This is a genomic window from Streptomyces caniscabiei (assembly GCF_014930365.1).
Taxonomy (GTDB): Bacteria; Actinomycetota; Actinomycetes; order Streptomycetales; family Streptomycetaceae; genus Streptomyces; species Streptomyces caniscabiei.
The window spans coordinates 110,392-162,030 of the sequence record NZ_JABXWI010000001.1 but is presented as its reverse complement, the minus strand read 5'-3'; the positions used below and the strand labels follow the sequence as shown (position 1 = coordinate 162,030).

Annotated in this window: 77 protein-coding genes (2 of these 77 cut by a window edge); 3 read left to right on the top strand and 74 right to left on the bottom strand. The window is 71.4% G+C overall.

What is annotated here, in order from left to right; all coding sequences use genetic code 11:
* Both HW837_RS00980 and HW837_RS00975 read right to left on the bottom strand, forming a co-directional pair.
* Positions 1-621: the 5' portion of a helix-turn-helix domain-containing protein gene (locus HW837_RS00980; RefSeq protein ID WP_193383426.1), read on the bottom strand. Its footprint begins 561 nt before the window's first position; only the first 621 of its 1,182 coding nucleotides appear in the window; the start codon lies at positions 619-621; its stop codon lies off the left edge, out of view.
* A gap of 96 nt (positions 622-717) precedes the next feature.
* Positions 718-1,359, bottom strand: coding sequence for an HAD family hydrolase (locus HW837_RS00975; protein ID WP_193383425.1), 642 nt, complete (start codon positions 1,357-1,359; stop codon positions 718-720).
* 71 nt (positions 1,360-1,430) lie between these two features.
* Here HW837_RS00975 and HW837_RS00970 point away from each other — a divergent pair, with 71 nt between their 5' ends.
* Positions 1,431-1,628, top strand: a complete 198-nt coding sequence (locus tag HW837_RS00970; RefSeq protein WP_193383424.1) for a hypothetical protein — start codon at positions 1,431-1,433, stop codon at positions 1,626-1,628.
* Between the two features lie 63 nt (positions 1,629-1,691).
* On the top strand, positions 1,692-1,895 hold the full coding sequence (locus tag HW837_RS00965; RefSeq protein ID WP_193383454.1) for a hypothetical protein: 204 nt from the start codon (positions 1,692-1,694) through the stop codon (positions 1,893-1,895).
* A gap of 1,599 nt (positions 1,896-3,494) precedes the next feature.
* Here HW837_RS00965 and HW837_RS00960 read toward each other — a convergent pair.
* The 43 genes from HW837_RS00960 to HW837_RS00750 all read right to left on the bottom strand — a co-directional run bounded on the left by HW837_RS00960 (position 3,495) and on the right by HW837_RS00750 (position 36,015).
* Positions 3,495-4,181, bottom strand: a complete 687-nt coding sequence (locus tag HW837_RS00960; protein ID WP_193383423.1) for a collagen-like protein — start codon at positions 4,179-4,181, stop codon at positions 3,495-3,497.
* Positions 4,178-4,468 carry a hypothetical protein gene (locus HW837_RS00955; RefSeq protein ID WP_193383422.1) on the bottom strand — a complete coding sequence of 97 codons (291 nt, stop codon included), beginning with the start codon at positions 4,466-4,468 and terminating at the stop codon, positions 4,178-4,180. Before HW837_RS00955 ends, HW837_RS00960 begins: the two co-directional genes overlap by 4 nt.
* Before the next feature lie 51 nt (positions 4,469-4,519).
* On the bottom strand, positions 4,520-4,828 hold the full coding sequence (locus tag HW837_RS00950; protein WP_193383421.1) for a hypothetical protein: 309 nt from the start codon (positions 4,826-4,828) through the stop codon (positions 4,520-4,522).
* 198 nt (positions 4,829-5,026) lie between these two features.
* Positions 5,027-5,800, bottom strand: a complete 774-nt coding sequence (locus HW837_RS00945) for a LysM peptidoglycan-binding domain-containing protein (RefSeq protein ID WP_193383420.1) — start codon at positions 5,798-5,800, stop codon at positions 5,027-5,029.
* Positions 5,800-6,237 (bottom strand): hypothetical protein, encoded by a 438-nt coding sequence (locus HW837_RS00940; protein ID WP_193383419.1) that lies wholly within the window; start codon positions 6,235-6,237, stop codon positions 5,800-5,802. The genes HW837_RS00945 and HW837_RS00940 overlap by 1 nt, the downstream gene beginning before the upstream one ends.
* 65 nt (positions 6,238-6,302) lie before the next feature.
* Positions 6,303-8,870 (bottom strand): right-handed parallel beta-helix repeat-containing protein, encoded by a 2,568-nt coding sequence (locus HW837_RS00935; RefSeq protein ID WP_193383418.1) that lies wholly within the window; start codon positions 8,868-8,870, stop codon positions 6,303-6,305.
* Positions 8,871-8,879: 9 nt separating this feature from the next.
* Positions 8,880-9,506: a hypothetical protein gene (locus tag HW837_RS00930; protein WP_193383417.1), complete on the bottom strand. Its 627-nt coding sequence runs from the start codon at positions 9,504-9,506 to the stop codon at positions 8,880-8,882.
* A gap of 12 nt (positions 9,507-9,518) precedes the next feature.
* The gene (locus HW837_RS00925) at positions 9,519-10,457 is read right to left on the bottom strand and encodes a hypothetical protein (protein WP_196791476.1); all 939 of its coding nucleotides are present in this window, start codon (positions 10,455-10,457) and stop codon (positions 9,519-9,521) included.
* Positions 10,454-11,617 carry a phage tail protein gene (locus tag HW837_RS00920; protein ID WP_193383416.1) on the bottom strand — a complete coding sequence of 388 codons (1,164 nt, stop codon included), beginning with the start codon at positions 11,615-11,617 and terminating at the stop codon, positions 10,454-10,456. Before HW837_RS00920 ends, HW837_RS00925 begins: the two co-directional genes overlap by 4 nt.
* On the bottom strand, positions 11,618-12,490 hold the full coding sequence (locus HW837_RS00915) for a hypothetical protein (protein WP_196791488.1): 873 nt from the start codon (positions 12,488-12,490) through the stop codon (positions 11,618-11,620).
* A gap of 13 nt (positions 12,491-12,503) precedes the next feature.
* On the bottom strand, positions 12,504-16,328 hold the full coding sequence (locus HW837_RS00910) for a phage tail protein (RefSeq protein ID WP_193383414.1): 3,825 nt from the start codon (positions 16,326-16,328) through the stop codon (positions 12,504-12,506).
* Between the two features lie 5 nt (positions 16,329-16,333).
* On the bottom strand, positions 16,334-16,798 hold the full coding sequence (locus HW837_RS00905) for a hypothetical protein (RefSeq protein ID WP_193383413.1): 465 nt from the start codon (positions 16,796-16,798) through the stop codon (positions 16,334-16,336).
* Positions 16,750-17,115: a phage tail assembly protein gene (locus HW837_RS00900; RefSeq protein WP_193383412.1), complete on the bottom strand. Its 366-nt coding sequence runs from the start codon at positions 17,113-17,115 to the stop codon at positions 16,750-16,752. Before HW837_RS00900 ends, HW837_RS00905 begins: the two co-directional genes overlap by 49 nt.
* A gap of 95 nt (positions 17,116-17,210) precedes the next feature.
* Complete coding sequence (locus HW837_RS00895; RefSeq protein ID WP_193383411.1) at positions 17,211-17,777, bottom strand: phage tail tube protein; 567 nt, start codon at positions 17,775-17,777, stop codon at positions 17,211-17,213.
* A gap of 66 nt (positions 17,778-17,843) precedes the next feature.
* Positions 17,844-18,266 carry a hypothetical protein gene (locus HW837_RS00890; RefSeq protein WP_193383410.1) on the bottom strand — a complete coding sequence of 141 codons (423 nt, stop codon included), beginning with the start codon at positions 18,264-18,266 and terminating at the stop codon, positions 17,844-17,846.
* Positions 18,263-18,547, bottom strand: a complete 285-nt coding sequence (locus HW837_RS00885) for a DUF5403 family protein (RefSeq protein WP_193383409.1) — start codon at positions 18,545-18,547, stop codon at positions 18,263-18,265. Before HW837_RS00885 ends, HW837_RS00890 begins: the two co-directional genes overlap by 4 nt.
* A gap of 4 nt (positions 18,548-18,551) precedes the next feature.
* Positions 18,552-18,866 (bottom strand): hypothetical protein, encoded by a 315-nt coding sequence (locus HW837_RS00880; RefSeq protein WP_193383408.1) that lies wholly within the window; start codon positions 18,864-18,866, stop codon positions 18,552-18,554.
* The gene (locus HW837_RS00875) at positions 18,863-19,855 is read right to left on the bottom strand and encodes a glycosyltransferase family 4 protein (RefSeq protein WP_319703403.1); all 993 of its coding nucleotides are present in this window, start codon (positions 19,853-19,855) and stop codon (positions 18,863-18,865) included. Before HW837_RS00875 ends, HW837_RS00880 begins: the two co-directional genes overlap by 4 nt.
* Positions 19,852-20,307: a hypothetical protein gene (locus HW837_RS00870; protein WP_193383407.1), complete on the bottom strand. Its 456-nt coding sequence runs from the start codon at positions 20,305-20,307 to the stop codon at positions 19,852-19,854. Before HW837_RS00870 ends, HW837_RS00875 begins: the two co-directional genes overlap by 4 nt.
* Before the next feature lie 19 nt (positions 20,308-20,326).
* Positions 20,327-21,256: a phage major capsid protein gene (locus HW837_RS00865; protein ID WP_193383406.1), complete on the bottom strand. Its 930-nt coding sequence runs from the start codon at positions 21,254-21,256 to the stop codon at positions 20,327-20,329.
* Positions 21,257-21,303: 47 nt separating this feature from the next.
* A complete protein-coding gene (locus HW837_RS00860) occupies positions 21,304-21,930 on the bottom strand; it encodes a hypothetical protein (protein ID WP_193383405.1) in 627 nt (208 codons plus the stop codon).
* A gap of 76 nt (positions 21,931-22,006) precedes the next feature.
* Entirely contained in the window at positions 22,007-23,074 is a 1,068-nt protein-coding gene (locus HW837_RS00855; protein WP_193383404.1) for a VG15 protein, read from the bottom strand.
* The gene (locus HW837_RS00850; protein WP_193383403.1) at positions 23,067-24,455 is read right to left on the bottom strand and encodes a phage portal protein; all 1,389 of its coding nucleotides are present in this window, start codon (positions 24,453-24,455) and stop codon (positions 23,067-23,069) included. The genes HW837_RS00855 and HW837_RS00850 overlap by 8 nt, the downstream gene beginning before the upstream one ends.
* Positions 24,456-24,466: 11 nt before the next feature.
* Positions 24,467-26,086: a terminase gene (locus tag HW837_RS00845; RefSeq protein WP_193383402.1), complete on the bottom strand. Its 1,620-nt coding sequence runs from the start codon at positions 26,084-26,086 to the stop codon at positions 24,467-24,469.
* 3 nt (positions 26,087-26,089) lie between these two features.
* Complete coding sequence (locus HW837_RS00840) at positions 26,090-26,572, bottom strand: phage terminase small subunit (RefSeq protein WP_193383401.1); 483 nt, start codon at positions 26,570-26,572, stop codon at positions 26,090-26,092.
* Between the two features lie 18 nt (positions 26,573-26,590).
* Complete coding sequence (locus tag HW837_RS00835; protein WP_193383400.1) at positions 26,591-27,214, bottom strand: bifunctional DNA primase/polymerase; 624 nt, start codon at positions 27,212-27,214, stop codon at positions 26,591-26,593.
* Positions 27,215-27,468: 254 nt separating this feature from the next.
* On the bottom strand, positions 27,469-27,780 hold the full coding sequence (locus tag HW837_RS00830; protein ID WP_193383399.1) for an HNH endonuclease: 312 nt from the start codon (positions 27,778-27,780) through the stop codon (positions 27,469-27,471).
* Positions 27,780-28,010, bottom strand: a complete 231-nt coding sequence (locus tag HW837_RS00825) for a hypothetical protein (protein WP_193383398.1) — start codon at positions 28,008-28,010, stop codon at positions 27,780-27,782. The genes HW837_RS00830 and HW837_RS00825 overlap by 1 nt, the downstream gene beginning before the upstream one ends.
* Positions 28,011-28,034: 24 nt before the next feature.
* Entirely contained in the window at positions 28,035-28,448 is a 414-nt protein-coding gene (locus HW837_RS00820) for a DUF3307 domain-containing protein (RefSeq protein ID WP_196791475.1), read from the bottom strand.
* Positions 28,430-28,969, bottom strand: coding sequence for a class I SAM-dependent methyltransferase (locus HW837_RS00815; protein ID WP_193383397.1), 540 nt, complete (start codon positions 28,967-28,969; stop codon positions 28,430-28,432). The genes HW837_RS00820 and HW837_RS00815 overlap by 19 nt, the downstream gene beginning before the upstream one ends.
* 241 nt (positions 28,970-29,210) lie before the next feature.
* Positions 29,211-29,498, bottom strand: coding sequence for a hypothetical protein (locus HW837_RS00810; protein WP_237269796.1), 288 nt, complete (start codon positions 29,496-29,498; stop codon positions 29,211-29,213).
* Positions 29,499-29,566: 68 nt separating this feature from the next.
* A complete protein-coding gene (locus HW837_RS00805; protein ID WP_193383396.1) occupies positions 29,567-30,232 on the bottom strand; it encodes a DUF4352 domain-containing protein in 666 nt (221 codons plus the stop codon).
* Between the two features lie 156 nt (positions 30,233-30,388).
* Positions 30,389-30,649: a hypothetical protein gene (locus HW837_RS00800; RefSeq protein WP_193383395.1), complete on the bottom strand. Its 261-nt coding sequence runs from the start codon at positions 30,647-30,649 to the stop codon at positions 30,389-30,391.
* A gap of 38 nt (positions 30,650-30,687) precedes the next feature.
* Positions 30,688-31,251 (bottom strand): GIY-YIG nuclease family protein, encoded by a 564-nt coding sequence (locus HW837_RS00795; protein ID WP_193383394.1) that lies wholly within the window; start codon positions 31,249-31,251, stop codon positions 30,688-30,690.
* A 44-nt stretch (positions 31,252-31,295) separates the two neighbouring features.
* Positions 31,296-31,535, bottom strand: coding sequence for a hypothetical protein (locus HW837_RS00790; protein ID WP_193383393.1), 240 nt, complete (start codon positions 31,533-31,535; stop codon positions 31,296-31,298).
* A gap of 100 nt (positions 31,536-31,635) precedes the next feature.
* The gene (locus HW837_RS00785; RefSeq protein ID WP_193383392.1) at positions 31,636-31,815 is read right to left on the bottom strand and encodes a hypothetical protein; all 180 of its coding nucleotides are present in this window, start codon (positions 31,813-31,815) and stop codon (positions 31,636-31,638) included.
* A 66-nt stretch (positions 31,816-31,881) separates the two neighbouring features.
* Positions 31,882-32,046 (bottom strand): hypothetical protein, encoded by a 165-nt coding sequence (locus HW837_RS00780; RefSeq protein ID WP_193383391.1) that lies wholly within the window; start codon positions 32,044-32,046, stop codon positions 31,882-31,884.
* A gap of 90 nt (positions 32,047-32,136) precedes the next feature.
* The gene (locus HW837_RS00775; RefSeq protein WP_193383390.1) at positions 32,137-32,778 is read right to left on the bottom strand and encodes a hypothetical protein; all 642 of its coding nucleotides are present in this window, start codon (positions 32,776-32,778) and stop codon (positions 32,137-32,139) included.
* Positions 32,778-33,284: a hypothetical protein gene (locus HW837_RS00770; RefSeq protein WP_193383389.1), complete on the bottom strand. Its 507-nt coding sequence runs from the start codon at positions 33,282-33,284 to the stop codon at positions 32,778-32,780. The genes HW837_RS00775 and HW837_RS00770 overlap by 1 nt, the downstream gene beginning before the upstream one ends.
* 80 nt (positions 33,285-33,364) lie before the next feature.
* Entirely contained in the window at positions 33,365-33,562 is a 198-nt protein-coding gene (locus HW837_RS00765; protein WP_193383388.1) for a hypothetical protein, read from the bottom strand.
* Positions 33,559-35,157 carry a hypothetical protein gene (locus HW837_RS00760; RefSeq protein ID WP_193383387.1) on the bottom strand — a complete coding sequence of 533 codons (1,599 nt, stop codon included), beginning with the start codon at positions 35,155-35,157 and terminating at the stop codon, positions 33,559-33,561. The genes HW837_RS00765 and HW837_RS00760 overlap by 4 nt, the downstream gene beginning before the upstream one ends.
* Positions 35,158-35,227: 70 nt before the next feature.
* Positions 35,228-35,707, bottom strand: coding sequence for a hypothetical protein (locus tag HW837_RS00755; protein WP_193383386.1), 480 nt, complete (start codon positions 35,705-35,707; stop codon positions 35,228-35,230).
* Positions 35,704-36,015: a hypothetical protein gene (locus tag HW837_RS00750; protein WP_193383385.1), complete on the bottom strand. Its 312-nt coding sequence runs from the start codon at positions 36,013-36,015 to the stop codon at positions 35,704-35,706. Before HW837_RS00750 ends, HW837_RS00755 begins: the two co-directional genes overlap by 4 nt.
* Before the next feature lie 148 nt (positions 36,016-36,163).
* Between HW837_RS00750 and HW837_RS00745 the strand changes: the two genes are divergently transcribed.
* The gene (locus HW837_RS00745; protein WP_237269794.1) at positions 36,164-36,424 is read left to right on the top strand and encodes a hypothetical protein; all 261 of its coding nucleotides are present in this window, start codon (positions 36,164-36,166) and stop codon (positions 36,422-36,424) included.
* 90 nt (positions 36,425-36,514) lie between these two features.
* Here HW837_RS00745 and HW837_RS00740 read toward each other — a convergent pair whose 3' ends face one another.
* The 29 genes from HW837_RS00740 to HW837_RS00605 all read right to left on the bottom strand — a co-directional run.
* Positions 36,515-37,180 (bottom strand): hypothetical protein, encoded by a 666-nt coding sequence (locus HW837_RS00740; RefSeq protein WP_193383384.1) that lies wholly within the window; start codon positions 37,178-37,180, stop codon positions 36,515-36,517.
* 92 nt (positions 37,181-37,272) lie between these two features.
* Positions 37,273-37,428 carry a hypothetical protein gene (locus HW837_RS00735; RefSeq protein WP_193383383.1) on the bottom strand — a complete coding sequence of 52 codons (156 nt, stop codon included), beginning with the start codon at positions 37,426-37,428 and terminating at the stop codon, positions 37,273-37,275.
* A 2-nt stretch (positions 37,429-37,430) separates the two neighbouring features.
* Complete coding sequence (locus tag HW837_RS00730; protein WP_193383382.1) at positions 37,431-37,841, bottom strand: hypothetical protein; 411 nt, start codon at positions 37,839-37,841, stop codon at positions 37,431-37,433.
* A 3-nt stretch (positions 37,842-37,844) separates the two neighbouring features.
* Positions 37,845-38,543, bottom strand: a complete 699-nt coding sequence (locus tag HW837_RS48285; protein WP_237269792.1) for a hypothetical protein — start codon at positions 38,541-38,543, stop codon at positions 37,845-37,847.
* Positions 38,544-38,546: 3 nt separating this feature from the next.
* The gene (locus tag HW837_RS00720; protein WP_193383381.1) at positions 38,547-39,941 is read right to left on the bottom strand and encodes a hypothetical protein; all 1,395 of its coding nucleotides are present in this window, start codon (positions 39,939-39,941) and stop codon (positions 38,547-38,549) included.
* A gap of 2 nt (positions 39,942-39,943) precedes the next feature.
* Positions 39,944-40,453, bottom strand: a complete 510-nt coding sequence (locus tag HW837_RS00715; protein ID WP_193383380.1) for a hypothetical protein — start codon at positions 40,451-40,453, stop codon at positions 39,944-39,946.
* Positions 40,450-41,037, bottom strand: coding sequence for a hypothetical protein (locus tag HW837_RS00710; protein ID WP_193383379.1), 588 nt, complete (start codon positions 41,035-41,037; stop codon positions 40,450-40,452). Before HW837_RS00710 ends, HW837_RS00715 begins: the two co-directional genes overlap by 4 nt.
* Before the next feature lie 31 nt (positions 41,038-41,068).
* Positions 41,069-41,461, bottom strand: coding sequence for a hypothetical protein (locus tag HW837_RS00705; protein WP_193383378.1), 393 nt, complete (start codon positions 41,459-41,461; stop codon positions 41,069-41,071).
* Entirely contained in the window at positions 41,458-41,661 is a 204-nt protein-coding gene (locus HW837_RS00700; protein ID WP_193383377.1) for a hypothetical protein, read from the bottom strand. The genes HW837_RS00705 and HW837_RS00700 overlap by 4 nt, the downstream gene beginning before the upstream one ends.
* Complete coding sequence (locus HW837_RS49515) at positions 41,658-41,780, bottom strand: hypothetical protein (protein WP_272875578.1); 123 nt, start codon at positions 41,778-41,780, stop codon at positions 41,658-41,660. Before HW837_RS49515 ends, HW837_RS00700 begins: the two co-directional genes overlap by 4 nt.
* Positions 41,777-42,007 carry a hypothetical protein gene (locus tag HW837_RS00695; RefSeq protein WP_193383376.1) on the bottom strand — a complete coding sequence of 77 codons (231 nt, stop codon included), beginning with the start codon at positions 42,005-42,007 and terminating at the stop codon, positions 41,777-41,779. The genes HW837_RS49515 and HW837_RS00695 overlap by 4 nt, the downstream gene beginning before the upstream one ends.
* Positions 42,004-42,240 carry a hypothetical protein gene (locus HW837_RS00690; protein ID WP_193383375.1) on the bottom strand — a complete coding sequence of 79 codons (237 nt, stop codon included), beginning with the start codon at positions 42,238-42,240 and terminating at the stop codon, positions 42,004-42,006. The genes HW837_RS00695 and HW837_RS00690 overlap by 4 nt, the downstream gene beginning before the upstream one ends.
* Positions 42,237-42,863 (bottom strand): hypothetical protein, encoded by a 627-nt coding sequence (locus tag HW837_RS00685; RefSeq protein WP_193383374.1) that lies wholly within the window; start codon positions 42,861-42,863, stop codon positions 42,237-42,239. Before HW837_RS00685 ends, HW837_RS00690 begins: the two co-directional genes overlap by 4 nt.
* Positions 42,860-43,084: a hypothetical protein gene (locus HW837_RS00680; protein WP_193383373.1), complete on the bottom strand. Its 225-nt coding sequence runs from the start codon at positions 43,082-43,084 to the stop codon at positions 42,860-42,862. The genes HW837_RS00685 and HW837_RS00680 overlap by 4 nt, the downstream gene beginning before the upstream one ends.
* On the bottom strand, positions 43,081-43,302 hold the full coding sequence (locus HW837_RS00675; protein ID WP_193383372.1) for a hypothetical protein: 222 nt from the start codon (positions 43,300-43,302) through the stop codon (positions 43,081-43,083). Before HW837_RS00675 ends, HW837_RS00680 begins: the two co-directional genes overlap by 4 nt.
* Entirely contained in the window at positions 43,299-43,679 is a 381-nt protein-coding gene (locus HW837_RS00670) for a hypothetical protein (protein ID WP_193383371.1), read from the bottom strand. Before HW837_RS00670 ends, HW837_RS00675 begins: the two co-directional genes overlap by 4 nt.
* Positions 43,679-45,553 (bottom strand): zinc finger domain-containing protein, encoded by a 1,875-nt coding sequence (locus HW837_RS00665; RefSeq protein WP_193383370.1) that lies wholly within the window; start codon positions 45,551-45,553, stop codon positions 43,679-43,681. Before HW837_RS00665 ends, HW837_RS00670 begins: the two co-directional genes overlap by 1 nt.
* A 3-nt stretch (positions 45,554-45,556) precedes the next feature.
* On the bottom strand, positions 45,557-45,850 hold the full coding sequence (locus HW837_RS00660) for a hypothetical protein (RefSeq protein WP_193383369.1): 294 nt from the start codon (positions 45,848-45,850) through the stop codon (positions 45,557-45,559).
* Positions 45,851-45,970: 120 nt separating this feature from the next.
* On the bottom strand, positions 45,971-46,513 hold the full coding sequence (locus tag HW837_RS00655; RefSeq protein WP_193383368.1) for a helix-turn-helix domain-containing protein: 543 nt from the start codon (positions 46,511-46,513) through the stop codon (positions 45,971-45,973).
* Complete coding sequence (locus tag HW837_RS00650; protein WP_193383367.1) at positions 46,510-46,824, bottom strand: hypothetical protein; 315 nt, start codon at positions 46,822-46,824, stop codon at positions 46,510-46,512. Before HW837_RS00650 ends, HW837_RS00655 begins: the two co-directional genes overlap by 4 nt.
* On the bottom strand, positions 46,821-47,657 hold the full coding sequence (locus tag HW837_RS00645) for a hypothetical protein (protein WP_193383366.1): 837 nt from the start codon (positions 47,655-47,657) through the stop codon (positions 46,821-46,823). Before HW837_RS00645 ends, HW837_RS00650 begins: the two co-directional genes overlap by 4 nt.
* Complete coding sequence (locus HW837_RS00640; RefSeq protein WP_193383365.1) at positions 47,654-48,277, bottom strand: hypothetical protein; 624 nt, start codon at positions 48,275-48,277, stop codon at positions 47,654-47,656. The genes HW837_RS00645 and HW837_RS00640 overlap by 4 nt, the downstream gene beginning before the upstream one ends.
* Positions 48,277-48,795 (bottom strand): hypothetical protein, encoded by a 519-nt coding sequence (locus HW837_RS00635; RefSeq protein ID WP_193383364.1) that lies wholly within the window; start codon positions 48,793-48,795, stop codon positions 48,277-48,279. Before HW837_RS00635 ends, HW837_RS00640 begins: the two co-directional genes overlap by 1 nt.
* Complete coding sequence (locus HW837_RS00630) at positions 48,792-49,016, bottom strand: hypothetical protein (RefSeq protein WP_193383363.1); 225 nt, start codon at positions 49,014-49,016, stop codon at positions 48,792-48,794. Before HW837_RS00630 ends, HW837_RS00635 begins: the two co-directional genes overlap by 4 nt.
* The gene (locus HW837_RS00625) at positions 49,016-49,927 is read right to left on the bottom strand and encodes a hypothetical protein (RefSeq protein WP_193383362.1); all 912 of its coding nucleotides are present in this window, start codon (positions 49,925-49,927) and stop codon (positions 49,016-49,018) included. Before HW837_RS00625 ends, HW837_RS00630 begins: the two co-directional genes overlap by 1 nt.
* A gap of 31 nt (positions 49,928-49,958) precedes the next feature.
* Positions 49,959-50,606, bottom strand: a complete 648-nt coding sequence (locus HW837_RS00620; RefSeq protein ID WP_193383361.1) for a hypothetical protein — start codon at positions 50,604-50,606, stop codon at positions 49,959-49,961.
* Positions 50,603-50,878, bottom strand: a complete 276-nt coding sequence (locus HW837_RS00615) for a hypothetical protein (protein ID WP_206705209.1) — start codon at positions 50,876-50,878, stop codon at positions 50,603-50,605. The genes HW837_RS00620 and HW837_RS00615 overlap by 4 nt, the downstream gene beginning before the upstream one ends.
* On the bottom strand, positions 50,875-51,459 hold the full coding sequence (locus tag HW837_RS00610; protein ID WP_193383359.1) for a hypothetical protein: 585 nt from the start codon (positions 51,457-51,459) through the stop codon (positions 50,875-50,877). Before HW837_RS00610 ends, HW837_RS00615 begins: the two co-directional genes overlap by 4 nt.
* A protein-coding gene (locus tag HW837_RS00605) for a hypothetical protein (RefSeq protein WP_193383358.1) crosses the window boundary here: on the bottom strand, positions 51,456-51,639 show its end. The gene runs 431 nt beyond the window's last position; only the last 184 of its 615 coding nucleotides appear in the window; its start codon lies off the right edge, out of view — the gene reads right to left on this strand; its stop codon occupies positions 51,456-51,458. Before HW837_RS00605 ends, HW837_RS00610 begins: the two co-directional genes overlap by 4 nt.

Genomic DNA, 51,639 nt, shown 5'->3' with positions numbered 1-51,639 from the left:
GAAGAACACCTCCGTGCGGACGTAGGCGACGGACGCCTCGAGGAACGGGTCCTGGGCCTCGGCCACGGTCGACCGCATGGCGTCGATGAGGCGGGCGGAGAGGTCACGGGCGCCGAACTTGTAGGCCACAGCGTCGGCGCACCGGTAGGCGTTCACGAGCAGCGAAGCCGTCTGGGCGCGTTGGTCTGGCGGTGCGATGTGGAGAGCGCGGGCCAGTTCGGCGAGGAGGTCGGGGATGTGCCGGCTGATCTGGACGTACTGCGCAGCGAGCCGCCAGTCGACGGCGTCCGCGACAGACTGCTGCAGCTCGTGCAACGGGCGGACCGGGCCATCGTCGGGATCATCGTGAGAAGCGAGGGCGGCCGAGATGGCGGGCAGCGCCTCGTGCACCCGGCTGTCGGTGCGCTGTTGCCCGGAAAGGAGGCGGCTCGGGTCGACGTTTAGTGCCGCAGCGAGAGCGTCCAGGGTGTCGTCACCCGGGAATCTGACCCCCCGCTCGATCTTTCGGAGCATGGACAGGGAGACGAACGAGACTTCCGACAGCTGCTGTTGAGTCATTCTGTGAGCGCGACGGGTGGCGGCAACGCGTTGACCCACCTCGCGCATGGTGTTGGCGGGCATACTGGCTCCAGTTCGGGGCGTCCACTCCGAACCGTACCCGCGCGGTGACCCGCCGGATACGCGAACGGCCCCGACAGCCCGGCTGTCGGGGCCGTCTCACTTCCCGGCAAGCGCGATCAGATCGGTGAGCGACTCGATCCGCCAGTCCGCGGCTGCGGCCACCTCCGGGTCGTCCGCCCACAGATGGCCCCACGGCCCGCGCCGGATATGCGCGGCGAGCAGGCCGGCCTGCTTAGCCGGGAAGATGTCGTTGGCGGGGTGGTCACCGACGTACAGGGTCTCGCTGGGAGCGGAGTGCGCCACCTCGAGGACCCGCGTGAAGAACTGTGGGTCCGGCTTGGCCACGCCCCACTCAGCCGAGGTGGCGATCAGGTCGGCGGGGAGGCCGAGTCCGCGCAGCAGCTGGCCGATGCGGGCGGTCTGGTTCCCGGCGATGATGACGCGGACGCCGAGCTGACGCAGCGCGGTAAGGGCGGGGCGGACATCGTCGTACAGATCCGTCTCGTCGAGGGCCTCGCCACGGCCTGCGGCCTCGCGGGCACGGTATTCGGCCTGAATGTCGACACCAGGGCGCACACGGCGTACGGCCTCGGCGTTGTCGAGCCCTTGGGCGACGACCGCACCCACCAGCGCGGACAGAGTGTGACGGGGCACGCCGAGCCAGTCGGCCCACGAGTTCCAGTAGCGGTCATCGCGGGTCATGGTCTCGCCGATATCGAAGGCCACCGTGCGGATCATGCGGGCAGAGTACCCGCGCTCCTCTGCCCGATTCCCGAGGCTCTGTCACCCCTTCGCCGTACTCTGTATGGATGCCCACCGACCTCCCCTACCGTGGTTCCGTGCGGTCCGCGGCCGACATCAACACCCGGATCCGAGCCCTCTTCCACAACTCCGGCGGCTACCTCCGCCCCCACGAACGCGCCGAGTACGAGCAACTCGTCACCGCCTGGGCCCACGCCGACGCAGCCGAACGACGCCTCCACCCCACCTACGCCGAAGCCGCCTGACCACCAGCCGGACGGCGCGCCACCCGGCGGGGCATCTGACACCGCCACTTACAATTCCGTCACGTGAGCAACATCGAATACCCGAACGACCTGATCGAACTGGAGACCGCCGCCTGGCAAGAGATCCAGGCCGGGCAACTCACCATCGCCACCGCCGGCGCCGTCCAAGCCGCCATCTCCGAGTTCGCCACCGCCGCCGGACTCGACCGGCACACGGTCGAGATGGGGCTGAAGAAGACCGTGCGACACACGGCGCAGACCTCCTGACGTGTGACAGGGGATGGCTCCTCAGACAGCACACTGAATCCGTGTCATCGTCGCGACATGGACGACGTGCAGCGGATCTACTGCCGCCCCGAGGAGCGGCTCACCCCTCGACGGCTCTGCGCTGACTGCGGCATTCCGATCGGTGGTCACTGGAGATGCCGGCCAGCTCTGCCCCGCCTACACCGAGGCCGCCTGATCTACCTCCCCCTCAGCTGCCAAGTCGACGGGTCGACATCACGCGGTGCCCGACCGGGAACGACTCCACTACCTCGGTACGAGAAACCCTCCGGGCGAACGGTACTACCGCCAGCGCGGCCGCCTGACTCGAGGACGCCCGGCCCCGACGAACCCGTCGCAGCGCCCGCTCGACGTTCGGGTACGGGCGGTACGACATCGTCATCTCCTCTGCTCACCCACGCGATCACACGGAACAACGCGCGGCCCGGACATGACGAAACGGCCCTCGCCCTCCCGGTAGGGAGAACGAGGGCCATCGGCGGACAACAACGACTCCCGGAAGGCCGCCCGTTACGCGGCCTATGCCCCGGACTCTCCTGTATCGGTTGCGAGTTGCGACTTCACCCGCAAACCGAACGTGTGCGCTAGCCTTGATCACGCCGCGTGACGCGGCCCACAAACAGCAACGCCCCGGCTGGCGGGCCAACGCCAAGTCCGGGGCCGCACGAGGAGTAGGAGTCCCCGTGGCTGCTGACAGCCAGTCTACTGCCCTGGCCTGCACGGCCGGAAGCCGGGTATCACCGCCCGGAGTTACCGCTCCACACGGTGCCGCACGCCACGCAATGCGGCGTTCCGCCGTACCCGCTCACGGTCCCGTCCGCACGCAGAGTGAGGGCCCCGTTCTCCGGCATCTTCGGATGGTTCCCCTTCAACTCGAACCACTGGCCTCCGCAATTCCCGCAGAACGCCGGTTCCCGGCCCGCCCCTTCGGGCGTGGTCCCCCGGCTGGCCAGATCGATCACGTTCGACACAGCGTCCTCCCGACAGTCGGCTGAGGCGTGAACAAGAAAGGATCAAGATGCGAAAGAAGCATCGGCCCCTGGGGCCGAACGGAACGTGGAAGACAGGGCAGCGATGCCCGCAGACCGGTCACTGGGCCGATCAGGACGGCCTGATCAACCACTTCGAGGTGGGCGACACGTTCCCACCGACGTGCACTGGGTTCGACCACAAGAGTAAGTGCGCTTACCGCACCCTCGTCATGGACATCGCCCAGGCGTCCTGACCGTCGGCCTTGGTGGGGGCAACCACCTGGGCCGACATTCTCCACCCGGGGGTGGATGGCCATCGGCTGTCCACCCCCGTCCCTATGTGCACGTCTTGTCAGCATCTGCACGCCGATGGGAAGCGTGTCGCCACAATACGACGTGATCAGGCGCCGTTGTCCAGCCGTGTCCAACCCTCGGCTGATAACGATTCCCCGAAACACAACAGCACACTTCTCTACACATAGACACGCACCAACACGAACCCTCGTTCACCCAGCACCCGGCAAAGTGGCCTCCATCACGACTGGCCCTGTACCCCCGGAACGACGAAACAGCCCTGCCCTCCCGCTGAGGAGGACAGGGCTGCCGCACGTCACGCGTTCCGTCGTCGGGGCTCGAGGGCCACCGCGAGCGGCGAATCCGGCTGAGGATCGTTTCCGCCGTCCGGAGCGTCAGTCCGTCGGCACACCAGAGCGTCCGGGTCCCAGGCCGGCGCCTGCAGCTCGTACCCGTCTGGGCAGTCAGGACCCGCCGGACCACGCTCGCCCGGCTCCCCCCGCTGACCATCCTCGCCCTGGGCACCCGGGGGCCCGGGCTCGCCCTGTGGGCCAGGCGGACCAGCAGGGCCGGCAGGGCCGTCGGCCCCGGACTCACCCGGCGCGCCGGCCTCACCATCCGTACCGTCTCGGCCGTCCTGCCCCGGCGTACCCGGGTCGCCCGACGCTCCCGGCACACCGGGCTCGCCCTGGTCCCCCTGCTCGCCCTCGGGGCCGCGCGGGCCGGGGATGGGGACGGGCACGCGGGTCCGGTCGTCGAGGTCCTCGACGGCCTGGCTGGGATCCGGTGCCTTCGGCGTCCCGCCTGCCGCCTCGACCTGCGCCCGGAGCACCCGTACATCCGACGCCAGCGTGGACACGGCCTCACCGCGCTTGTCCGCCTCGACGGCCAGATCGCTGTACCAGGACCAGCCGATCACGGCCGCACCCGAGAGGGCGATCAGCCAGCAGAAGACGGCGATCCACCGCCACCGTCCCGCGAGAGCCCGTTCGGTACGGGTCACGACGGATCGCCCCCCAACTCCATGATCTTGATGCGGAGGCGAGTGATCGTCTCCCGGTCCGCGAGCCGCTGCTCCAGCAGCTCCTCGATCCGGCGATCCTTCTCACCGACCTTGGTCTGCAGGCCGTCCACCTGAGACAGGTACTTGTTGCGCTCCTCCTGGATCTGATCCATCTCGGAGTTGATGCGCGTGGTGGCGTTCTCGGCTCGCTTCCCCAAGTACGCCACGATCGATCCGGACAGCACGCCGACGAGCACGAGCACGGGGCCGACGATGGCAGCGTCCACGCGCTCCTCCAGGTGATCAGTGGTGCACCAGCCGCATGGCGGCCAGCGGTACTACTCGCCGTACGGCCCGCCGCGATAGCGGGCGACCGGCGGCAGCGCCGACTCGGCCGGATACGCCGGCGGCCGCGCCCATCCGAGGAGGAACCCGGCGAGCTTCTGCAGGACGGTGCCGCGGGCCTTCGTGCCTAGGAGCTCCAGGAGCCGGAAGAGGGCGTAGTAGGCGAGGGCGAGCGCGAGGGTGACCGCGCCGGTGACGGCCTGGGAGTCGACCTCGACACCGGCCCACACGGCCAGGCTGATGAGCCAGCCGGCGACGAGCGGCACGGCCGTTCTCATGAGCGATATGAACAGAGAGGGCATGACGTACTTCCCTTCACGGGGCAGGCCACAGGAACCCTGTGACCTGGTGGTTTGGAGAGGGCGCGAAGAATTCGCGCCGGAAGTTAAGGGCGTGGTGGCCCTACGGTCGGCAGATGCTGGCCATCACGCGGAGCAGGTGTCCGGGCCCCACCCGCAGGCAGCAACAGCCCGGACACACCATCCGCTCGAGCAGCTGCTTCACTTCGCTGGCAGCTTCAGCTTCTGCCCGGGCTGCAGCTCGTCCGGGTCGACGTCCGGGTTCAGCTCGGCGATCTCCTGCCACCGACCGCCCCGGCCCAGCTCGTGCGCCGCGATCCCCCACAGCGTGTCCCCAGCCACGACCGTGTACGTACGCGTCGCGCCCGGCGACCAGCCCGCCTTGTGCTTCAGGCGCTCGCTGATCCGCTCCTCGACGTCCGCCCAGTCCAGACCACGCGGGTCGACCTTCCCGACCTGCCACGCGAGGTGCCGGATCACGCTGCGCACGGTCCAGCCGTGTGCCCGGCAGAGCGCTGCCCCGACCCGGACGATCGCCTCGACCTGCTCGTCCGGCCAGGGGTCCTTGCCGTCGCCGAGGTTCTCGCACTCGAAGCCGTAGAAGTGCCGGTTGCCGTCGGTGTTGTTCTCGTTCGCCGCCGGCGCCGCCTTCTCCGCGATGACCGCGCGCAGCACGTCGTCGTCGCCGAGGCCGGCGTGGTTGGCGCGGCCGTAGCCGACGAGGTGGACCCGGCCGTCCTTGGTGATGACGCCGTGGCACAGCGGCCCGGGCAGCCCCTCGTAGCCGTCGCGGCAGATCCGCACGGTCTTGGCGCTGCCGGAGGTCACGGTGTGGTGGATCAGCACGCCGTGCACGGGCCCCCACGGGCCGATGCGGTTGCGGTTGTGGTCGCGCCAGTCACCGACCTCGACGACGTGGAGACCTTCGTTCTTCAGCGAGGCCAGGAACGTGCCTGCTCCCAGGGGCGGCGCCATCAGTCGTCACCTCCCGGCCAGGTCCACACGGCAGCCGAGCTGTCGACGTGGTCGAGGGTCTCCACGAAGGTCACCGACGTGCGCCAGCTGGGGGCGGCGTCGCTGTCGGCCAGGACGCGGACGTTGACCGTGGTCGGCGACCACGCGCGGGTGACGACCGCAGGGGCGGCGGTGGCGCCGTTGTTGATGCTGCGGTCCATCGGGACCAGGACGATGTCGCCGACGCTGGGGTCGGTCGACGGCGTCGTGATGCCGGACAGCTCGGCGATGTTGGTGAGGGCGACGGCTCCGGCCGCTTCGACCCAGGCGAGCCGGATCGCAGGGGTCAGCTCGTCCCAGTCGGGCATCGGGTGGCCCATGAAGTTGCGGTGCCCGGTGGAGTTGCCGTACGCCGCGTACGCGGTCTTCGCCAGCTCGGTGGTGGACGGAGGGGACATGCGGTTCTCCAGACATGACGAACGCCCCGGCCGAAGGCGCGGGGCGTGGGGAGTTGGGGGGTGGGTCAGGTGGTGTAGCCGTGCAGCAGGATCCCGCTGCCGGCGCCGAAGGCTCCGGCGGTGAACGCCCCGGCGGTGACGGTGGGCGGGGTGGTCTGGCCGGTGTCGGTGCCGCCGAATCCCGGCGACACGGACGCGAGGACGTCCGCGACGGAGCCCTCCGAGACCAGGTTCGGCACCGTGGTCGCCTTGATCATGACGCCGAGGTAGTGCAGGCCGCCGTACGTGGTGGTGTACGAGCTAGCGGCCCCGGCCGTGGCCTGCGCGATCGCCAAGGTCTTGGCCGTGTTCGCCGCCCAGGCGGCGGTGAGCTGGTCGGCCGTGCGGGCGAGCGCGACGCGGGAGCGATCGTGGAGGGTGAACCACCAGTTCGTCGGGGCCGAGGCGGCGGTGCCGCCCGACACGAACGAGATGTTCGAGATGACGGCGCCCTTGGGCAGCCAGATCGGCACCAGGTACAACGTCCCGGACGTCGGAGTCGACGTGGTCCCGCACCGCAGGCGGCTCGTCGTCTCGTACCGGCCCGAGGGCCGCATCATCACCTCGATCGCACCGGCCGCGTCGAACGGCGACGGCTCGGCTCCAGTGGACTGGTCGTCGACGCCAGTGTCGCCAGGGTCGTTGCCGTACCGCTTGACGTTGGTGCACGTCGACGTGATCCCGATCCCGGCCGCTACCTCGTTGCCCGACCCGTACTTTCGGATCTTGTTGCCGGTGATCAGCAGGCCGTCGGCGGACGTCGAGCAGCGAATGCCCCACGACCCGGCCGCCGCCCGCGAGGCGCCCTTGACGTAGTTGTTCTGCACCTGGATGTCGGAGCCGCCGATGACATGGACCCCGTTCACCCCGGCGTCGCGGATCTGGTTCACGGCGATGTTGATGCCCGTGCCGGTGTCGCACGAGATGCCTGACCCGGACGGCGCGTAGACCCGGTTCGGGCCGACCACGCCACCGATGACCTGCTCCTGGCTGATACCGGTCCCGCCGGTGCTGCGGACCGTGTTGCCGGACACGGTGTAGTCGGACACGTAGTACAGGCGGATGCCGTTCTCGCCGTCGTCCGCGCCCTCGATCGTGTTGCCAGTGATCGTGACCCCGGTGATCCGCCCGGTGCTCTCGCCGAACAGCAGGATCGGATCGTCGAAGCCGGTGCAGTCCACGATGTCGTTGTCGGCGATCGTCAGGTTCTCCATCACCTGCGAGGCGTTGGTGACCACACCGCTCGTGTTGGTGGAGTCCGCGGCGTCCGCGCTGATGATGCTGCGGCAGCGGATGCCCGACCCGCAGCCCTTCATCGTGTTGTCCGAGATCGCGGAGTCGTTGTACGCGTACGCCACCACGCCGTACTGCAGGCAGCCCTCGAAGGAGTTCTCCAGGATCTTGATGCGGCGGTGCGCGACGTCCACGGTCGCCGAGTGCGAGCCGACACCGCGCGGCCAGGCGGTCGTGCCGGCGGTCCCGGACGCTCCGAAGTAGCAGTCCCGGACGGTGACGTCCTCGCAGACCGTGTTGTCGTACGGCCCGAACCCCCCGAAGACGCCCGAGGATTTCGCCAGGTCGACCTGAACAGCCTCGGAGAAATCTCGGCCTCCGGGATCGACGTAGCCGAGGAAGCGGCAGCGCTCGATGGTCGCGTTCTTCGTGGAGTTCAGCTCGATCGCGTGGTAGCCGCTGACGTCCTGGACCACGACGTCGCTGATGGTCACCCCGCGGGCGTGCCCGATGGAGATGCACATCGCCGAGCCGGTCAGACCGGACGTCGTACCCCTCATGTTCCACAGGCCGCCCTCGATGAGGATGTTCCCGTGACCGGTGTACCCGCCGAGTTCCTGGTCCGCGTCCCCGTTGAGGATCATCGTCCCGGCGTAGTTCCGGCGGAACTCGGTGCCGGGCAAGAGGGTGAGGCGGGTGTTGCGGTAGATCCGGAGGATCTCGCCGATCATGTAGGTGCCGGAGGGCACGATGACCCAGCCGCCGCCAGCCGCCGAGGCCGCGGCGAGCGCCTCGTTGATGGCGGGGGCGTCATTGCCGGTGCCGTTGCCGAGCGCCCCGTACACGCGCGGGTTGTAGATGCGCATGCCGGACAGCTGCAGGCTCTGCGGGGTGAAGACGCCGCTGACGTTGAGGTCGCCCTCGACATCCATGCCGTCCACGGTCGCCCCGCCGGTGACGTTCAGGCCGCCCTCGACGTCGGCCCCGCCCGCGAAGGTCGTGTGCCCGAGGACCTCGCCGCCGTCGGTCTTGGACAGCGCGTCGGCGGCCGCGCTCGCCGCCTCCTGCGCGAGTTCGCGCGCGGCCTGGTACCAGCGGACGGGGCCGCTGGGCCCGTTGTAGGCGTACTCGATCGCCGTGACGTCGTCGGCCCTGAAGGCGCGGATGGCGCCCGGGGTGTCGGACCCTGAACCGTTGGAGCGGAGCTCGGCGATCGGGGTGGTGCCGTCGATCTCGTAGAGGGCGGACACGAGTTCGTTGGTGCCCGCGCGGTAGACGAGGACCTGGAAGTTGGTGACCACGTTGCCGGAAGCGTCGGTGAGGACATCGGACGGTGTCCCGCCGAAGGTGTACTGCGTCATGCCGTCCTCTCAGTCGGTCCAGTAGTCGCCGTTGATGGCGATCCACGGCGTGCCGGCGGCGGTCGGTCCGTCCTGGGACCACCAGGTGATGTCGCCGGCGTCGCCGAGCGTGCTGCTGGTGTCGGCCTCGAGGACCTCCAGCTTTCCGACGCCGATGACGACGTCGCCCGCCAGCGAGCACGTCCCCGCGTACGCGCCCACCTGCTCCTGCGGAATGCACGCGGTCGGGACTGTGCCGACCTTGACGCCGTTGGTCGGGATGACCTGCCCGTCCGTGCGCTCGATCCGGCCGCGCAGGGAGACCCGGCTGCCGATGATGCGGGCCTGCGGCGTGTAGCCGCCGGAGACCTGGTAGCCGGACGCGAGGGTGACGTTCTGCCAGACCGGCAGCGGCTCCCACACCGTGACCCACGTGTTGCTGCCGCCGTCGGTCTTGATCCATGTGGTGCCGTCGTCGGCGACCGCCATGGTGTGCTGCGGCGCCGTGGAGAGGGTGGCGTTGCGGTCGGCGAGGTCGGTGACGTGCTGCACGAGGTGCGGGTCGAGGGCGGTGGCCAGATCGGCCACGGCACTGACGACGGCGGGGCCGTCTCCCCCTGCGGGCACGGGGAGTTGTGCGTATCCGATGTCGGGCAAGGCGGGGTCTCCCTATGCGGAGAAGGTGATGGTGATGCGGCCGCCGGTGACGGCCATGTAGTCGCGCGATCCGTTGGCGTAGATGGCCAGGCCCTTCGCCGCGCCTGAGGCCAGTTGCGAGCGCCAGGAGGCGGGGAGGGTAGCGGTGCCGGTGGCGCCGACGCTGAGGCTCAGCAGCTCTTCCGGTCCGGCGTCCAGATCCAGCTGCCCGGACGGCGGGCTGGAGTGGTCGTGCAGGTACAGGTGGAGGGGTCGTTTGGCGTTGACGCCCGACCCCTTCTTCCGCGAGAAGCTGACCTTCATGCTGGCGACGGTCTTGCCGGAGCAGGCGTTCTGGATGGCCGACCCGTAGAACCAGGCGCCCCTGCGGTTGCCTCGGCCCGTCCAGTCGCCCTGCGTCGGTGAGGCCGCGTATTCGTCGGGTTTCCCGTTGCGCCAGGACCCGGAGTCCGTCGGCGAGATGGTGACCGGCCGCGGCGCGGGAACGTCCGGCGTGCCGGGCGAAGGGTCGGCGACGGAGCCGACCTTGAAGTAGACCTCGAGCTTGCCGTCGACTTTGCGGACGTGGACCTCGGTGGCCTGCTGCCAGCCCGACCCGGAGGGTGCGCCGGTGCCGTACGTGGCGGCGCGTACGACTTGGGTGTCGATGGCGGCCTGGGTGGCGATCTCCTCGATGGCCGTGTCCTCGGTGGAGACAGGGTCCGGGCCGAGCCTCCACAGCACCACCGGCCGCGCGGACATTCGCACCGCCACCCAGTCCCCGGCCGCCCGGCTGCGGTATGAGTCGGGGCATGCCACTTCCAGGAGCAGATCGCCGTTGCCGAGCTGCAGGTTGACGCGGCCGGACTCGGTGACGTCCGCGACCTGAGCCGACACCACCTCGCTGCCGCCCCCGCCGCCGGCCTGGGCCCGGGCGAGGAGTCCGCCGAGGAGGTCCGCCGGATCGCTCATGACAGCCTCCTTGTCGTCGTACGGGTCGTGCAGGACATGGAGGACGAGCCGAGGGTGTAGCTGAGGGAGTCGATGATGTGCGGCTCCCACACGCCCGCCTCGGTCTCGACCTGCACCAGGTCCCCCGGTTCCAGCGCCGGGTTGCACACGGCGGTCAGCGACAGGGAGGCCTGCACGCCGAGGGAGTTGGCGAGGTTGGCTCTGGCCATGTCGCTGGCCTGGTTGAAGGTGGTGACCAGGGCCGAGGCGACGCGCTCCACGCGCAGCCGCACCCCGTACAGGCCCAGCCGCTGGGGGGCGAGTGGGTCGTTGACGGGGTCGGGGCCTGCGTAGCTCAGGGAGTTGGGGTCGTCGTCCCAGGCGTAGGCGGGGCCGATCACGGGTGTGCCGTCTCCGCCGTCGCCGGAGACCGCCCAGACGTTGGCCAGGCCCTCGCTGGTCTGCTCGGCCGCTGGTTCGATGAGTGCGCCGCCTTCTCCGCGGGCGATCGACCAGACGACCGGATCGTCCAGCGTGGGCACCGGGCCCACGCTGACGACACCGCGGGCGTCCACCCAGATCTCACCGGCCAGCGCGGCGGCGATGCCCGTTCCCGTTCCGGTGCTGTCCGTTCCCCCGGACAGCACCGCCCACCGGTCCTCCGTCGCGGCGACCTGGGGGATCAGCGTGTCGGCGTTGATGCCGGAGCGCCAGGCCACGGGGACGCCGGGCAGCGCCTCGGCGACGAGCGCTTCCACCAGTTCGCGGGCGGTGCCCGGGCCGACCGTCCGCGCGGTCGGGAAACTGGCGGCACGGAGTTCGTCCTCGAGGCCGTCCAGCTCCACCGCGATCGCGCCGGAGCGGGTGAGGCTGGTGCGGCCGACGGTGTAGCGGCCGGCGGGAAACCACACGGGGTCCGCGCGCGGCAGCTGCACGCCCTGCCACAGGCGGACGTTGGTGGCGATCGTGTTGATGCCGTTGCGTCCCGCCGCCACCCCGGTCAGCTCGGCCGAGGCCGAGTAGCGGACCTCCGCGGTACGGTCCCCCGACACCGACGCCGATCCTGCCGCGATGCTGCACGGGGTCCAGGTCTGGCCGCCGTCGTTGGACCAGTCGGCCCGGCACGGGCGGCCGATCGCCTGCGGCAGGGCCGCCAGCACCTTCGCGCTGATCGGCAGCATCTAGGCCGCCCCGTTCGTGGCCAGCGACGTGAACGAGGAGTACGCGGCCTCGACGGCGTCGTAGCTCGCGTATGCCCCGGCCAGTGTGTCGTAGGACCACCCGGGCAGCCGCAGGGGCTGCCCGGCGGTGCCCGGGCGGGCGACCTCGATCAGCGACGCCGCGTACGAGCGGGATTCGCCGGGCCGCCCGTCCACGGCCTGCTCGATGTCGCTGAACAGGACGTACTGGTCGGGCCGGTGGTTGCCGGGCCCGGTCTGGATGAGCCGCACCCCCGGCGTGGTCAGCAGCGCCTTCAGCGACTCGATGGCGTCGCCGTCGGCGTCGATGACGATGTCGGACGAGCTGGAGGTGTAGGGACCTTGGGATGTGCTGGGGTAGGAGCTGCCCTCGACCTGGGCGACGTCGATGGTGGCGCCCCAGGTCAGGGCGGGCCAGGAGCGGACGACGACCCGGGCGGAGATGCCCGGCTCGTCGATGCTCTTGATCCACACGTCCGCCGGCAGTGCTGGTTCGGGCAAGGACACCGACAGCGACGAGGTAGGCCCCCAGGTGCCGTCGGCGTACAGCGGGCGCGCGGTGTAGATGACGCCGACGCCGAGCGGCGCCTCGTGGTCGTAGGCGGCGCCGATGCCGCCCATGGCCCAGGCCAGGTCGGCGGACCGGACGGGGACCGGTCCGCTCGCGCCGGGGTCCTGTCGGGTGATCAGGACCTTGCGGACATCGGCGGCCCCGGCCAGGGGGGTGCCGGCCGTGTAGTCGACGGCCAGCACCACTCCGGCCCATGGTGCGTCGACGACGGCCGTGAGCCAGCCGTCCGGGGACACGACCGTCGCGGGCGGTGTCACCGGGGGCGCGGACGGATCAACGATCATCGGCACGGCTGGCTCATCCCTTCTTCCCGGCGCGAGTGCGGCGCCGCACCGTGGTCACGGCGTCGCTGACGCGCCCGTCGGCCACTTCTTCCAGGTACGCGTCGAACTCCCGGTCCCGTACGGCGAGCCGCAGCCTCTGCCCGGCCAGGCCGGTCCCGTCGGCGACCGCCACCCCGAGAGACCCGGACAGGGCCGGGGCGTTGGGGATGGCGACCAGGGAGGCCATCGCGTCCAGCAGGCGGGGGCGCTCGCGGTCGATGCCGACGAGGACGCCTCGCACGGTGTTGATCCCGTCGGGGATCAGCTTGCGCGCGGGGCTGTTGATCCCGAGGGCTGCGCGAAGAGCTTTCTGCATGCTCTTCGCGATCGAGATCATGGTCTGTTCGATCGCTTTTTTCTGCTTCTTCAGCCCGGCGACCAGGCCCTTTGCGGCCTGCACTCCGGAGTCGTACATGGCGTCGGCGACCGTGTTGCCGGTCTTGGACGCCGCGGCCGACAGCTGTTTCTGCAGCTTGTTGATCTCCCGCAGCTGGGCGTCGCTCGCGCCGGAGAGGGCGGCGGCCGCGGCCCCGCCCTGCTCGACGCCGGCCTGGCCGAGCTGGTCCAGGAGGTCGGCGCGCAGGCCCCGCTTGCGCAGCCGGGTGATCTGCCCGGCGAAGTCCTGCACGGCTCGCAGCTGCGCGCGCAGCTGGTCCGCGATGGACCGTGCTGTGGTCGGGCCGCCGGTGACGGACTTGGTGATGTCGGCCTCGGACAGGATGCCCTCGCGGATCTTCTTCGCGTTGGCGTCCCGTTCCTTGGCCAGGGACTTCAGCCTCTTCTCTGCGGCCGCGAGGTCCTTGATCACCCTGTCGCGCTGGGTGACCAACCGGGACAGCTCGGCGGTCGCCTTCTTCAGGGTCTTGCCGTAGCCCGACTTCACGTTGGCGGGCAGGGCCCGGGTGATGGACTCCAGCCGGGAGCGCAGCTTGGCGGTGGTGCCGTCGATGCCGCGGATGAAGCCCTCGATCAGCAGCCGTCCGGCGGGGGTGAGGATCCGGGCGTCCCTTTTCGCCGGGCCCTTCCAGTCGTCGAGCTTGCTGGTCAGGCCGCCCAGCGTGGACTGGACGGCGCCGATCTTCGAGGTGATGCCGGAGATGAAGCCGGAGATCAGGCTCGCGCCCGCGGAGACCAGGACGCTGCCCAGTCCGCCGAGGGCGGCGGCCGCCATTCCGGGGATCTGCCGCACGACGGCCACGGCCTGGCTGCCCGCCGACTGCAGGGCGCCGAGCAGGGCCCGGCCCGCCGAGGTCGCCGCGCCGGCCAGCAGACCGGGCAGCGAGCCCAAGGCGCTTGCGGCCTGCCCCGGCAGGGCCAGGAAGACCGCGAGCGCCTGCTGGGCGCCGGAGGCGATCGCGGAGACGAACGAGGCGATGGCGCCCGCGATGGCGCCGGGCAGGCTGCTGATCCACGAGACGATCCCGTTGACCATGTCGGGGATGATCGAGTGGCCGACGAGCAGGTTGTAGAGCCACGTGAAGGCGGTGGCGATCGACTCTGTCACGAATGTCACGGCGTCGATCGCGGGCTGCAGCTTCTCCCGCATCCCGGTCACGAAGTCGATCAGCCCGGACAGGGCCGGGATGACGACGCTGGTGATCACGCCTGTGGCGAGCCGGATGAGGATCGACGCGAACTGAGCCAGCGGCGGGATCAGGGGCAGTACGGCGGGCAGGAGCTGGCTGACGAGCTGCGCTCCGAGCAACGTGATCTTGGGAAGCAGTGGGGCCAGTTGGGTCAGGATCTGCCCTACGGATTCGCCGAGCTGCAGCAGAACGGGCGTCAACTGCGGGACAACGGGCAGCAGTTGGCGCAGCATGCTGAGGAACTGCGTGGCGCCCTGGGTCACGAGCTGGACCAGGACGTCGCTCAGCCCTTGGACGATGGGCTGCAGGGTGGGCCCGAGGACGTCCGCAACTTGCTGGACAACTGGGGCAAGTTGGGTGAAAACGTCGGCTGCGGCGGCGAGGAGGGGCTGAAGGGCGGGCAGCAGCGAGGCCGCGAGTTCGCCGACGACGGGCAGGAGCGGGGCGGCGGCGGTGACCAGGGCGGCAACGGCGCCGGCCGCTTCGGCGAGGACAGGGCCGAGCGCCTTGATCACGGGCTGCAAGGCGCTGCCCAAGGATTTGATCAGGAGCTGGGCGGGCGGACCGAGCTGCGTCAGGACGGGTCCGAGGGCGGACAGGGCCTGACCGATCAGCGGGGCCGCGGTGCGGCCCAGCTGGGCCATGGTCTCGAACAGGGCGCTCAGCGCGTCCTGCACGCCCTTCGTGGCCGTGACCTTGGCCAGCTCGCCGGTGACTTCCTGCAGGATCCCCAGGAAGCCGCCGCCCGCCTCGGCGGCGGGCGCGAACACGTTCTTGAAGATCGTGCCGAGGTTGCCGAGGACGTCGAACAGGTCGCCGAGGAGGTCGACGGCCCGGTTGATGGTGTCCGTCAGCGCGCCGGATTCCAGGCCCTTGGCGATCTTGTCGGTGATGCGGGTGGCCGCATCACCCGCCTTGTCCGTCAGCCGGTCGAAGGCCGGTGCGGCGGCGGCGCCGATCCTCACCAGTCCGGCGACGAACTGGCCGGGGATCTTCCGCAGGTTGGTCAGGCCGGTGTTCGCGCCCTCGATGGCCTTGCCCAGCTGGCCGCTCTCAGCCAGCTGCGTGACGACCCGGGTGACCCCGGTGGCCATACTGTTCAGCGCCCCGGCCGTACCGACCAGGCCGCGCTGGAACACGGGCAGGGCGGCCTTGCCCGCCGACGTGATCTGCTTGCTCAGGCCCTCGAACAGCCGCTCCTGAACGGCCTCGCGGAACTCCGTGAACTGCGGCGCCGCCCCCTTGAGCGCCTCCACGAACGACCGTGCGTTGGGGGACAGCTTGGCGAGCGCCTTCTGGTACTTCTCGGCGTTCTCCGGGTCGAACGCGTTCTTCAGGGCCTCGCCGACGCCCTTGGCGCCGATCGCGAGGGCGGCGCCCGCGGCGGTCAGCGCGAGCAACGCGGGAGCGGCGAGCGCAGCGGCGGGCGCCATCTGAGCGAGGGAGCCAACAAGGGAGGCGACCGACGGCAGCGCGGACGCTGCGGCCGTCGCAATCGCAGCGATCCGACCGGGCAGCAGCGCCAGGCCGCCACCGCCCAAGCCCCCGCCGCCCCCGCCACCGGCCGCGTTGCCGAGACCGCTCAGGGTGCGCTGGATCTGGTCGGTGGCCCGCCGGTCGATGTCGACCGTGATGTGGAACCGATGCCGTGCCAGCTCGGCCTGCAGGCGCCGGATCTCGGCCCGGCTGATCCGGATACTGGCCGGGACCTGCACGGCGCTCGTGCGCAGCTGCCGCTGCAGGGTGCGCACCTGGCCACGGGACAGGTCCAGACGCACGGGCATCCGCACGGCGTTGCGGGCCAGTTGCCGGCGCAGCCGCAGCAGCTCGAGGCGGGAGATGTTCATCCGCGCCTCGAGCTGGACCGTCCTGCCGCGGAGTTGGGCCTGTGCGGCCGCGATCGCGCCCTGGCTGACGTCCAGGTCCACGGGGATCCGGACGCGCTGCCGTGCTGCGGCGATGGACGCCTGCAGGAGGGTGTGGAAGCGGCGCAGGTCGGGGGTGACCGGGACCTCGACCTGGGCGCGCACCGAGGCGAGGCGGGCCTGCATGTCCCGGGCGAAGCCGGTCATGTCGGGGACGGCCTTGACCTTGACCTGGGCGCGCCGCTCGATCCGGTCGAGGTAGCCCTGCAGGCTGGTGGCGAAGCGGGACGTGTCCGGGAGGACGCGTGCGGCCAGCCGTGCAATTTCGCGACCGCCCGGACCAGCCACCGCGATCACCTGCCTTTCGTGATCGCTTTCTTCACCGCCCCCCGGTACTTCGCCGGCAGCGGTCGGGCGAGGGGGTGCGAGGACAGATCCAGCCGGGGGGTGCCCGCCCGTGCCGCCAGGCCGCCAGGCCGCTGCACGCGGGCGGGCCGTTTGACGCTCTTGCGGCTGGCGGCCGAGGCGGTGACCCACGCGGTGTCGTGGGAGGCGTCGACCTGGGCGGCTGCCAGGTAGGCGGCGACGGACCAGCCCCGGTGCTGGCGTCCGCCGCGCAGGTGCGCCTGGAGCGCGGAGTCGTCGGGGATGTGCTCGACCAGCTCGTAGACGGCCCGCGGGGACAGGGTGCCGCGCCACACGTCCAGCAGGTCACGCTGGTAGAAGTGGGCGAGGTCGGCGCGCAGTGCCCCCGCGCGGCCCTCACCGATCAGCTGGGCGAGCCATCGGCTTCCGGGAGTTCGGTCTCCTTCTGCCACTTCTCCATCACCAGCAGCAGCAGCGCGAGGTCCCAGTCGTCGACGACGGGCTTGAGGGCTGTGGGGTTGTCGCAGACGAGCAGCAGCAGGTCGCGCACCACCCGCTTCTGCTTCTCGAGCTGGTCGGCGGTGCTGCTGTTGTCGTCGTCGGTCTTGATCGCGTCGATCAGGATCGTGGCGTTCTTCTGCGCGGTGTCGTTGAGCCGCAGCAGGTTCTTCAGGGTGACGACGGTGCCGTCCTGCAGTTTCAGGGGCAGGCCGGGGTACTTGTCGTCGGCCTGGCGCTGCAGGTCTTCGACGCTGATCGGTTCAGCCATGATGTGGTCCCTCCATCGGGTGCGCGGTCCCGTTGTGCAGGTGTGGGCCTGCCGCCCGGTACGGGACCGGTACCGGGCGGCAGGGCATGAGGGCCTCAGCTGGAGGAGGCCGGGAGGATGGCCGCCCACTCGCCGATGTCGCCGTCGAGGAGCGTGGAGCCCAGGAACGTGCCCGTGATCGGGTAGGAGACGAAGTTCTCCACGTCCAGGGAGATCGCGTCGGAGCCCAGCAGGCTGGTGCGCGGGTGCCACAGCGGCAGGAAGCTGGACCCATCCACGAGGATCATCAGCAGCGCCTTGATCTGCGGGGTCGGCGTGGCCGGGATCCGGAAGGACCCGTCGCCCTGGATCTTCTCGGGGCCGGCGCCGAAGTACAGCTGGTAGGTGTCGACGGTCGACTGCACCGACTGGAACGTCAGCGAGTACGTGACGTCGGGCGAGGTCTGGCGGAGCTTGGAGTTCTGCCAGGAGCCGATGGTGGTGGGGTCGTCGCCGTCCCGGCCGAACTCCGGCATCTCCTCCCGGCTGGTGTGGCCGAAGTTGACCCACGGCGCCCCGGGGTTGAGCGGGTCGGTGATGTCGGTGGGCTTGGCGGTGTCCGGGTCGGCCAGGTACAGGTACCCGGTGCCCGGGACGATGGGCGCGTCATCCTGCAGAGGCATGAGTTTCTCCTTCGCCCGACGGGCGTGGGTGGGTGCCGCAGGTCCCGGGCGGCACGGACGGGGTGGCTACAGGTGCGGGCGCGAGGTGACCTGGTAGGTCGCCTCGTAGCGGTACACACCCGAGTGATTGAGGGACGCGTCTCCGGCGCGCTGCCAGAACGGTCCGACCAGTTCCGTGAAGTGGCTGAGGTAGCCGCCTGCTTCGGTGTCGGAGAACTGGGCGACGCACGCGTCGAAGAGGGCGGTGCGGGCCTGGCGGGCCATCAGCGAGGCCGCCGCCCGGTCGGCGGCGCAGGCGGTCACGGAGATGGTGGAGCGGTCCAGGCCGCGCGGGTCGACCGCGCCGGCGCCGGGCACCTTGCGGGCGACCAGCAGTGGCAGACGGTCGGCCCAGTCGCTGGGCCACATGTTGACGACGGTGGCGTCCGGGAACGCCGTCTCGTACATCCGGCGTACGAGGGTGTCGGCGTCGGGCAGGACGGGGGTCATGAGATGCCTGCCTCGAAGGCGTGCACGCCGTCGACGAAGGTGCCGTCGGGTGCGGTGTGCCCGTAGTTCTTGGACAGGGCGTTGGGGTCATCGGAGTAGATGACGGAGTCGGTGCTGCCGTGCTCGACCTTGAAGGACCGGGCGAAGTCGCCGGTGTTCTGCCGAGTGGCGGCGACGGCCCGCATGCGGGCGGCCCTCGCCTCGGCCAGTGCACGGATCTCGGCGCGGACGGCGGGCAGATGGGCGAGGTAGGACTCGAGGTTGCGGTCGACCTGCGCCACAAGGTCACCTCCTGCGGATCACGGCGACGTCGTGCGAGACCCGCAGCGATCCCCGGTAGTGGGACGGCTCGCCGACGACCGTGTAGTCACGGCCGTCCCAGGTGACGCGCGCCCACGGCCCGGCGGGCAGCGAACGGCGCAGCACCCGGTAGGTGGTGGCGTCCTGGTAGCCGTCGGATTCGCCAGCGGTAGACGACTGCGGCTGGACTCGGCAGCCCTTCACGGTCACCGGGGCCCCCTCGGTCGGGGAGCCGTCGGGATCCGGGGGGCCTGCCGGGTAGACGGTGATGGTCTCCGGGCCTGTGTCGAGCAGGCTCACCCGGCCACCTCCTCCACCGCCTCGCACCAGGCCTGGAGTTCGTCGGCCGGGTCCAGTTCGAGGCTGCGGCGGCTGGCGGCCGCCGAAGCCTCCTCCCACACGGCGGGCTCGGCGAGCAGACGCCGGATCGCCTTCTCCCAGGCGTCCGGGTCCGCCCGGTCCAGCAGGGTCCCGGCGCCGCCCAGGCACTCGCTCAGGCCCGGGGTGGGATGAGCCAGGACGGGGATCCCGCTCGCGCAGGCCTCCGCCGCGACCCGCCCCCACGACTCGTACTCGGAAGGCGCGAGCAGGATGCGGGTGCGACCGTACACGTGCTCGCGCATCCCGGAGCCGGGGATGTGCGCGAGGACCTGGACGTTGGGCAGCTGCTCGACAATCTGGTCGCCGTACGAGCCGCGCACGCCGAGGAACTGCACATCCGGCATGCGGCGGGCGAGTTCCCAGAACAGGGCCCCGCCCTTGTTGTCGTTGAGGTTGACCAGCGTCACCAGGTCCCCGGGGTTGGTGCGGTAGTCCTCGGCGAACACCGGCGGCCGCACCACCAGCGTGCGTCGCGGCGCCTCCAGGGCGCCGCCTGCGTAGAACGCCTCGGCCTCGACGCGCATCCACTGGCTGTTGTAGACCGCCAGATCCACACCGGAGGCCTCCTGGAAGGTCTGGGCCATGGTGTTGTGGCAGATGCTGACGACCGGCACGCCGCCGCTCCGGCCGGCTTCCTTGGCGTACGGCACGCCTTCCAGGTGTGAGAGGACCACGTCGGCGACCGCGCCGAGCGCGCCGGGCGTGCGGGCTGCTGAGTTCATCGGCCACACCTGCACGCCCTGCAGCGCGTAGCGGCCCCAGAACGACGAGGAGCGGAAGAGGTGGACGCGCACGTCGTGGCCGCGTGCCGCCAGGGCTCGCAGCATGCTGTGCGTCATCCACTCCGCGCCGGCGTTGTGGTCGGGCGGGTAGCCGTGCAGCCGCGCCACCACCGTCAGCCGCTTCACCGAGGGGCCCCCGGGTCGCCGGGAACGCCCCACGGGATCGGTTCCGCCGAACCGGCCACGGGGGCGTAGAAGGTGTCGTCGACCCGGTAGGGACGCTGGATCTCGACGGACTGCAGGCCGCCGGAGCCGGACACCTGCCGCAGGATGTCGATCTCGTCCTGCGTCAGGCCGACGCCGGAGGGGAGGCTGGCGGGCAGCTGGTACTGGTAGCTGCCCTCCATCTCCATCCGGTAGCCCTCGGGGTTGCGGACCTTGCGCTCGGCAGCGGCCAGCGTGATCGTGACCGCGATGTCGGGGGCCGTGTCCGGGTCCGGCCACGGCAGCCCGTAGGTCCGCACGAGCGCGGAGGCGTCCGAGAGGTACGCCTCCGCCTGCGTGCGGTCATCGCCCTGCAGGGACACCTTCAGGCGCTGCTCCAGGTCCGTCACCGACGCCAGCGGAGGACGTGCCATCTCAGATCGCCTCCCCGTCTCAGGAGCCGGAGCTGGAACCGGCGAGCTGGAGCTTGACCGCGCGCACCAGCTCCAGGTTCTCCGGGTCGTCGGCTGCGGCGGTGTTGTCCCGCACGACCGCCGTGCCGACGAAGGTGTTGAGCACCGACCGGTCCCGCAGCCGCATCGGGTCGTAGTCGCGGATCCACCGCATCGCCACCCCGGAGTCCGACAGCGACTGGCCGAAGGCGACGCCGGCCGGGATCGCCGGGGCGCGCATCGCGAAGATGAACGCGCTGCGGACGAAGGCGTACGCGCTGCCGGGGTCGATGGCGTTGGAGCCGACGACGGTGAAGCCGGCGTACCGGCCGATCGTCGCCTCGCGCAGCGCCCCGTCCGAGCCGGACTCGTCGAACCGCTTGAGCAGCTCGGAGTTGAGCATCGCGGCCTCGACGTCCGCGCCCACCAGGAGCACGCGCCCGTCGCGCGGCACCTCGGCCTTGTTCAGCGCCGTACGGGCGGCGACCGCGGCGCGGAACGGGTCGTCCTCGTCGATGGTGATCGTGGTCGCGTAGGTCGCGCCCTCGATCGTGGTGACGAGCAGGTCCTCCACCGCGCGGGCAATGGCGTAGGTCTGCGGGGACAGCACCTGGGTGCCGAAGTCCTTGATGTCGAGGGTGAGTTCCTCGTCGGTCACCGCCACGGCCGAGTAGATGTCGTGGTTGAGGCTGACGTCGATCTTCGACTCGGACAGCTCGTCGAGGACGATCTCGGAGCTGCGGTTGTTGCGCCACCCGTACTCGCGGGCCTGCAGGCGGCCCGGCACGCGGATGGAGACGGTGTCGTCCTTGGCGCCGGCGAAGTCGCTGATCGCGTCGTTCCACACGAGCTGCGGCAGCACGATCTCGCGCTGCAGCAGCCCGAGCGCGGTCGCCGCGATGACTTCCGGCTTCAGGAATGCGTTGGCCATGAATCAACCCCTCCTCGGGGTCTGGAGCCCCGGGGAGGGGCTGGTGGTCAGTGGAAGCGCGGGATCTGGGCCGCGAGCTTCTTCGGGTCGGTCTCGGCCGGGGCCTCGGTCGGGTCCAGGCCGCCGCGCCCCAGGCCGCCGCCGGAGCCGCCGAACGCTGCGCCGAGGACCTTGGCGTCGGCCTCGATCTCCTCGGCGGTCTCACCGCGCAGCCGGCCGAGGTGCTCCTCGGGAATGCCGTACTTGTAACCGGCCTTCACGCGGGCGACCTCGAGGGCGGAGGCGGACTCGACCAGGGCGATCGCCGCTTGCGACTCGGCCGGGTCGACGCGGTCCTGCAGCTGCTGGCGCAGCGAATCGTTCTCCGCCTTCAGCCGCCGGGCCTCCTGGTTGGCCTTCCGCTTGGCCTCCTTGCCCTTGACCGGGTCCGACCAGTCGACGTCGTCGTCCGCCTCCGGGGCGGGCGCGGGATCGCTGGGCGCGGGTGCAGGCTCCGGCGCCGGGGCGGGAGCCGGTGCGGGCGCGGGAGCTGGTGCCGGTACGGGGGCGGGGGCTGGGGGGTCGGCGGGCGCGGGAGGCGCCGGCGGGGCGGGTTCGGGAGCCGGTGCCGGCGCGGGCGGGACACTGGGCGGATCCGCAGGCGCGGGTGCGGGCTCGATGACGGGCTGGGTCATGACGGTGCGCCTCCAGGGCAGCAGAACGAACCGGCCGCCTCCGGGGCGCACCGGCAGATGAAACAGGTGAAGGGTGTTACCTCACGGAGACGCCGCGGGCGCGTGCCCGCCGCCTCCGAGCTTCGATGGCCGCGCGGAACGCCCGGCGGGCTTCCGCACCGCTCAGGCCTCGTGTGGCTTCCTCCCACAACTCGCGGAACGCCTGGCTGTCTTCGGGCAGCCAGTCCTCACGTGAGTAGACGGGGATGATCGTGCAGTGGCAGTTGTCGTGGAACCGCTGGATACCGCGGCCCACCTCCCAGGTGAGGAGCTGCTCCGGCGTCCACGACTCCCACCCAGGCGGACGGTCGACGGCTCCCGAGCGGCCGGCCTGTCCGCGGAACGACGCGGACCACTCGGAGCGGTAGACGGCGCCGCGGCTGGCGAGCATGGCGCAGAAGTCGCACGGGTTCGGGGCGGTGATGCGTGCCCAGCCGATGACTGCCCGGTCCGCGCGGGCCATGCCCTCCAGGAGGTCACGGCCGCCCATCAGCGCGTCCCGGTCGGCGGCCGAGGCCGCCGTGGCGCCGGCGTCCCGCATCACATGGTCCAGCTCGGAGAGGAAGTCGACGTCGTCCAGGCGCCCGCGGCCGTCGGCGGCCTGCGTCGGCTGCAGCTGGGCCAGGCCGCGCTCGGCACGGACCGGGCCCATCACCACCAGGGACACCGTGGCCCGACGCTCTTCGGCCTCCTCGTCCGGCAGAGCCTCGTCCCAGTCGAAGTCGTCATCCAACGCGATGGGCGCGGCGTCGTCCGGCTCGTGCGGCTGCACAGTTCCGGAGGCGGCCGCGAAGTCGTCACGCAGCTGACGCAGGCTGACGGTGGGCTGGCTGATCACAGGCTGCCCGTCCGGATACGGCGGCAGCGTGCGGCCGATCCGCAGCGCCCGCAGCAGCCGCCCGTACGCGGCGGACAGCCGCCTCGAGCGGCCCCGGTATCCGCGCTGCGCCGCCAGTGTCCGGCTCAGCCAGCTGCCGGACGTCTCGGGCAGGTTGGTCGGCGAGACCTGCCGCCAGCCGTCCGCGGCCGCCCGGGCCGCCTCCGCCGCGAGCCGCGCCTGGGCCAGGCGGTGCTGCTCGGTCAGCCGCGCCCCATCGTCAGCCACGGGGCTCAGCCGCCCGCATCAGCGAATCGGCGAGCGCACGCGAGGAGTCCTCGCTCGCGGACAGCTCCGGCCAGGACGCGCGGTCGGTGTCGGTGAACCCCGGCAGCTTCGTCCACACGGCCTGCTTCGGCACGCCGAGCATCTGCACGGCCTTGCCAAGTGCGTCCACGGTCTGCGACAGCGACCTCGACTCCGTGTCGGCCCACCGGACCTGGGAGGAGTAGTCGCCGGCCGCCTCCTCGTGCCCCATGATCTTGGCGCACAGTCGCATGTCGGACTCCCACGATTCGCCGAAGCCCCGTTTGAACTCGGCGACCATCCGCATCAGGGTCGTCTCGGCGGCCGCGAGCGCCTCCGCCGACAGGTTGACCATGTCGCCCAGCAGGTAGTGCGGCGGTACCTGGGAGACCACCGCAAGGTGACGGACCGACATGCCGATCGAGTCGATGTACCCGTTCAGCGGAGTCTCGTCCAGGGCCCCGAACTTGGTGTCCTTGTCCGGTGCCATCAGCAGCCGCGACGCATCCGCCGTGATCGGCTTCGGGATCGGGTTGCCGTCCGCGTCCAGCAGCGGCTCACCGGTCTCAGGGTCCCGCTTCAGCGGCGGGGTCATCCCGGAGATCGTGCGGACCTTGAAGGACCCGTACGTCTGCGCGATCAGCAGGTCGAACACGCTCTGGTTGATGCGGTCCTGCAGCGGGATCAGCGGCGCCACCACACCGGTCGTACGCCCCTCCAGGTCGACCTGCGCCGCGAACCTGCGCACCGGGCACACGCCCAGGCCGTGCGCCCGCCTGGCGCCGAGCGTCACCTTCTCCTCATCGGCAACCGCCTCGTACACGTGGGCATCGTCGTAGAAGCGGCCCTTGACCGTGCCATCCGAGCCAGGCAGCTTCGGCATCTCCAGCGCGTACAGCGGCCACTCGTCAGACGCCGGATCCTCGTACGCGGCCCACATGTTCCGCGCGGACAGCGCCCGGATAACCGGCCGCTTCGGGTCCTTCTCGTGCGGCAGCGTCACCGTGAACGCGTGCCCGTAGGTGATCGCCGCCCGGTACACGGCGGCCTGCCGGGCATCCAGCCCGTTGGCCTGCCACGCCTGCCACTCGGGCGCGTCCTCGTCCGAACCCTGGCGCTGGTATCCCTCCACCGACAGGGACTGCGCCGGCGCGGCCACCACCATCGGCAGGAAGTTGGAAATCGCGCGCTGCGTGAGGATCCGGTACTCCTGCGACGCGTTGCGCGGCGTGTACGGGCCGGCGTGCTTGCCGCGTACGTAGTTGTCGATCAGGTCCAGCAGCTTGCGGTCGGCCTTGAGACCGTCCAGGCACTGCTGGGCCCGCTTGACGGTGTCCGCCGCCGGGACGGCAGGGGTCGTCACATCTGCCCCTTTCACAGGAAGTAGACGACGCCGGAGCGCTCGACCTGGGCGCCCTTGGCGAGCGCGTCCAGTCGGCACTGCCACGCGAGGATCGACGCCACGGCAGCGTCGATCTTCCGGCTGCTGTCCGGGTGCGCCTTGGCGATCTGGATGCCGGACCGCGACTCGCGGCGCCGGGCGTTAAGGACGTGCCGCATCAGCGCGGACGACCCGTCGTGCGTCAGCTCCTGGTCGGTGACCGCGTCGTGGAAGGAGCGCGTCGCCCGCACGATCTGCAGGGCCCGCCCGCCAGTCATCCACCACTCGATGGGATGCGCCAGCGACGACTTCACCAACAGCCGCGAGCCGTACTCCGCCTCCCACGCCACGATGTGGTTCTCCCACTTCGCCGGGTCGGCGTACATGCCGATCACCTTGAAGCGGCGGAAGGCCTCATCCACCTCCGCCAGGACCTCACCCACCGGCACCTGCCACTCATCCCCGCCCGGGCCCTCGGGCTGCTCCCACACCCGCAGCTGGAACAGATGCCCGTCCGAGACACGGCAGCCCATCAGGGCAGTCGCGTCCGTGACACCGCGGTTGCGGCGCCGCGATCCGTCGAAGCCGAGGACGATCACGTCCCGGTCGGCGACGACCGTGCCCGGCGCCGCGCAGGCCGCCCATTCCGGCTGGGACAGCCAGGAGTCGGAGGCGTGCGTGATCTGGTTCAGGAAGTCGGCGCGCGCGACCTGGACGTCCGTGGACGGGTCCCAGATCGTCGCGACGAGGGTGTCCAGGTCGACGTGCCCGCCGTTGCGGTCGGCGGAGTCGCCGTACGTGTACGCCAGCCCCGACAGCAGCGAGACCCGGTCCTCGAGGTCGGTCTCCGGCGGTGCTTCGCGGTGGTCGTAGTAGAGACCGTCGTCGCGGGCCTTGCCCTCGCGGATCTTCGCCCAGAACTGGGCCGACTCCTCAGCGACACTGCCCTCGCCGGGGATGAACGCGTTGGGGGACTCGATCGTGGTGCCGCCCACCTTCGCCGCGTTGATCCGCATGGTCTGCGCCAGCCGCGGACCGCCGTTGGACTTCACCCACTCCTCGGTCTGGTCCAGGACCCCGAAGACCGGCTTGTTGCCCTTGACCGTGCGCGCCGAGGAGGTGATCGGCTCGATCCGGCCCCGGGGCAGGTTGACGAAGGTGTCCAGCGGCTCCAGCCCCGGATAGGCGTCCAGGACGGGCCCCTCGAGCATCTCCAGCAGCGGCACCCAGGTGTTCTTCGTCTGCGTCTCGGACACCGCAGCGATCTGCACCAGCGGGGTGCGTACCTCCGACCACGGCATCCCCACCGGCTGGCCGTCGGCATCCCACCCGTCCGGCACCACCGGCCCCAGCGCCTCGACGATGCACAGCGCCGCCAGGAACGGCGACTTCCCCCAGCCACGCGGGCGGCTGATCACACCGCGCCGGAACCGGCGCTTACCCGTACGGGGGTTGATCTCGTAGTACCGGAGCACGAAGTCTTCCTGCTCCGGGTACAACACGAACGGCTCGTACTCCGGCCGGTCCGGGGCCGCCAGGAAGGCAGTGATCCAGTCGATCACCTCGAACCCGAGCGTGGGGACGGCGCCGGGCTCCGGCGGCCTCCAGGGCATCGCTCACCCCCCTGTCGGCTCCTCCGGGGGCGGCAGCGCGCGCAGGACCCCTCGCCTCTCCCGTGCTGAGCGCATGGAGCCTTCGGGCCGCTTGCCGTCCGCCTCGTCCGCTGCGGCGAACTGCATCCGCAGCCTCGCCCGGTCTTCGGGGGTCGCCCCGAACTTGGCGACCCGCAGCCGCAGCTCGGCGGCCGCCGACATCTCCCCCGACCACAGGCGGGCATGGACCACGGCCGTGTCGAGGAGGAAGTCCCAGTCGGTCGACGAGAAGTGCTCGGCCTGGGGGGAGGCCTTCCACATCTCCCACCAGTCCAGCGTCCGCGCCGGCCACGCGTACTCGACGAGTTCGCCATCCTTCATCACCGACAGCGTCGGTAGATCCGGGGGCTCTGCCTGCTCGAACCGCAGGATCGTCTGGGGGACGGGGTCCTTGTTCGCCCGGGCACGGCGGCCGGGGTTCTTCGGCTGGGGGCCACGGCCGGCCATCGGCTCACCCCCTTGCCGCTACGTGAGCGTCGCGAGGACCTCGCTCAGATCACCCAGTGACGCCGGAGCTTTGCGCCACCGCTCACCCGTCATCGCGATGTACCGGCCGTCCGCGTAGACCTCGAGGCCCGTGCCGTCGGCGTACATCCACCGGCGACCCCGGCCCTGAAGAGAGCCCTTGCCGAACACGTGCAGGCCACGGCCGGACCTCGAGACCTCGATGTAGGTGTCCGGGACCTGGCGGAGCAGCTGGTCGGCCCACTCCACCAGCGAGCCGTCCTCACGGATCACCCGGTCGAGGTCGAGGCACACGACAGCGTCCCCCTTCGTCAGGACGTACCCGATGCCGGCGCCCACCCGAGACCGGTGAGCCTTCGGGAAGTCGGACCAGGTGGCCGGGTTGGTGCTGCTCGCGGGCCGGCCGTGGGTCGTGAGCGGGACCTTGCGTGCCGAGTGGCGGACCCAGCGGGCCTTCGCCGTCATCTCGCGGGGCAGGCCGCCGGTCTCGGCGGCTCGGCGCTCGCGGTAGGCGGCCTGCTTGCATGCTGCGGAGCAGTAACGGGCATCCGCCCTGGCCCGTACCGGCAGTGGTGCCGGACAACGCTCGCAGCGCGGGCGGCGAGTGACGGGGCGTGAGGACATGACGACCACCCTAGCGGCACCGTGTTACGGCTACAAGCGCACAACCAGCAGTAATACGGCTGCATGAGTATGCGCCGATCATGCACCGGCAGACGCGCTGAGTGATCAGCGCAGGCCACCCGGGGCGGCCCGAACCTCCCAGACCCGTAGCCGGAGCCAGCGCCTATACGCTTGCGGTCGGCGCCAAGACGATCAAGGGGTATCCCCCCAGGTCAGACACGCGATCATGGCCCGTTCGGTGCATGGATATGCGCTCACAGCAGTCCAGGATGACGCTCGGCCGGCCTCGCCCGCCGCTCCCGGGGACTCCGCCGACGCGCGGCCGCCGACTCCTGAGCCGTCTTGCGCTGGTGGTGCCACCGGCACAGTGTCTGCAGGTTCGCATCGCTGTGGTCGTGAGGATCACCGATGTGGTCCACCTCCAGAGCGGTGGTCGCCGGGCACCGGCCGCCGGCCTCCAGGGTGCGCACGCACTGGTGTCCATCGCGAGCCAGGATCCGGGGCCGCACGGCGCTGTCCCAGTCGGGGGGCAGCTCGGCTCTGCGGTTGCTCGTCGACCACGGCATCAGCCGCCGCCCTCCTGCTTGGCATGGGTGGCGGGGTAGATGCCGGTGGCCCGCTTGTGCAGGAGGTTGCAGTAGCCCTCGGCCTTGCCCGGCATGTGCCTGGACAGCTGGGTGACGCAGCGGTCGAAGTCGCCGGGCGTGCCCCAGCGGATCTTCGCGCCGCCGGGTCCAGTGGTCCAGTACTCGCGCAGCTGCTCGGCGTTCCCGCCGCCGGCGCTGGTGTCAGCCATGGGGGCCTCCGTGATCTCTCGCTCTTACAGCCAGGTGATGGCAGCGGCGTTGATGGCGAGGTGGACCGTGTTGTCGGCGATGATCATCAGCCACACGGTCAGCCAGGCCGGTGTGGTGTCGGGGTAGCCGGTGGCTCTGCAGTCGGCCCAGGCGTGGCGGTAGGGCTTCGGGGCGAGCAGGTTCTTGGCCCAGACGATGTGGCGCGCCAAGCGGTAGCGGTCGATGACGGCGTGAGTGCCGACGATGACGCCGAGGGCTGCCGGGGACTGGGTGACGAGGAGGAAAGGCAGGCCGTACGTCAGGGCGTGGGCCAGCGCTGGCCACCATCGCTTCGTCTTCTCCTGGGCCATCCAGTGCGACTGGATGAGGTAGTCGCCCGTGAGGTGCGCCAGGAGCAGGCCGAGGGCCTGGGCGCCGGTCACCTCCTGCTCCACCACCAGACGCCGAGGGTGTCGCCGTAGTAGGCCTCGAAGGTTCCGCCGAGGCCGGTGAGGACCTGATCCATGTCGTCCTGGCCCCACTGGTGGAGGTGCGCCTCGTGGGGGTTGCCGTCGACTTCGCCCTGCTGGCTGTCGACGATGGGGACGCTGACGAGGATGTGCCAGGCGCCGGCGGCCTCGACGCGGTTCAGGAGGTCGATGGCGTCCTGGCGTGGCATGTGTTCGAGGACGTCGCCGGCGATGACGAGGTCGCGGTGGAAGAGGTGGGCGGCGGACTGGCGGGCGTCCTCGACGTGGATCTCGTCGTACATGCTGCGGGTCTTGGTGGACTTGAGCTTGTACTTGGCGATGTAGGGCTTGTGGATCTCGATCGCGGTCCACCAGATGCCGCGGTGCTCGGGGCGGAAGAGGCGGGCGTAGGTGCCTTCTCCGGGGCCGATGTCGGTGACGGTGTTGGGCTGGTGGCGGGTGAAGCGGGTGAGGGACCAGTCCTTGCCCTCGGCGTCGCTGGTGGGCATCGGTGACCTCCGGCAGGGGTGGGTGGTGGGCACCCGCCCGGCGCGCGTACCGCGGCCCCACGCGGCTGCGGGAGACCTCCCCAGATCTCGTGCGCGGCGGGCGGGTGCCGAGGCATCGAAAAGGCCCCCGGGTTCAGGTCTCGGGGGCCGTGATCAATGCCTGTATGTGTGTCCGGTTTCGGACATGGGTGTGCGTGGAGATCGTTACACCCGCCTGACCTGCGCGTCAAGCGGCATGGTGTTACGGCTGCGTCAGGGCGGGGGAGTTGGTGCGTTGCATGCGGGTGGCGTGGAGGTCGGTGACCTCGGCGACGTCGAACTGGGGTCGCCGGGGGCTGCCTCCGACGCGGTGGAGTTGGCCTCGGTGGACCAGGAGGCGGAGGTTCTCGCGGGTGATGCCGAGGAGCATGGCGGTCTGTTCGGCGGTGAGGCGCCCCTGGCGTGGCTGGTAGGACTCCATGAGGCCCATGGTGCCGTACGGGCGTTCGGAGGGTGTTGGGTGCTTGTCCTGCACGACGTCATCGGTCACCTCCGGACATGGAGAAGGCCCGACCGCACGGGGGTGACGGTCGGGCCAGTCAGTGGGTGCGGTGCCGGTCAGGACACAGCGACACGCACGGGGTCTTCGAGGAACTGGGTGTACGTCACGTGCGTCGGGGTGAACTTGCCCTTGCTCGTGATGGAGCCGGACACGTTCTCGCCCGGGGCGAGGTCCACGGTGTCGATCTGGTTCTCGTCGACGCCGAGTTCGGCATCGTGCTTGGTGCCCTTGCTGTCGGTGATCTCGAAGTACAGGACGTTGATGCTGATCTGCTCGTCGCTGTTGTTCGTGATGGTCACCTTGACGCTGGTGTAGTTGCTGCCGTCGGCGAGGATGCTCGCGTTGAAGGCGGTCTTCTTCGCGACGATCTTGATGGGCGACTCGGGGGCCGCTTCCTCTTCCTGGGCGGGATCTTCGGCCGGCTCTTCCTCGGCTGCGGGGGCGTCGTCCTTCTTCTCGGTCTCCTTGTTGGCGTCGTTGTCGACGGCGACCGAGGTGCCCTTGCTGCTGTCGCTTCCGGCGACAGCGCCGATTGCGCCAATGATGACGAAGAGGACGACGACACCGAGGCAACCGAGCCCGACGATCATGCCGATCGGGGTCTTCTTCGGCGGCGGCGGAGGGGGCGCGCCCCATCCGGGTTGCTGCGGGTGCGGCGGCTGTTGCGGGTACTGCTGTTGCGGCTGCCCCCACCCCGGCTGCTGCGGGTGTTGCTGGTTCATGTTCGCCCCCCATGGCGTGTTTTGTGCGTGAGGGGTGAATCTAGTGGATGTATGGGGCGTGTGAAGCTGCTGCGACCGATCTGTGACACGCGGCTGTGACGAGAATGACAAAGGCCCGCTCGACGGCGGGCCTTCAGGCTGGCAAGTCGTTCCGGTTCAGCCTGGGAAGTCCTCCCCCAGCACTTCCCGGCGTGCGGCTGCAGCCTTCCGGTTGAGTGCACCTGTCATCCGGAACAATGCCACCGTCAGCGCCACGAACACCACCAGGAGAAGTACCTGCGTCACGGCGCTCACGACCGCGATGTTCTGCGTAGCGTTGGCAATCATCAGCATGATCACGTTGCCGCAGAACCACGCGAACCAGATCCGCAGCTTCTCGACGCGCACGGCCTTCTGTACGTCGCTGTAACTGCTCATATGTCCCCCCAGGGTGTACGGAGGACCGGATCGTAGCGCTAGATCCGCTTCGCGGGCAGCGTGCGTCCGGCGAGCACGACCCGTAGTTCGTCGGGCGAGAGGGCCGCGTCGCGCAGCTGGGCCCGCCAGATGTCGAGGAGGAGGTGGTAGGTGTTGGCGGCGGCCCGGTCGTGCCACCAGTCGTCTGCAGCTGGGGGCGTGGGCCGGCCGGTGATGCCTGGCGGCAGGGTGGGACGTTGGCCATCTGTGTAGGCGCCCCAGGATGCCGAGTTGTGCAGGGGCAGTTCGGTTCGGACGGCGTGGCCTTCGGCGGCCCGGGCGGTGGGACGGTTCTGGAGCCACTCTTCTCGGCGCTCGACGACCTGGGGCCACCACCAGCTGTTCGTGCCGTGTTCCTTCCAGCGGCGCTTCAGATCGGAGGAGATGCCGAGGTAGAGCAGGTTCCCGAAGACGTCGTAGAGGCGGTACAGGCATGTCGGTGTCCCGGCCAGCTGGGCGCGGCCAGTGCCGACGCGAGCGTGGTGGCAGGGGTGGCAGGCGGGTGAGGGCTTGTAGGAGCCCCAGGTGACGGCGTCGGGGCTGCCGCAGGTCACGCATTTCACGCGGTCATCATCGCGGCCCGGGGCGTGAGCCGGTGGCCGCTCGGTTATGTTGCGTCGGTCTGGCCGGGGTCGCGGGGCCAGGTGTCAGGGCCGCCGCCGCGCCACTCGATCAGGCCGGTGGCGCGGACGTCGGTGTCGTCCCAGTCGTCCAGGCCTGCGCGGCGGAGGAACTCCACCAGGTCGCGGAGGCTGTAGGCGCGGCCGAGGATTTCGCCGCCGGCGCGTACGCGGCGGCCGCCGTCCTCGTCGGGCGGGTAGACGACGACCAGCGGCCCCTGGCTCATGCCTCCAGGGTGGCCTGGTGGGCGGTCGGCCGCACCCCGGGTACGGGGAGGCCCCGCCGCGACGGGGGCGCGGCGGGGCCGTATGTGGGAGGACGGACGGTTAGTCGTTGTCCTCGTTCAGGGCGATCTGGATCTGCTTGATCTTTCCGCTCGTCGAGAGTTCGGCGCGGAGCGGGTTGGTGCCTGGGGCGCCGGCCTTCTTCGCGGCCTCGAGGAAGGCGGCAAGTTCGTCGAGGGTCAGGTCCTTGTCTTCACCGGTGAACGTGATCGCGGCAGGCATGGGTTCAGGATGGCCTAAGCGGGGGCTGGGCGGGAGGAGTTCGGCACACGGTTCCTTGGCCGCCGGTCAGCTGGCGTTGGGGTCGAGGCCGTTCTGTTCGCGCATGGCCCGGTTGGACTGCTGGGTGAACTCGGCGAGCTGCTCGGGGGTCCAGTCGCCGGGCTGGGGCGGCAGGCCGCTGAGGGTGTCGGCGAGGGTCTCGGTCTCGTTCTTACGGCTACGGAAGCCCATGATGGTGCTCCTGTCTCGTGTGTGCGGGATGGGCCCGGGGCGGCCGGTCAGCTGGCAGGCGGGCGGCCGCTCCGGGAGTCTTCGAGGGGGTCAGTCGTCGTCCGACGCTGGTGCCGGGCGGTTCCTGCAGGTGTGACTGACGAGGAGGCCGCCGTCTCCGATGGCCTCTACACGGGTCCCCTTCCGGGGGTCGCCGTCCGGGGTGTTGTCGGCGTTGTTGTTGTCGTCTGACCTGCAGCAACAACGCTCGTCATGGGCCTCGGGGGTGGGGGATGACACCGGCGGGATGTCCTTCACGTGTACGCCGGGGCCGTTCCCGTCGGGCGTGCGGACCGCCTTGTGCCGGATGCCGGCCTCGTCGAGCAGCGCCTTCACTGCCTTGGTGTCGGGCAGCGTCAGGTGGTCGCGGAGCGCGGTGAGGAGGACGCTGCTGCCGGCGTCGCCGGAGAGTCGGCGCAGTGCCCCGGCGATGTCGATCTCGATGGCGATGTCCTCGTGCTCCTGGTCGTCGTCGGCGCGGCGGGTGAGCCGGGAGCGGCCCTTGGACCAGCCCCAGCAAGTGAGGAGCCCGGCCACGTAGTACGCCACGTACGGGAAGGCGGTGACGAGCGCTTTCAGGGCCAGGATGGCGACGCCGATGAGGACCAGGCCGACGAGCCAGCCTGCGATCCGGCTGGGCTCCCCCTCCTCCCCCGCGTTGTCAGTTGCGGTTTTCGTGGTCTCGTCGCTCATCAGAAGGCTCCGTAGACGTAGTTGCCGGCGGCGGTGGCGACCTGGGCGAGGGGCATGGCGGCGAACCCGGCCACGCCCGCGCTGGTGCCGAGGCAGATGCCGCACCAGGCCCCGCGCTTGAGGTCCGCGCCGTATGCGGACTTCTTCACGGCGGCTGCGAACACCGCGGTGAGGATCAGCACGACGCCGAGGCCGGGCCCGGACAGGGGGATGAAGGTGGCGCGGCCTGCGGTCTGGCCGATGTCGCCGCCGACTCCCCAGACGAGGGCCACGTCCCCGAGCCAGTTCGACAGGCCGAGCATGGTGCCGGAGATCCAGCCGATGACGCCGCCGACCCCGAGGGTGGTGAGGCAGCCGTATGACCAGGAGAGGAGGAAGGGCAGAAGCCTGGCGGCCTGCCTGGCGGGGTCCTTCACCAGGGCCCTGTAGCCGGGCCACCAGGTCATGAGGTAGTGGCAGAGGATGCAGAGTCCGACGGTGACACCGCCGAAGGTCACGTACGTCACGGTGGGTCCTATCGGATGAGAGCCGCGCCGAGCGCGGCCAGGACGAGGCTGCAGGAGGGCAGCGGGGGCGCGGCGGCCGGTCATGGCAGGGCCTGCGCGATCGGCTGGAGGGCGGCGAGGAACAGGCAGAGGGCGCCGATGGTGACGGCGGTGCCCCTGATCAGGCGTGGGGCCCAGGTGGGGGTGTGGTCGTCCCAGCAGGCGATGGCGAGGCCGAGCGCCAGGCCGACGACGGTGATGCAGACGATGGCCAGGAGGAGTCCGGCCGCGCCGGTCATCGGGTGTCTCCGTCCAGAAGGGCCCGGATGGCCTTGGCCTTGGGCTGGCCGACGTGGAGCTCCTGCTTGAGTACGCGGATACCGGCGGGCCGCCCGTGGGTACGGCGGTGCGCGGCGTCCACCTCGCGGGCCCGGGCGAGTACGGGGTCCTCAGTGTCCGTACCCGTCGCACCTGGCGGCTCAGGTACGGGGTCGGGTACGGGCTGTACCTCAGATGCGGGTACGGCAGGTACGCCGGGTACGGACGGCTCCGCGGTACGGTCCTGGGTCCGGTCGGCGGTTGCCGCATGCTCCTCCGTGGCGCTGCGGCGGATGAGGTCGACGGGGTACTCGGGGCCTTCGGGTTCGACGGGTAGGCGGGCGTGTACCTGGGCGCGGGTACGGCGGGTACGGGTCATCGCGGCGGGCACGGCGCACAGGACCTCGCGGTGTATCTGTGGGGTGGTGATGATGTCCAGGTGCAGGCCACGGGCGGTGTACTCCAAGCCGGGCGCCTCGGGTACGGCGGGTACGGGTACGTCTGCCGGGCCGGGTACGGGTTCGGGGGCGGCCTCGATCTGAGGCCGTTCGGGTACGGGGGGCGGGTCGGCGGCGCGGAGGGCGACGCGTACCCGGGTCTCGGAGACGGGTACGCCGTACCCGGTGCACAGCTCGGCGAGTTCGGCGGGGGTGGAGTCGGGGTGGGCCGCGTGGACGCGGAGCACGGCGTCGAAGGGGTCGAGGCGGCGGAGCTCGGCGCCGGTGACCCCGAGCGGGGTACGCGGGTACGCCTCGGGTACGGGCCTGGGTACCCAGGGGCTGGTGACGGGTACGGTGCGCAGCTCGGCGGCGGAGCGGCGTCCGGCGAGCTGCTGCATGAGGTGGTGGCGCTGCTCGCCGTGGATGGCCGCCTCGGAGCGGGCGACCGCTGACTTGAGTGCGGCCCTGCCCCAGGGGCTGAGCCAGCGGCGGGAGGCGAGGCGTACGGCGCGGGCGGTGGCGCGGTCGCGGCTGATCTGGACGGCGGTGCGGCCGCGGGTGGCCAGGCCGAGGCGGGACAGGAGGCGTTCGCGGAGCTCGGCGCCGATCTGCGCGGGCAGACCGGAGGAGAGGGCCTGCGGTTTGGTGACGCGGATCTCCAGGCCCATGGCGAGGTGCCAGAGCAGGCCGGCCATGACGGGGCCGAAGAACGCGCGGACCATGCCGCCCCAGACGCCTGACTCGGAGAAGGCCGGGATGATCTGGGCGCCGGTGATGGCCCAGACGAGGACGCCGGGGACGCCGGGGGTGCCGGCGGAGTCGTCGGTGGCGGTGGCCCGCTTGTTCGCGCGGGCCATCACGGCGCAGGCGAGGAGCGCGACTTCCCCGGCCGCGAACATCACCAGGCGCTCGGCGGTGTCGACCATGCCGAGGCGGTGCTCGGCGAACCGCCACGAGGTGTCGGCGGTGTAGACGGTGCAGACCAAGGCGCCGATTCCGGCGGTGAGGACGGCGCCGCTGGTGCGCCGTGCGACGAGCCAGCAGGCGGCGGTGAGGGCGGTGAGGAGGAGGCCTGCGGCGAGGGCTGCGGGCCAGTAGGCGGCCGCCGCTCTCACGTGGGGCTGGTCCAGCAGCACGTGGGCTCCAGGAGGAAGGGAGGGCCGCGCCCCGGTCGGGGGATGTGCCGGGGCGCGGCGGTCTGGTGGGTCAGGCGTCGTCGAGGTCGGGTGTGGCCTCGGCGGCCTCGGCCGCGAGCGCGGTCAGCTCCGTGCTGAGGGGCGGCGGGGTGTCTCCGGCGTGGCGCTGGGCCTTGGTGGCGGCGTAGTCGGCGGCGGCCTCGGCGAGCAGCTCGGCGGCCGTGACCGGAACAGGGGTGCCGGGGTCTGCGGGCGCGGTGGTGGCGGCTCGGCGGTCGGCGTCGAACTGGGCGCCGGTGCGATAGCTGGGCGGACGCTTGGCGGCCTGGGTGCGGAGGTAGCGGGCCTCCCACTCGATGCCCTGGTGCGCTTCGCCGGTCAGGATCGCGTTGATCGTGAGGCGGACGTTCTGGACCCGGTCGTCCATGAGGCCTTGGTGGGCGGCTACGGCCGCCGGTTCCGGGGCGGGGATGGGCAGGTCGAGGGTCTCGGTGATCGCGGCGAGCAGCTCGCGGACGGGGCCCGGCAGGGCGGGCTGCTGGGCGCTCATCCCAGTTCCTTCGCGGCGTGGCGGAGGAGGAGGGCGTACTCGCCGCGGGTGACCGGGGCGGGGCGGTCCGGGAGGGCCCGGTACATGCGGCTCATGCTGTCCTGGGCGACCACGTCGGGGAGCGGGCGCAGGATCGTGTCGGCGGCGATGTCGATGGCGCGCTCAAGGGACGGGCCGTCCAGGGGGACGGAGGCGTCCATCTCGAGGAGACGGGCCGTGGTGATGAGCATCTGGGCGGCGTAGGAGGGGGTGTCGATGAGCACCTGGAGGGCTACGGCGACGTGGTCGGGCTGGGTAAGGTCGGGCATGGACCTGCTCCCTTTGTTCGCTTCAGGACGGGTCCACCCCTCGGCCCGGAGGTGCAACTCCATTGGGTCGAGGGGTTTTCCGTTGTGCCGAGAACGACCGTAGCGAGAAGTGTGGACATTGTCCACACTTCTCGGGGAGGATGTCCGCATGCCCGATGCCCCCGAGCGGCAAGAGCCGGAGAGGGAGACGATGACCATCCCGAAACTCGCAGAGAGAGCGGGCGTGGCCCGGACGTACATCCACCGGCTCGCGACCAATCCCGACGAGGGCTGGCCGGCTCCTGTCTTCAGGCCCGGGAGCTCGCGCCCGGAGTACGACGTGGCCTGGTTCGACCAGTACTGGAAGACGCGCCAGGAAGGGATCCGCCAGGGCAAGCGAGCCGACCTCGCCAAGGACGACGAGGCGTAGAACGCACTGAGCCCCGCCACCCCAGTCGAGTTGGGGTGGCGGGGCTCTGGCGTGTTCCGGGCACACGCTACGCCGTGACGCGATGGCATGTCAGGCGGCCACCGGCTCCTCGTCGTGGCCGGCCTGCAGGTTGCCGGGCTGGAAGCGCCGCAGGGTCAGCCATGTGGAGGGCGGGTACGTGCACAGGCACGACGTGCACTGCACCGGCCGGTCCACGGCCGCCGGGATCCGGGCGCCGCAGATCACCCCGGACGCGTCGACCGCGACGCAGTACCCCAGCCACTTCGGCCGCCAACTCTCCTCGGCCTCGTCCGGCCGGACGACCCCCCGGACCCGGTCGACCAGGCCGCGCACCTCCCGGCCCAACTGCGGGCCCTGCTCCCATAGGGCGATGAAGTGGATCTGGTCGGCGGCGCCGAAGGCTGCGTCACGGACCCGGCGCGCGAGGGACCCGGCGCGTGGCGGTGCGGGCATGTCGCGGGCGTCGCGGATGGCGGAGTGCCAGTCCTCGAGGACGCCGACGATTCCGCCGGCGGAGCGGAGGTCGAGGACCTCCTGGTCGAGGGGCAGGGGTGCTTCGGGCTGGCGGACGCGGCCGCCGTACTGGGCGGTGCCGCGTGCGCCGGGGATCAGCCAGGCCTCGAGGGACGCCCACATCCGTGGGAGGCGGACGAGGCGGTCCTCGGTGTCGTGCGTGCAGGAGGGGCAGAGGGTGCCGTACTCGATCCTGTGGGTCTTGCAGAGGGTGCAGATCATGGGGCTCCCCTTCGTGCAGGTGGGGCAGGGGCGGTCGTGCTTATGGGGCGCGCTCGGCATGCGCAGACAGCTGGGCGCGCCCCGGTCGTGTGTCAGTCGTCGACGAAGATCACTGCGGCGCAGCCGAGCCAGGTGAGTACGGCGGCTGCGGCGCCGACGATCGCGCCGATCTGTCCTTCTGCGGTGAGGCCGTAGGTGACGCCTCCGGAGATGCCGCCGAGCAGCAGGCCGAGCAGAAACAGCGGCATGGTCAGACCGCCTTCGTCCACTCGGGGCATTGCTCGCACAGTTCCAGCCCGGCCTGGGTGGACGGGCAGTCGCAGCGCTCCTTGGGTGGCTTGTCGTCGGTCGTACGCGGCCACGTCAGGGTTCCGTCGGCGTGGCGGCCGTCGTGTTCGGCGGGGAGAGTGCAGCGCTCGTTACCGAGGGCGTTGGGCGCCTGGCTGCCCGCTCCACAGCGGCGGAGCTTGATGGGCTTGCCGTTCTCGTCGAGGTAGCCCGTGGCCTGGAGCGCCAGAGTGATCTGCGCGTACTGCCGAGCGGCAGCCTGCACGATTGGAACGCAGGCCTGGATGAACTCGTGGACAGATGCGGAGACGGCGGCGACGGAGCGGAGCAGCTGCTCACGCTGCTCGTCGGTGAGTTGCGGCTCGGGGGCCATGGGTCAGTGCTCCTTCACCATGTCGCTGGGGTACTGGGTGCAGCCGCCGCACATGCCGCCGATGACGACCGCGTCGGGGTGCTGCTCGCAAGGTGCTGACGGCTGCTCTTTGGTCTCGCCGAGAGCGGCGCGCAGTTCGATCAGACGTGCGTCCCACCAGCGCGAGACAGACGTGCCGAGCGGCGGCGGCCCGGCCTTCACCCACCGCTCGTAGAGGACGATGACGCGGCTCACGTTCTGCTCGGCGGACTGATGTAGGGCAGCGAACACGCGGGCGGTCTTCTCCGGCTCGGTAGCCTCGCCAGGCGTCAGCGGGGTATCGACTCGGCCGCGGGCTTCCGCGTAGAGCTGGGCGGCGTGCTGGCCGATGTGGGCGTACTTCTGCTCGGTCGTGTGGCCGTCCCATTGCGCCCGTCGGTCGTCGGCGGGCACGTGCTCGACGTGGGCGTACAGGTCGGCGTCGCGGGGCGCGATGTGCCATGACGCCTGCTTGCCGCCGATCCGCAGGTACAGGATCTGCCAGCCGTCCTCGTCGACGTCGGATGCGGGCGCGATGACCGAGGGGTGGAGTGCGGCGAGGAGCGCGAGGAGCTGGGCGCGTTCGCGGTACACCCCGTCCCGCTCCGCGGTGAGCGCGTTGATCTGGCTCTGCTGGTCGAGGAGGGTCTGCGCGATGCGGGGATGGTTCGGGTACTCGGGCATGGTTCAGCGCTCCGTGGGCTCGTCGGGGGTGGCGCGGTTGGCTGCGGTGGCTTGGTCTGGGCGGTGCTCGGTGTGGTCGTACGGGCAGCACAGCTCGTGGATGGCCTGGTAGTAGCGGCTGATGAGATCGCGCGGGTCGGGGTGCGGTATGCCGGCTTCGAGTGCGGCGAGGAGTTCGTGGACGGGGTGGTCCTTGCGGGCGTTACCCGTCTCGCACTGCTCGGGTGTGCCGAGGGCGGCGTGGACGGCGTCGAGGGCCTGGTCCCAGCCGTCGTCCTGCGCATTCGCATGCAGATTGAAGGGGGACCGGCTGGGCGCCTTCCTGATCAGGCGCACGCGGGCGATGGCCATCTCGGCGCGGCGTCGGGCTTCAGCGGCGGTCTTCAGCTCCCGCTCGCGCTGCTGGGCGATGGTCTGCCAGTTGACGGGTGCGGCCTGCTCGCCGGTGGGTGCGACCACGCTGCGCCACTTCTCCAGGGTCAACACGTCGACGTCTCCGGACCGGACCCGGGGGAGGCGGTACCCATCGACCTTGTGCACGAAGGTGGCGAGCACCTCGCCGAGGGCGGCGGCGTGTCGGTCGCGGTCCCGCTCGATCTCCTCGGCCTTCGCCTTCCACGTCTCGCGGCCAGCACTGATCTGCCGCATGTAGCTGGTGAGTTCGAGGTACGACGAGGCGAGGTTGTCCCGCTCCATCCCCTCGGCGTGCACGCTGCGCCGCAGGAGCGCCCGCTCCTCCTGCGTGAGGGTGCTGCTCCGGTCCAGCCGATCGAGCAGGTTGAGGATGGAGTCCCGGCGCTGGGCGATCCGGTGGACGTCCTCGTTGGTGGCCAGGTTGGGCGGGTAGACCAGGCCGGGGCGGTGCTCCCGGGCGATGTGGTCGGTGATCAGCGTTCGGGAGATCATCGCGGGCGGGGGGCAGTACGGGCACGGAACGCGTACCTCGATCCCAGCCAGTGGGCTGGTGAAGTCGGGGCCACTGCCGGAGTCGTCCACTCCTTGTGGCGGGCTGACCTGCGGCCCGAGCGTGGGGTGGACGACTTCTTCCGAGGCGCTGCTCTGCTCGTCCACCTCGGCCATGCGTCCGGGGCGCGTGGTGGAGAGTGTCACGGACCCGGGAGGGGCACTTGGGTCGAGCATGAGCCGCATGCCCATCAGCTCGGCGGGTGCGAGGCGTTTGACGGCGGCGCGGGACGACATGACGCTGAGGTCGCGGTCGGGCCAACGGACGATGGTCCAGCCTGGCTCGGGGTAGAGATCGCCGTCGGTGGTGTGGATGACGAGCTGAGTGCCGTCGAAATGGTGGCCGTCGTCGCCGAGCCACGCGAGGAGGGCCTGGTTGGGCGTGCCGTCCCAGATGCGGGTGTCGACGACGGCCGCCACAGTGTGCTGCAGCACGGTCAGCTCTCCTTCTGCGTGTTCTCGGTGCGCAGGGCGTGAGGGATACGGCCCCACCGCATCTCCACCTCGTCCTCGGTGATGGGGATCTCGCGATAGGCCTTGGCCGGGAGGGGTTCGCCGGTTTGCTGGGCCCACCAGCCGGCGCACACCATCAGTCCCAGCGGCAGCCCGCGGAACATCGCGACGGGGGTGTAGGAGCCGGACGCCGAGACGGGCACGCCCTGGTGGCAGAAGAACGGCTCGCCCTCGGGGAGCTGGGCGCCGTTGGCCTCCAGTTCGGGTGAGCCGCACCGGTAGGCGCAGTCGGCGCACGGGGCGCGCATCACGCCGGGCGGGCGGGGTGCTCGTTCGGCGTCGCCGCAGGGGTCGTCGGTGAGGCCGCTGCCTACGCAGTGGTGGCAGCGGTCGATCTCCTCGCCCTTGCTGTCGAGGACCAGGCCGCCGGTGCAGAACGGGCACTTGTACGGCGTGATGTGGAGAGAGCTGCTGAGGGGGCGGGGCGCGTTCATGAGCGCCCTGCGCTCTCGGCGATGGCCGCTTCGTCTGCCCAGTCGCGTACCTGCTGGGCGGCGGAGCGGCGGTAGATCCGGGTCAGGCCTTCCTTGGCGCCCTGCTCGGCGTCGGCGGCAAGGCGGTCTGCGACCTCCCGGTAAACGGCGGCCCGGTCGGCGGCCGCGGGCAGCACCTTCAGCACCGCGTCAGCGTCGCCTCCGTAGGCGACCACGTCGTGTGGATGCGCGTTGGCCCACGTTGCCCCGGGGTTGTTGTGCTCGTAGATGGCCGCGGCGATGAGGGCACGCAGCGCCGGCGGCTCGGGGTCGGAGCGGGGCTGGATGCTGCCGGGGTCGACGACCAGGTCGCGGTGCCCGTGTGCCGGGCTGCCGCCGCTGGTGACCTTGGCCCAGGCGGAGCCGTCCTCGTCGTCGAGAAAGAAGGTGCTGCCGCCGTAGGTGACCTCGACGGCCTTGCGGTGGGTACCGACGAGGTCACGTGCCCAGTACTGGGGGAAGAAGGTGCTGTCGGCGACGATCGCGGTGACGCGGCGGGCCAGGCAGGGCTCGCCGTTCCAGCGTGTCTCGTGACGTTCGGTCATGTGGGTTGGTCCTCCTCGGTTGGGCGGCGGGTCAGGGCGTGCTCTTGGGCTGGCGGAGGGAGGCTGCGAGCCGGGTGAATTCGCGCTCCTCGCTGGGTGTGAGGGCGGTGCGTGCGGCCGGCGGCCGGGTGCAGTCGGACGGGGAGTGGACTTCGCCGTCGGAGTGGAGCCAGAACGAGCAGCACGGCGGCGGCAGCACGGCGGAGGCCGCCTCCTCCTGGCCGAGTCGCTTCAGTCGCTGCTCGATCGCGCGCTCGCGGCGGGCCTGGGTGTAGCAGCGGCGGGCGTTCCACGCGAGGAAGATCGCGGTGTAGAGGCCGCCGAGGGCGATCCATCCGGCGTCGAGGGTGGCGGCGTACGCGGTGGCGGCAGTGCACAGGACGGCGCCGGCCGCGCTGGCGCGGGCGTACAGGCGGGTGTTCATCGGCTGACCTCGATGGCGGTGATCGGGGTTCCGATGGCGAGAGCGGTGTGGAGTTCGCGGAGGCGGAGGAAGGCGCGGGCATCGCGGCGGGCAAGGCGTCCGCGGGTGGCGGCCGGGAGGGTGCGCCAGCAGGAGCTGCAGAGGTAGTGGCGGCGGTTGCGCTGGCCGGGGCAGCCGGGGCACTTCGTGGTGTCGGTCATCGCTTCCTCCGGCGGTCGCGGGCGGTGAGGTAGCCGATCGCCAGGACGGCGATCAGGAAGATCGAGGGGCAGGCGGCGCCGAGGACGTCGGCGCCGCTGATGCCGGCGAGGTGGGTCACGGCAGGTCGGCCAGGGACGGGCGGTCGTCGGTGAGGCAGGTGTGGTCGCTGTCGGACACGAGGCAGACCTGCTTGCCTTCGGCCTGCAGGAGCCGGGCCGCCTCGAGCGCGGTGCGCGGCGCGTGGCTGCCGGTGCCCCAGCCGTCGGGGAGCGCGGCCCTGACCCGGACGAACCGGCGTACGGAGATCGTGGGCTCGGGGGCGATCTCGAAGACGTCGTAGCTCACTGCTGTTCCTGTTCGTCGAGGGGGAGTTGGCCGCCGGCCGACGGCGGAGGCTGGTTGAGGGCGCGGCGCACGGCGGCCGCGCTGGGGCGGGCGGTCTGGCCGAGCAGTGCGCGCATGGCCTGGCGCTGGTCGGGGCGGAGCTTGCGCCAGCAGCGGCCCCCGATCCGCCGGCCCAGCGACGCCTTCGAGCGGATCGGTTTGTGGCAGGCCTGACACTCCACGGGCTCGCTCACGACGGCTGCCCCTGGTCGGCAGCCGTACGGCGCAGCTCCCTGGCGCGTCGGCGGAGTTCTCCGGCCGCGTGGGCGACACCGTCGGCGGCCTTTTGGCCGGCGTCGTCGTACACGGCCGGGTACACCACCGTCCGCAGGTGCTCGGCCTCCTCGGCAAGGACGTCGGCCCGGGCCGCGGCCGCCAGCTGGTCCTCGGCGCGGACCAGCGCGATCACGCGGCGGGCATGGGCGAGGTAGTCCAGGCGGAACCTCGGGGGCCGGTTGTTCCACCAGGTGTCGTCGGGCTCGTCGCCCGGTACGCAGTAGTCGCCGGCAGCGAGGCGGCGGGCGATCCGCTCCTCGGCCGACGCCTCCTCGGCGTACACCGGCTCGTACGTCTCGGTGAAGATGCCGGCGCGCACCACCCACACGTGGCCGTGGGTGTCCCAGACGATCCAGTCGTCCTCGGCGGCGTGCATCACGCCCTCGAGGCTGCGCACCTCCACGAACACGGTGCCGTCGGTGTTCTCGCCGCCAGCCGTGAACTGGTCGGAGGTGAGGGTGTCGAGGATCTGGCGGTAGGAGTCGGGGGTGAGCTGCAGGGCGCGGACGGGGATGGGCTTCTTGCGGTAGGTGCTGGTCACAGGGTCGCTCCGGTGGGTTCGGCGGCGGGGTGGGGCTGGTAGTCGTCGATGGAGATCGGGACGGTCTCGACGCGGTGGGGCCGTCCGTGGCGGTCGGTGCAGAGGTCCTCGTCGTCCTGGTCGTCGTAGGCCTCGACGTCCTCCTCGACGCAGGGGCAGTAGCCGTCCTCGTCGCAGCCGCCGAACGGGCAGACGAAGAGCTGCAGTTGGCCGTCGTTCACGCGGCAGCCCTCCTCGTGGCGCGGTGGCGGCGCAGGGCGTCGCCGACGCGGATCGTGGACAGGGCTTCGTCGAGGTCGGCCAGGTGCCGGGCCTGCTCCTCGGGCGTGCACGGGGTCATGTGCTCGAGGAGTCGGTACTCCGCGCGGCCGAAGGACCCGGTGGGGACGTCCTCGGCCGGGGCCTGGGCGTGGCCGCTGGTGCCGGCCGGGGCGGTCACCAGGTCCTCCTCGGCTGCTGCGGCTGGCCGAACAGCGGGGCCTGCACGCTCGGCCGTCGCCGCGCCGGGCGGGAGCGCGGCTGCTGCGTGGCGGGCGGCTGCGGGTTCTGCTGGCCGGTGCAGCTGTGCCAGTGCAGGACGGCGGGCCACTCCAGGCGCGCGTCCTCGACGTTGGGGAACTCCGCGTCCAGCTGTCGCACGACCAGGCCGCCGTGCTGGTCGCTGCGGGCGGCGTACCCGCCCATCGGGCCAGGCAGTGCGTTCAGCGGCACGCGGCGCCCCTTGTAGGTGCCGGAGATGCAGATGGCCCAGCGGATGCGAGCGCCACACCGGTCGCATGCGGTGACACCGCGGGTGGGGTGCGGGGTGGTCGGCATCAGTCGGTCTCCGTTCCGCGCGTCTGGGCGGCGATGGTGCGGGCTTCGTGGGGTGCGCGGCGGCGGCCGCCCTTGCTGGTGCAGGGCTGGCCGGGCTCGGCGAGGCAGCCGGTCTGGGGGCAGGCGATCGCGAGCGCCCCGGTGTGGTCGGTCCGGCCGAGCTGGGCGCGGATCTGGTCGGGCATGTAGCCGCGGTCGGGCATGAGCGCCTCCTCCATCGGGCGGGCACACAGGGCGGGTTGTGGGGGCCGGGGCGGGGTGTCGCCGATGGCTGCGGGGAGGTGGCCGTACTGGGCGCGCAGGACGGGAGCGGCGCGCAGTACGCCGAAGCGGTGGAGAGCGGCGGCGGGTCCGTGTTCGGTGGCCACGGCCAGGACGTCGGCGTCCGTCGCGTGCTGCCGCTGCCGGTACGTCGCCTTCGCGGGCAGCTGCTCGCCGCCGGCCGCGCGCTGGGCGCGGACCTCCTCGAGGCGGTCCTGCAGGGCGCGGGCTTGGCGCCAGTGCTCGCTGGTGGTCTGCCGGTTGGTGGCGCAGGTCTCGCAGGTGGCGCCGGTGGGCCACAGCTGGCCGTTCTCGCAGAGGATCTGGCCGCAGCCCTTGGGCACGATGCCGACGGCGAGGAGCCAGGCGGCGATGTCGCGGATTTCTCCGGCGTCGCGGTAGCGGGTGGCGATCCGGGCGGCCATCCGCTGCGGGGTCATCAGGTTGTGGGCGGCCTGGTCGAGCTGGGCGCCGATCGCGTGGGCGACCTTCCGCAGCAGGAAGCGGTTGACGTCCGGCTGCTGCAGCAGGTGGCGTACGGGGGCGAGGCTGATGTGGATGCGCTCGGACCAGCGCAGCTCCGGCCCGCCGTAGGGGACGGCTCCGGCCGGGGAGTTGGGGGTGGGGCGGTTGCCGCGCGGAGCGCGCAGGGTGCCCGGCCCGAACGTGCCGTCAGCAAGATCGGCTGCGTCGGTCGCGGGCTCACCTACGGTCAGTCGCCTACGGCGGGAACCACCCACTTCCTGGCGCGGAGCAACAGCGTCAGTGGGAACCCCGTGGTCTTCCTTGATCGCGAGGGATCCGCCGCCCGTGGCCGGACCGGATCCGCCATGGTTGTCCGCACTCGCCTCCCCCGCACGGTCGGCTGCCGGTGCGGCGGCCTGCGCGGGGTCGATGTCGAGGGCGAGCTGCTCGGCGAGGATGGGGTGGGAGTTGACCGAGACGGTGTGGCGGCCCTGGTGGCCGGCGCGGTGGCCGACGCTGACCCAGCCGGTGGCCTCGAGGTCGTGGACGATGCGGCGCGCGGTGCGCTCCGACAGCGGCCTGCCCGCACTGTCGCCGTCGTGGTGGAAGAGCTCGCCGGCCAGCTCGGCGGCGGTCGGCTGGTAGCCGGGGCTGTATTTGGCGGTGTGCGCCATCAGCAGGGCGGCGCGCAGGCGGCGGGGCTCGAGGGCGTCGCACATCGCCACGGACACCGTGACGTACCGCTCGCCGTCGACGACGGGGCGGACCTGGCGGATCGCGGTCCGCCCCTTGCCGGACGTGCGGGTCATGCGGCGGGTGGAGAACTCCGGCGCGCCGCCGTCGGGGCCGGGTGCGTGGCCCTCGGTGAGGGCGCGCTCGAAGCTGCGCGTGGACAGGCCGCAGTACCGGGCCATCACGCTGACGTGGGCGTTGCAGTGCTCGGGGTTGGTGTCGACGTCGAGGGCGGCCATCTTCGCCCACGCCTTGACGAAGGCATCGCTGTAGTGGGAGCCGCGGTAGACGCGTTCGGGGATCTCGACCTGCTGGACCGCGCGCCGCTGGGGGCGGCGGGGCCGTACCCGGGCAGCGCTGCCGGCCCCGCCACGAAGGTGGCGGGGCTCGGCGGCGGCAGCTCGGGCAGCGGTCATCGGTCAGATGCGGCCGGGGCAGGCGGTCATGTGGGCGCGGGCGTCGGCGCGCGCGGCGTTCAGCTGGGCGGTGTTCATGGCGTCGTAGGCGGGGCCTTGGTAGGTGTGGCAGTAGTCGCAGGCGAAGCGGGCCATGAGCGGGCCGGTGTGTTCGGCGAGCAGAGCCGCGCCGATACGGGCGACTGCGCGGGCCTCGGCGCGGGTCATGCCGTAGTGGTCGCGCAGGAACGGCACCAGCTCGGTGTGTGGCTGCTCGGGCGGGCGGCGCCGGTGACGGCGGACTCGGCTCTTCGGCATCACGGCCCTCCTCAGGGTCGGCGGGTCAGGGGTGGGTGCAGGCGGTCAGGACGAGCGCGGCCGTGGTCAGGGCGGCGCCGAGGAGGAACAGGGCCCGGTACGCCCGGCGGGGCGGGCGGCTCACTGGTCGTCGCCCGTGGCTCGGGCGATGCATTCGGCGCGCTCAGCGGCGTACGCGGCGGTCTCGGCCCGGACCTGGTCGAGGTAGACGGTGGGCACGGTCACGAACAGCCCGGTCTGACCGGCCTGCGCGCCGCGGGTGAGGGTCCGTTCGTAGAGCCAGCCGCGCTGGGTCAGCACGTGGAGTTGCACTTCGATCTGGCCGGTGGTCAGACCGGTGTCCTCGGCCAGCTGCTCGACGTCGGGCCGGTGCCGGGAGTTGACCAGGCCGGTCTTGAAGTTCGCGTAGTTGAGCAGGGTGAGGACGACCAGGCGGGAGTTGGGGTGCATGCGGCTGCGGCGCACGGCGCGCGGAAGGAGGCTGCGGACGTTCTCGCCGCGTCCGATCTGGCCCGGCGCGATGGCCTCGGCGGTGGTCAGGGAGACGGGCGCGGACGGCCCGGGAGCCGTGGCCTTGACGGGCCCGGGCTTGACGGGGGCGGGCGTGCGATGGGGTGCCATGTCGGCAGGCGAGGGCCGGCGGGCTTCGGTCGGAGCGGTCATAGGTTCAGGTCCTTCCGGTGGTCGACCGCGGCCTGGGCGGCGCGGTAGGCGGCGGGGTTGGAGCGGCGTTTGCCGGAGGCGATCGCCCGCTGGTCGGCCAGCGCCGAGGTGGAGAGCGGGCTGAGGGGGAGATCGCTGGGCGGGAGGCCGTATCCAGGTGGGGGTTCCGGCTTCCCGGCCAGGGCGCTGGGGGTGTGGAGGGGGCAGCGCAGGCCCTGGATGTAGGGGCGGATGCCGTCCACGGCCCGGCAGTGCCGGCGCTCGGCACCGATCCAGTGCCGGCACTCCGGGCCGGGACGGTCCTCGCTCACGGCTCGGCGCCGCTGTCGTCGCCGTCGGGCTCCCAGGGGACGACGGAGCCGGACTCCGGCGCGGGAGCGGTCTCCTCGATGTAGGCAGCCAGCTCGACGAGAGCGCGCTCGCCGCCGTACGCCGACAGCGTCAGCTCGGTGCGCGGCGGCTTCCAGCCCCGCAACCCCTGCCGGGCGGGGTACCGGAACTCATGGACCTCCTCCGCCCCCAGGACTGCCGCCCATCCGGCCATCGCGGCGCGGGCCTGGTCGACGGGCAGCCCGTCCAGGCGTCCCTTCGCCATGCCGCCGCCCTCGGCCGGGCCGTTGTAGACCGGGCCGAAGGTCCACGGGACCGGCGCCAGGCTGGTGTTGGCGGCCTGCAGCTCGGTCACCAGGCGCAGCGCGGGCTGCGTCTCGTATGCCGCGGCGGTCAGCGCGGCCGCCTTGTGGTCCAGCCACGCGGTTTCGGCGAGCGAGCTGTAGGCGTGGGTGGTGGTGTCGCGCCAGCCGCACGAGCATCCGGCGGTGTGGGCGGAGTAGTACCGGTACCAGCCGCGGATCACCATGTCGGTGTGGGTGGTCTTCCGGCCGTGGCCGCGTACCGGGCCGATCGCGTCGAGGGGGCGCCACACCCGGACGATGTCGCGGGGGTAGTTGGTGCGGCGTGCCGTCGGCGGGTGCTCCGGGTCGTAGGCGGACCGGGGTTCCTCGGGCGGGTCTCCGGCCAGGTCCCACAGGTGGGCGCGCTGGACGATCTCCCGGACCCGCATGCGGCCACCGAGGTGGTCGGTGATGTCACCGAGGCGTACGTCCCGCACCTTGAGCGCGAGGACTACGAACTGCTCGGTCATGAGGCTCCGTTCTGGGCGCGGCGGCTTCGCTGGTACTGGCGCTGGTAGGCGTTCACTGCGGCGCGGCACTCCTCGCACAGCGGCTCGCCCCGGTAGCGGTGCTGGCTGGCGCCTTTGACTTCGCCGTGGGCGATGGGTTTGCGGCGGGCGCCGCGGGCGGGCCGGGTGATCGCAGTGATCGCCTCGGCCCACAGCGCGTCTTCATCCGGCGAGGCCGGGGCGCCGTGCCAGACGTCGCCGTACGCCGCTTCGTGGCGGGCCTCGATCGCGCGGGCGGCATCGGGGCCGCTCCGGATCTCGCGGCTCTCGTTCCGCCTCGGCGCCCGCTCGGTTTCCGGCGAAGCGTCCTGCGCAGAGCGGGACTTGGGCGCTCGGTCCCGGCCGATGTAGCGGGCCTCGACGAGGGTGCCATCCGGCACGGCGTTCAGACGGGTCTCGAAGTAGCCGCTGGGCCCATACACGGTGAACGTGCCCTCGGCCCTGCGGATGGCTCCGGCGATGCCGAAGGCGCTCTGGCGGCTGGGGTAGACGCTGACGGTCCCCCAGGCCCCGGGGTTCGCGAACAACTGCGCGGCGATCTGCGGGTGGTCGGCGCGGGTTCGCTTGGGCAGGCGCGCCATCAGGTCACCTCCGTGTTCGTGTGGCGTTCCCAGCCGGGGAGGAAGGTGTCCACGCTGGCGTCGGGGGTGGTCTCACCGAGGGGCTTGCCGCACTGGCAGGAGGCGACCAGTTCGCAGTCGCCGTACTCGACGACCAGGGCGTGGCCGCCGCCGAGGGTCTCCCGGAAGTCGGGGTCCGGGTCGGGGTGGCGGGGTTCGCGGTCGGCCTGGGCGAGGAGGGTGGCAGCCTGGCCGGGGGTGCGGCCGGCGGCCTGCAGGGCGTTGAGAATCTGGGCGCGAGCAGTGAACTCCGCCCCGGTCGGCGGCTGGGTGCCGCCGACCGGGGTGTCCTTCTCCTCGCTGGTCCTCAGTGCGCTCTCGATGGCCTCGGCCAGCTGCGGGATGGTGGCCGTCCAGTCCGGGTCCGTGCCGCGGCCGAGCAGCTGGACGACCCCGGAGCGGACCTCGTGCCCCACGAAGGGGCGTCGCAGGGGCGGCCGGTGCAGTGCGGCCGCGATGACGTCGACGCGGCCGGTCATCTGGCACCGCCCCCGTGGCCGCCTGTGCGGAGGTCGTGGCGGGCGCGGTCGATCGCCGCGCACCGGCCGCAGCCGGGGGTGGTGCAGGTGTGGAAGAGCGGGATGTTGTCGGCGCCGCGCGGGGCGCCGACCAGGCCGCCGTTCCAGACCTGGCGCGCCTTCTGCGTTCCCTTGCTCTTCTCGGACAGACGCGGGCGCTGAGTACGGGGACGGGGTGACATCAGCTCTCACCGCCGTCGGTTACCAGGGCGGCAACGTCTTCCCAACGGCCCGCAACGGCCTCCAGCAGAGCCTGCTCCCGCCACATGGCCTGCGTCGCCTGGTCCCACAGGTCGTCGTCGCGGTGTGCCTCGATCTCGTCCTCGATGAGCCGGTCAAGAAGGGTCGGCTCGAGGGCGTCCAGCTCCCAGCTGGAGCGGCCGTGCTCGTGGATGTATCTGGTGGCGCGGGAGTCGGTGAGCTTGGCGGGGTTCGGCGGCGGCTCGTGCTCCTCGATCTGGTCCATGTTCAGCGCGATGCGCCGTACGTCCACGTCGGCGCCGAACAGGGCGAGGCGGTCGCGGATGTCGCGGGTCATGTCGACGCCGGAGGGGTCGTGGTCGCCGAGATGAATGACGACCGGCTTCTGCCCGGCGCGCTCGTAGCGGGTCATCCGCTGTGCCGCGCCCCACAGTTCGGATTGCGAGGCGTAGCCGCGACACGAGAAGTAGTCGACGTCGTTGCGCTCGCACGCCCCTGCGATCACGCCGACCAGGGCGTCCTTCTCGATCCATACCTCGACCCGGCGGGGCTGGTCGGCCCAGCGTTCGGTGCGGTAGCCGGATGCGGCGGACTGGATGATCGACTGTGGGGCGTCCCAGTGGGCGAGGCTCCGCAGGTTCCGGGTGCGGTCGACGATGTAGTTCCAGTCGAGCAGGCCGGCAAGGCGGGCGTCGTTGATGATGCCGCCCAGGCGCTTGTACTCCGTCTGCTTGTTCGCGATCACGTCGCGGGCAACGAACTGGTAGTAGAGCTGGCGCAGCGTGAGGTCGAAGCCCTGCGCGGCGTACTCGCGACAGATCCGGTCGGCCATGTCGATGAGCCGCTGATGGGCGGGCGTGAACCTCTTCGCGACGTACTCGATGCGCGGCATCAGCCTTCACCACCCTGGGCGTCAAGGAGGTTCATACGGCGACCACCAGGGGCTGCTGCTGGGCGGGGTCGACGGTCGCCGCGATCCAGGCGGCGGCCTGGTCGACGGTGGTGTGGTCGCTGCTGCGGCGGGCCCAGGCGAGGCAGTACTCCCCGGGCTGGGACTTGATGCGCGGCGGGGGCGGGGTCTGGATGGCGCCCGCCCACCACCGGTTCTGGCGGGCGGCGTTGAAGTGCCAGCCGATCGCGCCGATGCAGTCGTCGGGGGTGAGGCGGTCCACGGGGGTGGTGGTGACGAGGTATTCGTGGGGCTGGTCGTCGAGGCCGGAGCGGCCGGGGCCGTGTCCGTGGAGGACGGGGCGGCTGGGCCACAGGTACAGGCCGGCGATCTCGCGGGGCGGCTGGCCGTAGCCGATCGCGTCGGTGGTGGTCGTGGTGCGGGTGAGGGCTTCGCCGGTGATGAGGTGCGCGGTGCGGCAGGAGCGGCAGACGGCGCGGACGGTGACGCGGTCGAGGCCGCCCTCGTGGGCGCAGTGCTGGTCGGGGCAGCCGTGGAGGATCGTGCCGTTGGCCAGGGGGCGGATGCCCAGGTCGTGGCGGACGTCGATGGTCCAGGCCGGGTCGGTGCAGTTGTCGGTGTGGGTGAGCTGGTTCCACCCGAAGTAGGTGTGCTCGATCACGGGGTCCTCGGCTTGGCGTGGCGGGCGCGGGAGGGCTGGACGGTGAGGGCGAGGGTTTCGCCGGTGCACGCGGTGGTGTGGGCGTGCGGGGTGGGGAGGGCCGGCCAGATCGGCCGGGCGGGGACCGGCGGTGCGGGCTCGGGCTGGTGCTCGGTGGCCGGGGCGTAGTCGCTGGCGGCGTCGATGAGCAGCTTGAGGAGCCACAGGACGATGCCGGTGCCGGTCGCGGTGCAGGTGATGAGCAGCCATAAGGCCAGCCCGTCGCCGGTCACCACGGGTGCCCGGCCGGGCGCTCGGCGAGGAAGTTCTGCAGGCGGGCCGCGGACTTGTTGACGGCTCGCGTGTCGAGGAGGTCGCCGGCGTTCTCGCCGCGGAGGTGGACGGTGACCTCGCCGTAGTGGCCGGTGCCGGTGACCAGGGATCCGTGGCGGAGGATCGAGCCGACGGCCAGCTTGCGGCGCCACCAGCGCCAGCCGTGGATAGACGACGGCCGCACAGTCAGCGTGAGATGCGTGGGGGTGGGGACGTCGGTCGCCTTCACGTCCGGCTGCCTGCGCAGCTCGGCGGCGAGGAGCGCGGCCGGGCAGTCCTCCTCGACCTCGGGGTGGGTCGAGGCGCGGCAGCCGTCGTAGTCGGTGATGTACCGGTCGACGGGTCCGGCCTGGTCGGTGAGCGCGTACTCGACGGGCACGACGTCCGACCGGTCGGCGTCGGCCTCGGCGAGGAGCGCCTTGACGATGGGGGTGAGGTCGACGGCCAGGGCCTCGATGTGCTGGCGGGTGAGCGGCAGGTCCCGCAGGGCGGTGACCGTCTCGAGGCGGGAGTGCAGCTGGTGCTGCAGGGCCCGGCTCACTCCTCACCGCCGATGGTGTCTGCGGTGACCGGGGCGAAGGAGATCGTGCTCGGGTCATCGGTGGCGGTGGCCTCGACGGCGGGGACCAGGGCGACGACGCTCCCGCCGAGCGAGGCGACGTACCGGGACACGGACTGGTCGTACGCGGCGCCGGCGTCGTCGGCGACCGGGCTCTCGCCG

What these genes read in the sequence shown, in the direction of transcription:
- HW837_RS00975 (WP_193383425.1), bottom strand. Translation starts at nt 1,359, where the DNA reads ATGATCCGCACGGTGGCCTTCGATATCGGCGAGACCATGACCCGCGAT.
- HW837_RS00970 (WP_193383424.1), top strand. Translation starts at nt 1,431, where the DNA reads ATGCCCACCGACCTCCCCTACCGTGGTTCCGTGCGGTCCGCGGCCGAC.
- HW837_RS00950 (WP_193383421.1), bottom strand. Translation starts at nt 4,828, where the DNA reads ATGCCCTCTCTGTTCATATCGCTCATGAGAACGGCCGTGCCGCTCGTC.
- HW837_RS00945 (WP_193383420.1), bottom strand. Translation starts at nt 5,800, where the DNA reads ATGGCGCCGCCCCTGGGAGCAGGCACGTTCCTGGCCTCGCTGAAGAAC.
- HW837_RS00940 (WP_193383419.1), bottom strand. Translation starts at nt 6,237, where the DNA reads ATGTCCCCTCCGTCCACCACCGAGCTGGCGAAGACCGCGTACGCGGCG.
- HW837_RS00935 (WP_193383418.1), bottom strand. Translation starts at nt 8,870, where the DNA reads ATGACGCAGTACACCTTCGGCGGGACACCGTCCGATGTCCTCACCGAC.
- HW837_RS00925 (WP_196791476.1), bottom strand. Translation starts at nt 10,457, where the DNA reads ATGAGCGATCCGGCGGACCTCCTCGGCGGACTCCTCGCCCGGGCCCAG.
- HW837_RS00920 (WP_193383416.1), bottom strand. Translation starts at nt 11,617, where the DNA reads ATGCTGCCGATCAGCGCGAAGGTGCTGGCGGCCCTGCCGCAGGCGATC.
- HW837_RS00915 (WP_196791488.1), bottom strand. Translation starts at nt 12,490, where the DNA reads ATGATCGTTGATCCGTCCGCGCCCCCGGTGACACCGCCCGCGACGGTC.
- HW837_RS00900 (WP_193383412.1), bottom strand. Translation starts at nt 17,115, where the DNA reads ATGGCTGAACCGATCAGCGTCGAAGACCTGCAGCGCCAGGCCGACGAC.
- HW837_RS00895 (WP_193383411.1), bottom strand. Translation starts at nt 17,777, where the DNA reads ATGCCTCTGCAGGATGACGCGCCCATCGTCCCGGGCACCGGGTACCTG.
- HW837_RS00890 (WP_193383410.1), bottom strand. Translation starts at nt 18,266, where the DNA reads ATGACCCCCGTCCTGCCCGACGCCGACACCCTCGTACGCCGGATGTAC.
- HW837_RS00870 (WP_193383407.1), bottom strand. Translation starts at nt 20,307, where the DNA reads ATGGCACGTCCTCCGCTGGCGTCGGTGACGGACCTGGAGCAGCGCCTG.
- HW837_RS00865 (WP_193383406.1), bottom strand. Translation starts at nt 21,256, where the DNA reads ATGGCCAACGCATTCCTGAAGCCGGAAGTCATCGCGGCGACCGCGCTC.
- HW837_RS00860 (WP_193383405.1), bottom strand. Translation starts at nt 21,930, where the DNA reads ATGACCCAGCCCGTCATCGAGCCCGCACCCGCGCCTGCGGATCCGCCC.
- HW837_RS00845 (WP_193383402.1), bottom strand. Translation starts at nt 26,086, where the DNA reads ATGCCCTGGAGGCCGCCGGAGCCCGGCGCCGTCCCCACGCTCGGGTTC.
- HW837_RS00840 (WP_193383401.1), bottom strand. Translation starts at nt 26,572, where the DNA reads ATGGCCGGCCGTGGCCCCCAGCCGAAGAACCCCGGCCGCCGTGCCCGG.
- HW837_RS00835 (WP_193383400.1), bottom strand. Translation starts at nt 27,214, where the DNA reads ATGTCCTCACGCCCCGTCACTCGCCGCCCGCGCTGCGAGCGTTGTCCG.
- HW837_RS00830 (WP_193383399.1), bottom strand. Translation starts at nt 27,780, where the DNA reads ATGCCGTGGTCGACGAGCAACCGCAGAGCCGAGCTGCCCCCCGACTGG.
- HW837_RS00825 (WP_193383398.1), bottom strand. Translation starts at nt 28,010, where the DNA reads ATGGCTGACACCAGCGCCGGCGGCGGGAACGCCGAGCAGCTGCGCGAG.
- HW837_RS00815 (WP_193383397.1), bottom strand. Translation starts at nt 28,969, where the DNA reads ATGCCCACCAGCGACGCCGAGGGCAAGGACTGGTCCCTCACCCGCTTC.
- HW837_RS00805 (WP_193383396.1), bottom strand. Translation starts at nt 30,232, where the DNA reads ATGAACCAGCAACACCCGCAGCAGCCGGGGTGGGGGCAGCCGCAACAG.
- HW837_RS00800 (WP_193383395.1), bottom strand. Translation starts at nt 30,649, where the DNA reads ATGAGCAGTTACAGCGACGTACAGAAGGCCGTGCGCGTCGAGAAGCTG.
- HW837_RS00790 (WP_193383393.1), bottom strand. Translation starts at nt 31,535, where the DNA reads ATGAGCCAGGGGCCGCTGGTCGTCGTCTACCCGCCCGACGAGGACGGC.
- HW837_RS00785 (WP_193383392.1), bottom strand. Translation starts at nt 31,815, where the DNA reads ATGCCTGCCGCGATCACGTTCACCGGTGAAGACAAGGACCTGACCCTC.
- HW837_RS00780 (WP_193383391.1), bottom strand. Translation starts at nt 32,046, where the DNA reads ATGGGCTTCCGTAGCCGTAAGAACGAGACCGAGACCCTCGCCGACACC.
- HW837_RS00775 (WP_193383390.1), bottom strand. Translation starts at nt 32,778, where the DNA reads ATGAGCGACGAGACCACGAAAACCGCAACTGACAACGCGGGGGAGGAG.
- HW837_RS00765 (WP_193383388.1), bottom strand. Translation starts at nt 33,562, where the DNA reads ATGACCGGCGCGGCCGGACTCCTCCTGGCCATCGTCTGCATCACCGTC.
- HW837_RS00755 (WP_193383386.1), bottom strand. Translation starts at nt 35,707, where the DNA reads ATGAGCGCCCAGCAGCCCGCCCTGCCGGGCCCCGTCCGCGAGCTGCTC.
- HW837_RS00750 (WP_193383385.1), bottom strand. Translation starts at nt 36,015, where the DNA reads ATGCCCGACCTTACCCAGCCCGACCACGTCGCCGTAGCCCTCCAGGTG.
- HW837_RS00745 (WP_237269794.1), top strand. Translation starts at nt 36,164, where the DNA reads ATGCCCGATGCCCCCGAGCGGCAAGAGCCGGAGAGGGAGACGATGACC.
- HW837_RS00740 (WP_193383384.1), bottom strand. Translation starts at nt 37,180, where the DNA reads ATGATCTGCACCCTCTGCAAGACCCACAGGATCGAGTACGGCACCCTC.
- HW837_RS00735 (WP_193383383.1), bottom strand. Translation starts at nt 37,428, where the DNA reads ATGCCGCTGTTTCTGCTCGGCCTGCTGCTCGGCGGCATCTCCGGAGGC.
- HW837_RS00730 (WP_193383382.1), bottom strand. Translation starts at nt 37,841, where the DNA reads ATGGCCCCCGAGCCGCAACTCACCGACGAGCAGCGTGAGCAGCTGCTC.
- HW837_RS48285 (WP_237269792.1), bottom strand. Translation starts at nt 38,543, where the DNA reads ATGCCCGAGTACCCGAACCATCCCCGCATCGCGCAGACCCTCCTCGAC.
- HW837_RS00715 (WP_193383380.1), bottom strand. Translation starts at nt 40,453, where the DNA reads ATGAACGCGCCCCGCCCCCTCAGCAGCTCTCTCCACATCACGCCGTAC.
- HW837_RS00710 (WP_193383379.1), bottom strand. Translation starts at nt 41,037, where the DNA reads ATGACCGAACGTCACGAGACACGCTGGAACGGCGAGCCCTGCCTGGCC.
- HW837_RS00705 (WP_193383378.1), bottom strand. Translation starts at nt 41,461, where the DNA reads ATGAACACCCGCCTGTACGCCCGCGCCAGCGCGGCCGGCGCCGTCCTG.
- HW837_RS00700 (WP_193383377.1), bottom strand. Translation starts at nt 41,661, where the DNA reads ATGACCGACACCACGAAGTGCCCCGGCTGCCCCGGCCAGCGCAACCGC.
- HW837_RS00670 (WP_193383371.1), bottom strand. Translation starts at nt 43,679, where the DNA reads ATGCCGACCACCCCGCACCCCACCCGCGGTGTCACCGCATGCGACCGG.
- HW837_RS00665 (WP_193383370.1), bottom strand. Translation starts at nt 45,553, where the DNA reads ATGACCGCTGCCCGAGCTGCCGCCGCCGAGCCCCGCCACCTTCGTGGC.
- HW837_RS00660 (WP_193383369.1), bottom strand. Translation starts at nt 45,850, where the DNA reads ATGCCGAAGAGCCGAGTCCGCCGTCACCGGCGCCGCCCGCCCGAGCAG.
- HW837_RS00655 (WP_193383368.1), bottom strand. Translation starts at nt 46,513, where the DNA reads ATGACCGCTCCGACCGAAGCCCGCCGGCCCTCGCCTGCCGACATGGCA.
- HW837_RS00645 (WP_193383366.1), bottom strand. Translation starts at nt 47,657, where the DNA reads ATGACCGAGCAGTTCGTAGTCCTCGCGCTCAAGGTGCGGGACGTACGC.
- HW837_RS00640 (WP_193383365.1), bottom strand. Translation starts at nt 48,277, where the DNA reads ATGGCGCGCCTGCCCAAGCGAACCCGCGCCGACCACCCGCAGATCGCC.
- HW837_RS00635 (WP_193383364.1), bottom strand. Translation starts at nt 48,795, where the DNA reads ATGACCGGCCGCGTCGACGTCATCGCGGCCGCACTGCACCGGCCGCCC.
- HW837_RS00630 (WP_193383363.1), bottom strand. Translation starts at nt 49,016, where the DNA reads ATGTCACCCCGTCCCCGTACTCAGCGCCCGCGTCTGTCCGAGAAGAGC.
- HW837_RS00625 (WP_193383362.1), bottom strand. Translation starts at nt 49,927, where the DNA reads ATGCCGCGCATCGAGTACGTCGCGAAGAGGTTCACGCCCGCCCATCAG.